The organism is Inhella sp., from assembly GCF_041912635.1.
Lineage (GTDB): Bacteria > Pseudomonadota > Gammaproteobacteria > Burkholderiales > Burkholderiaceae_C > Inhella.
Genome location: NZ_JAYRMO010000019.1, coordinates 1 through 55,156, shown reverse-complemented (window position 1 = coordinate 55,156; position 55,156 = coordinate 1). Strand labels below are relative to the sequence as shown.

The 55,156-nt window shown below is 69.0% G+C and carries 52 protein-coding genes (1 of these 52 cut by a window edge); 22 read left to right on the top strand and 30 right to left on the bottom strand.

Translation table 11 applies throughout. From position 1 onward, the window contains the following. Positions 1-2,296: the 3' portion of an ABC transporter permease gene (locus ACE3QP_RS12640; RefSeq protein WP_374436536.1), read on the top strand. Its footprint begins 230 nt before the window's first position; the window shows 2,296 of its 2,526 coding nt (coding positions 231-2,526); its start codon lies beyond the left edge, outside the window; the stop codon is at positions 2,294-2,296. Between the two features lie 58 nt (positions 2,297-2,354). Here the strand turns inward: ACE3QP_RS12640 and ACE3QP_RS12635 are convergent, their stop codons facing one another. The 6 genes from ACE3QP_RS12635 to ACE3QP_RS12610 form a co-directional block, all read right to left on the bottom strand. Further along, the gene (locus ACE3QP_RS12635) at positions 2,355-4,361 is read right to left on the bottom strand and encodes a methyl-accepting chemotaxis protein (protein WP_374436535.1); all 2,007 of its coding nucleotides are present in this window, start codon (positions 4,359-4,361) and stop codon (positions 2,355-2,357) included. A 23-nt stretch (positions 4,362-4,384) separates the two neighbouring features. Beyond that, complete coding sequence (locus tag ACE3QP_RS12630) at positions 4,385-6,520, bottom strand: Cache 3/Cache 2 fusion domain-containing protein (RefSeq protein WP_374436534.1); 2,136 nt, start codon at positions 6,518-6,520, stop codon at positions 4,385-4,387. Positions 6,521-6,587: 67 nt separating this feature from the next. Next, positions 6,588-7,103 carry a chemotaxis protein CheW gene (locus tag ACE3QP_RS12625; protein WP_374436533.1) on the bottom strand — a complete coding sequence of 172 codons (516 nt, stop codon included), beginning with the start codon at positions 7,101-7,103 and terminating at the stop codon, positions 6,588-6,590. 22 nt (positions 7,104-7,125) lie between these two features. After that, positions 7,126-9,258 (bottom strand): chemotaxis protein CheA, encoded by a 2,133-nt coding sequence (locus ACE3QP_RS12620; RefSeq protein WP_374436532.1) that lies wholly within the window; start codon positions 9,256-9,258, stop codon positions 7,126-7,128. A 14-nt stretch (positions 9,259-9,272) separates the two neighbouring features. After that, positions 9,273-9,635: a response regulator gene (locus tag ACE3QP_RS12615; protein ID WP_198109520.1), complete on the bottom strand. Its 363-nt coding sequence runs from the start codon at positions 9,633-9,635 to the stop codon at positions 9,273-9,275. A 31-nt stretch (positions 9,636-9,666) separates the two neighbouring features. Next, positions 9,667-10,161, bottom strand: coding sequence for a hypothetical protein (locus tag ACE3QP_RS12610; RefSeq protein WP_374436531.1), 495 nt, complete (start codon positions 10,159-10,161; stop codon positions 9,667-9,669). A gap of 245 nt (positions 10,162-10,406) precedes the next feature. Between ACE3QP_RS12610 and ACE3QP_RS12605 the strand changes: the two genes are divergently transcribed. From ACE3QP_RS12605 to ACE3QP_RS12585, 5 genes are read left to right on the top strand one after another with little or no spacing between them, the layout of a single operon-like run. Continuing rightward, entirely contained in the window at positions 10,407-11,510 is a 1,104-nt protein-coding gene (locus ACE3QP_RS12605; protein ID WP_374436530.1) for a histidine kinase, read from the top strand. Beyond that, entirely contained in the window at positions 11,507-12,145 is a 639-nt protein-coding gene (locus ACE3QP_RS12600) for a response regulator (protein ID WP_374436529.1), read from the top strand. Before ACE3QP_RS12605 ends, ACE3QP_RS12600 begins: the two co-directional genes overlap by 4 nt. Beyond that, positions 12,142-13,389, top strand: coding sequence for a diguanylate cyclase domain-containing protein (locus ACE3QP_RS12595; RefSeq protein WP_374436527.1), 1,248 nt, complete (start codon positions 12,142-12,144; stop codon positions 13,387-13,389). The genes ACE3QP_RS12600 and ACE3QP_RS12595 overlap by 4 nt, the downstream gene beginning before the upstream one ends. Continuing rightward, positions 13,386-15,332 carry a TonB-dependent receptor gene (locus tag ACE3QP_RS12590; protein ID WP_374436524.1) on the top strand — a complete coding sequence of 649 codons (1,947 nt, stop codon included), beginning with the start codon at positions 13,386-13,388 and terminating at the stop codon, positions 15,330-15,332. Before ACE3QP_RS12595 ends, ACE3QP_RS12590 begins: the two co-directional genes overlap by 4 nt. Beyond that, positions 15,329-15,838, top strand: coding sequence for a YfiR family protein (locus ACE3QP_RS12585; protein ID WP_374436522.1), 510 nt, complete (start codon positions 15,329-15,331; stop codon positions 15,836-15,838). Before ACE3QP_RS12590 ends, ACE3QP_RS12585 begins: the two co-directional genes overlap by 4 nt. Here ACE3QP_RS12585 and fliR read toward each other — a convergent pair. The 13 genes from fliR to fliF form a co-directional block, all read right to left on the bottom strand. Next, complete coding sequence (gene fliR / locus ACE3QP_RS12580) at positions 15,831-16,595, bottom strand: flagellar biosynthetic protein FliR (protein WP_198109514.1); 765 nt, start codon at positions 16,593-16,595, stop codon at positions 15,831-15,833. The two genes, ACE3QP_RS12585 and fliR, sit on opposite strands and share 8 nt — an antisense overlap. A gap of 4 nt (positions 16,596-16,599) precedes the next feature. Beyond that, complete coding sequence (gene fliQ, locus ACE3QP_RS12575) at positions 16,600-16,869, bottom strand: flagellar biosynthesis protein FliQ (protein ID WP_198109513.1); 270 nt, start codon at positions 16,867-16,869, stop codon at positions 16,600-16,602. 10 nt (positions 16,870-16,879) lie between these two features. Next, entirely contained in the window at positions 16,880-17,626 is a 747-nt protein-coding gene (gene fliP, locus ACE3QP_RS12570; RefSeq protein ID WP_374436520.1) for a flagellar type III secretion system pore protein FliP, read from the bottom strand. Continuing rightward, positions 17,623-17,958 (bottom strand): FliO/MopB family protein, encoded by a 336-nt coding sequence (locus ACE3QP_RS12565; RefSeq protein ID WP_374436518.1) that lies wholly within the window; start codon positions 17,956-17,958, stop codon positions 17,623-17,625. Before ACE3QP_RS12565 ends, fliP begins: the two co-directional genes overlap by 4 nt. An 85-nt stretch (positions 17,959-18,043) precedes the next feature. Then, positions 18,044-18,493, bottom strand: coding sequence for a flagellar motor switch protein FliN (gene fliN / locus ACE3QP_RS12560; protein WP_374436516.1), 450 nt, complete (start codon positions 18,491-18,493; stop codon positions 18,044-18,046). Then, complete coding sequence (gene fliM, locus ACE3QP_RS12555; protein WP_374436514.1) at positions 18,483-19,487, bottom strand: flagellar motor switch protein FliM; 1,005 nt, start codon at positions 19,485-19,487, stop codon at positions 18,483-18,485. Before fliM ends, fliN begins: the two co-directional genes overlap by 11 nt. A gap of 12 nt (positions 19,488-19,499) precedes the next feature. Next, on the bottom strand, positions 19,500-20,108 hold the full coding sequence (gene fliL, locus ACE3QP_RS12550) for a flagellar basal body-associated protein FliL (protein WP_374436512.1): 609 nt from the start codon (positions 20,106-20,108) through the stop codon (positions 19,500-19,502). 92 nt (positions 20,109-20,200) lie between these two features. Beyond that, positions 20,201-21,859: a flagellar hook-length control protein FliK gene (locus ACE3QP_RS12545; RefSeq protein WP_374436511.1), complete on the bottom strand. Its 1,659-nt coding sequence runs from the start codon at positions 21,857-21,859 to the stop codon at positions 20,201-20,203. Positions 21,860-21,875: 16 nt separating this feature from the next. Next, positions 21,876-22,319: a flagellar export protein FliJ gene (fliJ, locus tag ACE3QP_RS12540; RefSeq protein WP_374436510.1), complete on the bottom strand. Its 444-nt coding sequence runs from the start codon at positions 22,317-22,319 to the stop codon at positions 21,876-21,878. A gap of 7 nt (positions 22,320-22,326) precedes the next feature. Further along, positions 22,327-23,739: a flagellar protein export ATPase FliI gene (fliI, locus tag ACE3QP_RS12535; RefSeq protein ID WP_374436509.1), complete on the bottom strand. Its 1,413-nt coding sequence runs from the start codon at positions 23,737-23,739 to the stop codon at positions 22,327-22,329. Continuing rightward, a complete protein-coding gene (locus tag ACE3QP_RS12530; RefSeq protein WP_374436508.1) occupies positions 23,736-24,494 on the bottom strand; it encodes a FliH/SctL family protein in 759 nt (252 codons plus the stop codon). The genes fliI and ACE3QP_RS12530 overlap by 4 nt, the downstream gene beginning before the upstream one ends. A 36-nt stretch (positions 24,495-24,530) precedes the next feature. Further along, on the bottom strand, positions 24,531-25,526 hold the full coding sequence (fliG, locus tag ACE3QP_RS12525) for a flagellar motor switch protein FliG (protein WP_374436507.1): 996 nt from the start codon (positions 25,524-25,526) through the stop codon (positions 24,531-24,533). Between the two features lie 9 nt (positions 25,527-25,535). Then, positions 25,536-27,233, bottom strand: coding sequence for a flagellar basal-body MS-ring/collar protein FliF (fliF, locus tag ACE3QP_RS12520; RefSeq protein WP_374436506.1), 1,698 nt, complete (start codon positions 27,231-27,233; stop codon positions 25,536-25,538). Between the two features lie 111 nt (positions 27,234-27,344). Between fliF and fliE the strand changes: the two genes are divergently transcribed. Then, positions 27,345-27,665 (top strand): flagellar hook-basal body complex protein FliE, encoded by a 321-nt coding sequence (gene fliE, locus ACE3QP_RS12515; RefSeq protein ID WP_374436504.1) that lies wholly within the window; start codon positions 27,345-27,347, stop codon positions 27,663-27,665. A gap of 225 nt (positions 27,666-27,890) precedes the next feature. Here the strand turns inward: fliE and ACE3QP_RS12510 are convergent, their stop codons facing one another. From ACE3QP_RS12510 to ACE3QP_RS12480, 7 genes are all read right to left on the bottom strand, one after another. Beyond that, the gene (locus ACE3QP_RS12510; protein ID WP_374436502.1) at positions 27,891-28,604 is read right to left on the bottom strand and encodes a flagellar brake protein; all 714 of its coding nucleotides are present in this window, start codon (positions 28,602-28,604) and stop codon (positions 27,891-27,893) included. 42 nt (positions 28,605-28,646) lie between these two features. Beyond that, positions 28,647-28,946, bottom strand: a complete 300-nt coding sequence (locus ACE3QP_RS12505; RefSeq protein ID WP_374436500.1) for a flagellar protein FliT — start codon at positions 28,944-28,946, stop codon at positions 28,647-28,649. A gap of 32 nt (positions 28,947-28,978) precedes the next feature. Next, on the bottom strand, positions 28,979-29,416 hold the full coding sequence (fliS, locus tag ACE3QP_RS12500) for a flagellar export chaperone FliS (RefSeq protein ID WP_374436498.1): 438 nt from the start codon (positions 29,414-29,416) through the stop codon (positions 28,979-28,981). A gap of 194 nt (positions 29,417-29,610) precedes the next feature. Then, a complete protein-coding gene (gene fliD, locus ACE3QP_RS12495; RefSeq protein ID WP_374436496.1) occupies positions 29,611-31,044 on the bottom strand; it encodes a flagellar filament capping protein FliD in 1,434 nt (477 codons plus the stop codon). Positions 31,045-31,164: 120 nt separating this feature from the next. Further along, positions 31,165-32,028 carry a flagellin gene (locus tag ACE3QP_RS12490; protein WP_198109496.1) on the bottom strand — a complete coding sequence of 288 codons (864 nt, stop codon included), beginning with the start codon at positions 32,026-32,028 and terminating at the stop codon, positions 31,165-31,167. A 340-nt stretch (positions 32,029-32,368) separates the two neighbouring features. Further along, positions 32,369-33,205 carry a flagellin gene (locus tag ACE3QP_RS12485; protein ID WP_198109495.1) on the bottom strand — a complete coding sequence of 279 codons (837 nt, stop codon included), beginning with the start codon at positions 33,203-33,205 and terminating at the stop codon, positions 32,369-32,371. A 352-nt stretch (positions 33,206-33,557) separates the two neighbouring features. Next, positions 33,558-34,391 carry a flagellin gene (locus ACE3QP_RS12480; protein WP_198109494.1) on the bottom strand — a complete coding sequence of 278 codons (834 nt, stop codon included), beginning with the start codon at positions 34,389-34,391 and terminating at the stop codon, positions 33,558-33,560. Between the two features lie 453 nt (positions 34,392-34,844). On the opposite strand from ACE3QP_RS12480, the gene ACE3QP_RS12475 reads away from it, so the two are divergent. From ACE3QP_RS12475 to ACE3QP_RS12405, 15 genes are all read left to right on the top strand, one after another. Continuing rightward, positions 34,845-35,345: a tetratricopeptide repeat protein gene (locus ACE3QP_RS12475; RefSeq protein WP_198109493.1), complete on the top strand. Its 501-nt coding sequence runs from the start codon at positions 34,845-34,847 to the stop codon at positions 35,343-35,345. A 148-nt stretch (positions 35,346-35,493) separates the two neighbouring features. Beyond that, the gene (gene flhD / locus ACE3QP_RS12470; protein ID WP_198109492.1) at positions 35,494-35,817 is read left to right on the top strand and encodes a flagellar transcriptional regulator FlhD; all 324 of its coding nucleotides are present in this window, start codon (positions 35,494-35,496) and stop codon (positions 35,815-35,817) included. Positions 35,818-35,844: 27 nt separating this feature from the next. Next, positions 35,845-36,384 (top strand): flagellar transcriptional regulator FlhC, encoded by a 540-nt coding sequence (gene flhC, locus ACE3QP_RS12465; RefSeq protein WP_198109491.1) that lies wholly within the window; start codon positions 35,845-35,847, stop codon positions 36,382-36,384. Beyond that, complete coding sequence (locus ACE3QP_RS12460; protein ID WP_374436493.1) at positions 36,384-37,109, top strand: trans-aconitate 2-methyltransferase; 726 nt, start codon at positions 36,384-36,386, stop codon at positions 37,107-37,109. Before flhC ends, ACE3QP_RS12460 begins: the two co-directional genes overlap by 1 nt. Positions 37,110-37,191: 82 nt before the next feature. Further along, positions 37,192-38,049 (top strand): flagellar motor stator protein MotA, encoded by an 858-nt coding sequence (gene motA, locus ACE3QP_RS12455; protein ID WP_198109489.1) that lies wholly within the window; start codon positions 37,192-37,194, stop codon positions 38,047-38,049. Between the two features lie 15 nt (positions 38,050-38,064). Continuing rightward, the gene (gene motB / locus ACE3QP_RS12450; protein ID WP_374436491.1) at positions 38,065-38,988 is read left to right on the top strand and encodes a flagellar motor protein MotB; all 924 of its coding nucleotides are present in this window, start codon (positions 38,065-38,067) and stop codon (positions 38,986-38,988) included. Positions 38,989-39,008: 20 nt separating this feature from the next. Continuing rightward, entirely contained in the window at positions 39,009-39,398 is a 390-nt protein-coding gene (gene cheY / locus ACE3QP_RS12445) for a chemotaxis response regulator CheY (RefSeq protein ID WP_198109487.1), read from the top strand. A gap of 17 nt (positions 39,399-39,415) precedes the next feature. Beyond that, a complete protein-coding gene (locus ACE3QP_RS12440) occupies positions 39,416-40,048 on the top strand; it encodes a protein phosphatase CheZ (RefSeq protein ID WP_198109486.1) in 633 nt (210 codons plus the stop codon). 163 nt (positions 40,049-40,211) lie between these two features. Continuing rightward, positions 40,212-41,375 carry a flagellar biosynthesis protein FlhB gene (gene flhB / locus ACE3QP_RS12435; RefSeq protein WP_374436488.1) on the top strand — a complete coding sequence of 388 codons (1,164 nt, stop codon included), beginning with the start codon at positions 40,212-40,214 and terminating at the stop codon, positions 41,373-41,375. Beyond that, the gene (flhA, locus tag ACE3QP_RS12430; protein ID WP_374436486.1) at positions 41,372-43,459 is read left to right on the top strand and encodes a flagellar biosynthesis protein FlhA; all 2,088 of its coding nucleotides are present in this window, start codon (positions 41,372-41,374) and stop codon (positions 43,457-43,459) included. The genes flhB and flhA overlap by 4 nt, the downstream gene beginning before the upstream one ends. Then, positions 43,456-45,117: a flagellar biosynthesis protein FlhF gene (gene flhF, locus ACE3QP_RS12425; protein ID WP_374436484.1), complete on the top strand. Its 1,662-nt coding sequence runs from the start codon at positions 43,456-43,458 to the stop codon at positions 45,115-45,117. The genes flhA and flhF overlap by 4 nt, the downstream gene beginning before the upstream one ends. A 12-nt stretch (positions 45,118-45,129) precedes the next feature. Continuing rightward, entirely contained in the window at positions 45,130-45,885 is a 756-nt protein-coding gene (locus ACE3QP_RS12420; protein ID WP_374436482.1) for a MinD/ParA family protein, read from the top strand. After that, positions 45,885-46,598, top strand: coding sequence for an RNA polymerase sigma factor FliA (locus tag ACE3QP_RS12415; RefSeq protein ID WP_374436480.1), 714 nt, complete (start codon positions 45,885-45,887; stop codon positions 46,596-46,598). Before ACE3QP_RS12420 ends, ACE3QP_RS12415 begins: the two co-directional genes overlap by 1 nt. Before the next feature lie 67 nt (positions 46,599-46,665). Beyond that, positions 46,666-47,544: a transporter substrate-binding domain-containing protein gene (locus ACE3QP_RS12410; protein ID WP_374436479.1), complete on the top strand. Its 879-nt coding sequence runs from the start codon at positions 46,666-46,668 to the stop codon at positions 47,542-47,544. After that, entirely contained in the window at positions 47,541-49,295 is a 1,755-nt protein-coding gene (locus tag ACE3QP_RS12405; RefSeq protein ID WP_374436477.1) for a diguanylate cyclase domain-containing protein, read from the top strand. The genes ACE3QP_RS12410 and ACE3QP_RS12405 overlap by 4 nt, the downstream gene beginning before the upstream one ends. Here ACE3QP_RS12405 and ACE3QP_RS12400 read toward each other — a convergent pair. The 4 genes from ACE3QP_RS12400 to ACE3QP_RS12385 are packed head-to-tail and all read right to left on the bottom strand — an operon-like array spanning position 49,288 to position 54,922. Beyond that, positions 49,288-51,141, bottom strand: coding sequence for a diguanylate cyclase domain-containing protein (locus ACE3QP_RS12400; RefSeq protein ID WP_374436475.1), 1,854 nt, complete (start codon positions 51,139-51,141; stop codon positions 49,288-49,290). The genes ACE3QP_RS12405 and ACE3QP_RS12400 overlap by 8 nt on opposite strands. Positions 51,142-51,195: 54 nt before the next feature. Then, complete coding sequence (locus tag ACE3QP_RS12395) at positions 51,196-53,409, bottom strand: putative bifunctional diguanylate cyclase/phosphodiesterase (protein ID WP_374436473.1); 2,214 nt, start codon at positions 53,407-53,409, stop codon at positions 51,196-51,198. Further along, the gene (locus tag ACE3QP_RS12390; RefSeq protein ID WP_374436471.1) at positions 53,406-53,717 is read right to left on the bottom strand and encodes an Hpt domain-containing protein; all 312 of its coding nucleotides are present in this window, start codon (positions 53,715-53,717) and stop codon (positions 53,406-53,408) included. Before ACE3QP_RS12390 ends, ACE3QP_RS12395 begins: the two co-directional genes overlap by 4 nt. A 44-nt stretch (positions 53,718-53,761) precedes the next feature. Continuing rightward, entirely contained in the window at positions 53,762-54,922 is a 1,161-nt protein-coding gene (locus ACE3QP_RS12385) for an EAL and HDOD domain-containing protein (RefSeq protein WP_374436469.1), read from the bottom strand. Positions 54,923-55,156: the final 234 nt, after the last annotated feature.

The window sequence follows — 55,156 nt, the reverse complement described above, 5'->3', positions numbered from 1 at the left end:
GCAGGCGCTGGCCCAGGGTTTCGAGGCGTCCGAATCGGCGAGCTTTCCAAGCATGGCGCGCGCCGATGACGCCCAGGGCGGCGCCAGCCGCCTCGTGGCCGTCAAGGCCGTGGCACCGAACTACCCACTGCGCGGCCGCGTGCGCCTGGAGGGCGGACGCCTGGCCGGGGCGCCGCCGGCCGGCGAGGTCTGGGTGGACCGCGCGGTGCTGGACGCTTTGCAGCTGCGCCTGGGCGACTCGCTCTGGCTGGGCGAGGCCCGGCTCAAGCTCGGCGCCGTGATCGAAACCGAACCCGACCGCGGCGCCGGCTTCCTGGCCTTTGCGCCGCGCGTGCTGCTGGCCCAGGCCGATCTGGCCGCCACCGAGCTGGTGCAGCCCGCCAGCAGGGTGGGCTACCGCCTGGCCCTGGTGGCCGCGCCTCAGCAAAGCAAGGCGCTGGCGCAATGGCGCGAACTTCTGAACGCCCGCATCAACAAGGGGGAGTGGCGCGGCGCGCGCATCGAGACCCTGGAGGGCGGCCGGCCCGAGCTACGCCAGACCCTGGAGCGCGGCACGCGCTTCCTGAGCCTGGTGGCGCTGCTGGCCTCGCTGCTGGCCGCGGTGGGCGTGGCCCTGGCGGCGCGCGATTTCGCCAACCGCCATGTCGATGAATGCGCGCTCCTGCGCGTGCTGGGCCTGAGCAGTGCGCGCATCGCCGGCAGCTATGCGATCGAGCTGCTGGTGGTGGGCGTGGCCGCCACCCTGCTCGGCGGCTTGCTGGGCCTGGGCGTGCAGGCCCTGCTGCTGGTCTTGCTGCAGGGCCTGGTGCCGGTGGAACTGCCCGCGCCCGGCCTGCAACCCTTTGCCCTGGCCGGCGGCCTGGGGCTGAGCCTGCTGCTGGCCTTTGGCCTGCCGCCAGTGCTGCGCCTGGCCCAGATCAGCCCGCTGCGCGTGTTGCGCCGGGAGCTGGGTGCCAAGCTGAACCCGCTGGCCGCTCTGGTGGGCGTGGCCGGCCTGGCCGCCTGGATGGCGGTGCTGGCCCTGGCGGCCGGAGACGCCACGCTGGGTGGGCTGACCATCGGCGGCTTTGTGCTGGCTGCCGCCCTGCTGGCGCTGCTGGCCGGCCTGGCCCTGCTGCTGCTGCGCCGCGTGGCTGTGGGCCCGGCCGCGCCGCCCTGGCTGCGTCTGGCCACGCGCCAGGTGGCGGCGCGTCCGGCCCTGGCGGTGGCGCAGGTGGCTGCCCTGGGCCTGGGCCTGCTGGCCCTGGCCCTGCTGGTGCTGCTGCGCACCGATCTTCTGGAGAGCTGGCGCCTGGCCACACCGGCCAAGGGGCCGGACCGCTTCGTCGTCAACCTGCAACCCGACCAGGCCGAACCCTTCAAGGCCCAGCTGGCGGCGGCCGGCGTGCAGCCGCTGGACTGGTACCCGATGTTCCGCGGCCGCCTGATCGCCATCAACGGCCAGGCCGTGCACGAGCTCAAGCTCGGCAGCGACCGGGCGCGCCGCCTGGTGGAGCGCGAGTTCAACCTCAGCCACATGAGCACCATGCCGGCGCACAACCAAGCGCTGGAGGGTAGCTGGGGCGAGGGCCTGAGTGTGGAAGACGGCCTGATGAAGGAGCTCGGCCTGAAGCTCGGCGACCGGCTGGCCTTCGAAGTGGCCGGGCAGCGCCACGAGTTGGCGGTGTTGCAGCGCCGCCAGGTGGACTGGTCGTCGATGCGCGTCAACTTCTTCGTCATCTTCCAGCGCAGCCAGAGCCCACAGGCCTCGCAGCAGCTTGAGCTCCCGAGCACGTGGATCGCCACCTACCGCGCCCCTGCCGACAAGACCCTGGACCGCCAGCTGGCTGCGCGCTTTCCGAACGCCACGCTGATCGATGTTTCGGCGCAGATCAGCCAGGTGCAAGGGGTTCTGGAGCAGGTGGCCAATGCGGTGCAGCTGCTGTTTCTGTTCACGCTGGCGGCCGGCCTGGTGGTGCTGGTGGGCGCGCTGACGGCCACCCGCGAGGCACGGCTGCGCGATGTGGCGTTGATGCGCGCCCTGGGCGCCAGCGGCGCTCTGCTGGCGCGCGTGCAGCGCGCCGAGTTGCTCGGCCTTGGGCTGCTCTCCGGTGTGCTGGCCGGTGGCCTGGCGCTGGGGATCGGGGCGCTGCTCGCGGTGCAGGTGTTCGAGTTCAGCTGGCGCCCGCAGCCCTGGGTGCCGCTGGGCACGGCCCTGGCCGGCGCCCTGCTGGCGGGTGCTGCCGGCTACTGGGGCCTGCGTGGCGTGCTGCGCCGGCCGGTGGTGCAGACGCTGCGCGCTGCCACGCAGGAGTAGCGCGCGGGGCAAAAAATGGCCGCCCCGAGGGCGGCCATGTGCCGACTGGTGAAGGACTCTAGAACGATTCCCACTCGCCATCGCCCGCGGGGGCCGGGGCGGGCGCCGGCTTGGGCGGGTTTGGCCGAGCGGCCGGTTTGGCGGCGCCGCTGGCTTGGGCGGCAGGGGCAGGCCTGCTACTGGTCGGGCTGGCGGGCGCGGCGGGGCGTGCCGCGCTGGCGGGCCGATGGCCCATACCACCCGTGCGCGCCGGGGCTTCGATTTCGCCGACCTTGAAGACCGAGATGATTTCGGACAGGCGGTGCGCCTGGTCGCGCAGGCTCTCGGCCGCCGCGGCCGATTCCTCGACCAGTGCGGCGTTCTGCTGCGTGGCCTGATCGAGCTGACCCATGGTGACGTTGACGCCGCCAATGCCCTGGCTTTGCTCGCCCGCGGCCGCGGAGATCTCGCCAATGATGTCGGAGACGCGCTGCACGCCCGCCACGATCTCGCCCATCGACTCGCCGGCTTCCTGCACCAGGCGCGAACCGGCCTCGACGCGTTCCACGCTGGCGCTGATGAGGCTCTTGATCTCCTTGGCCGCCTCAGCGCTGCGCCCGGCCAGGGTGCGTACCTCGCCAGCCACCACGGCAAAGCCGCGGCCCTGCTCGCCGGCACGCGCCGCTTCCACGGCGGCGTTCAGCGCCAGGATGTTGGTCTGGAAGGCGATGCCGTCGATGACGCCGATGATGTCGCTGATCTTGCGCGAGCTGGCGCTGATCTCGTCCATGGTATTGACGACCTGACCCACCACCTCGCCGCCCTTGGTGGCGGCCCCGGAGGCCGAACTGGCGAGCTGGTTGGCGGTAGTGGCGGCCTCCGCGGTATGGCGCACCGCGGCGGTCAGGGCGTCCATCGAGGAGGTGGCCTGCTGCAGGTTCGAGGCTGTCTGTTCAGTGCGCTGCGAGAGGTCCTGCGCGCCCGAGGCGATCTCACTGGAGGCCACGCTGATGGAGCCGGTGGCCTGGTGCACATCGCGCAGGATGCCTTGCAGCTTTTCGGCGAAATCGTTGAAGGCGCGGGCGATGCCGGCCACTTCATCCTGTCCCTGCGCGGGCAGCCGGCGCGTCAAGTCGCCGCCGCCGGCGCTGATCTCGTTCATGGCGTCCTGCACGCGCTTGAGGCCGGCCGTCAGCGCCGACACCACGCCCGTGATCAGCGCGGCGGCCAGGCCGACCATCAGCACGGTGACCAACACCGCCTTGCTCAGCAGCGAGCTCAGCGCAGCCAGCGCCTCACCGGCATCGCTGACGACGATCAGCGACCAGTCCGAGCCCGCCACGGGCGCGGCGCGCAGCAGCACCGATTGCTCGCCGATGCGGGTCTCCAGCCAGTCCGACTTGTCGCTCCCCAGGGCCTTGATGGCGGCGGGGGTCAGCGCGGGCGAGAGCTCGGTGGCGGGCTTGAGCACGTACTTGGCATTGGCGTGCGCCATCACCCGGCCATCCGCCGCCACCAGGAAGGCGAAGCCCGAGGGGGTGGGCTTGATGGCCTTGAGGATGTTGACGACACCGGTGAGGTAGACGTCGCTGGCCACCACGGCCTTCACGCCACCGCCTTCCTTCACTGCCAGGGCGAAGGTGACGACCGACTGCTGGGTGCTGGCGTCCAGGTAGGGCTCGGTCAGCACCACGGCGTCGCTACCCGAGGCCAACTTGTACCAGGGCCGCCCGGTGGGGTCGTAGCCTTCCGGCAGCTGCTGGTCCTTGCTTTGCAGCATGCGCTTGTCGGCGTGGCCGATGTAGGCCATGTCCAGCCCGCCCGACTGCGCCGCCTGGGCCAGCGGAACGCGCGGATTCTCTAGCTCCACCGCCGGACGCAGCGACTGCAGGATGGCCGCCTGAAAGCCCATCCAACCGGCGATGGACTGCGCCTGGCCACGCGCCACCTCGGCCAGCTGCGCGTTGGCTTGGCCGCGTACATGGGCGCGCGTGTCGAAGTAGCTGGCGGCGGTGGCCACCAACAGGGCCAGCAGCACCACGCCGCTGCACAGCGCAATCAGTCTTTGCTTGATCGTCTTCAACATGGGCGGGTGCTCCGGTAGGCCGTTCAGAAGGTTTCCCAATCGCCGTCACTGGCCGGCGCAGGGGCCGAGCGGCTGGCAGCCGGCGGCGTGGGCGCGGGCCGAGGTGCCGGTGGCTTGGGCTTCACGGGCGTCGGAGTGCGGCTGAGCGGGGTGGCGCTGCGCGCCGCGGGCTTGGGCGGCGGGCTGCTGACCCCCTTGGGTGCCGCGGCCGCGCTGTAGCCGCGCCCGGAGTCCTGTGCCGTGCGGAACACGGCCACGGCCTCGACCAGGCGCTGGGCCTGGTCGCGCAGGCTTTCGGCGGCAGCGGCGGACTGTTCGACCAGCGCGGCGTTCTGCTGCGTGGCTTGGTCGAGCTGCACCACGGAGTCATTGACCTGGCCGATGCCGTCGCTCTGCTCGCCGGCTGCGGCGGCGATCTCGCCAATGATGTCGGAGACACGCTGCACGCCGGACACGATCTCGTTCATGGCCGTGCCGGCGTCCTGCACTAGGCGCGAACCGGCTTCGACGCGTTCGACGCTGGCGCCGATCAGGCTCTTGATTTCCTTGGCGGCTTCGGCACTGCGGCCGGCCAGCGAGCGCACCTCGCCAGCCACCACGGCAAAGCCCCGCCCCTGCTCGCCGGCGCGGGCCGCTTCCACGGCCGCGTTCAGGGCCAGGATGTTGGTCTGGAAGGCGATGCCGTCGATGACGCCGATGATGTCGTTGATCTTGCGCGAACTGGTGTGGATCTCGTCCATCGTGCTGACGACCTGCGACACCACCTGACCGCCCTTGGCGGCCGCCGCTGAGGTCGAGGCCACGAGCTGGTTGGCGGTGCGGGCCGAGTCGGCCGTCTGGCGCACGGTGCCGGTGAACTCCTCCATCGACGAGGCGGCGATCTGCAGGTTCGAGGCGGTCTGCTCGGTGCGATGGCTGAGATCCTGGTTGCCGCTGGCGATTTCGCTGCTCGCGGTGCCGATCGAATCGACCGAACTGCGCACGGTGCTGATCATCTCGGCCAGCTTGGCACGCATCGACTCGGCGTCGCGGATCAGTTGGCCGATTTCGTCCTGGCGGCTGCTCTCGACGGACTGGGTGAGGTCGCCGGCGGCGATCGCCCTCATCGCTCCGGAGAGCTTGGCCATGGGTTGGGCCACCCATTGGTTCATCAGACGGAACAGGCCGAATACCAGGGCCAGCGTGGCGCCGGCCAGCACCAGCCAGAACAGGCTCAGGGTGCGCCAATGCCCGGCCATGGCCTCGCTGCGCTTGACCTGGGCGATCGTGATCAGACCGGTCTTCTCGTCTCGGTAGGCGGCGCCGAAGTAGCCCGAACCGCCACTGCCGAGCGCGTCCGGGATGTCGGACAGCAGGGCGCTGTTCTGCTTGGCCGTGAGCATCTCCGCCAGCTGCTTTTCCAGACCGGGCGCAAGGTCCAAGACTTTCTTGCCCTTGGCGCTGGGGTGTGCGGCAAACACGGCCTCGTTCGGGCCTGCGGCCATGTCCACCGTGAAGGCGCCGCCAGATTCGAAGAAGCGGGTCTCCTTGATCATCTTGTCCAGCGCCGCCTGGAACACGTCCAAATCGAAGCCGACGAAGAGGATGCCGATGATCTTGCCGTCGTCCGACTTGACCGGCTCGTAATAGGTCATGTAGGGCCGCCCGAAGAGCACGGCGCGACCGGCCCAGGACTTGCCGGCCATCATCGGGGCGTAGGCCGGATGCTGCTTGCCCAGCAGCGTGCCCATGGCACGGCTGCCGTCGGGCTTCTTCACCGAGGTGGTGATGCGCAGGAAGTCGTCGCCTTGGCGCGCGAACACCGTGGCCACACCGCCGGTGGTGTTGGCGAACTTGTCGACCGCCGTGAAGTTCTCGTTGAGCTTGGGGCCCCAGTCGCGCAGTTCGCCGGTCGCTTCATCCAGCGTGAAGGAGGGGCCGAAATCTTGCCGGAAGGCGCCAAAGCTGCGCTGCACCAGCACCTTGGCGGTCGCGTCCATCGCGCTGATGGAGTCGGAAATGGACTGCGCTTTGTCTCCTGCCCAGCTCTCTACCGATTGACTGGCATTGCGCCACAGCATGAAGCTCAGCAACAGGCTGGTGGCAAAGAGCACGGCCGCCAAGGCGACGGCGCCGATCAGGGTGACTCGCCGCGCCAGTGAAGCTTGTCCAGAAAACATGCGTTGCCTTTGTAGTTATGTGGAGGGGTGCCCACCACAGCCACGGGCCACGCACCCCAGGTTGTCGTTATTGGGTGATCGACTCCATCAGGCCCATGTCGGCGCTGCTCATCAGGCCCTCGATGTCCATCAAGATCAGCATGCGCTCGGCCACCGTGGCGATGCCGGTGATGTAGCTGGTGTTGACGGCGGCGGCCGTCATCTCGGGCGCCTGGCGGATCTGGTCGCGACTGAGTTCCAGCACGTCGGACACCGAATCGACCACCGCGCCGACCACGCGGTTGCGCACGTTCAGCACGATGACCACGGTGAAGGCATTGACCTCGGCACTGGCGCAGCCGAGCTTCACGCGCAGGTCGACGATGGGCACGATGACGCCGCGCAGGTTCACCACGCCCTTGATGAAGTCGGGCGCGTTGGCGATGCGGGTCGGCTGCTCGTAAGAGCGGATTTCCTGCACCTTGAGGATGTCGATGCCGTATTCCTCGGTGCCGAGACGGAAGGTCAGGTATTCGCCAGTGGCCGCCATGCGCGCCGATGCGCTGGGGACAATGACGTTGCTGGACGCTTGAACGAGTTCCATGGCTTCCTCTCTGCGGGTGTTGTCAATGACGTGATTTGCGGACCAGGCTGCCGATGTCCAGGATCAGCGCCACCCGGCCGTCGCCCATGATGGTGGCGCCCGAGACGTCGTTGACCTTGCGGTAGTTGGCTTCGAGGTTCTTGACCACGACCTGCTGTTGGCCTAGCAATTCATCCACCAGCAGGGCCACGCGGCCGCCCTCGGCCTCGACCACCACCATGATGGTGGAGACATGCTCGAAGTCGAAGCGCGGCACGTCGAACACCTTCTCGAGCTCGATCACCGGCATGAACTCGTCGCGCACCTCGACCACGCGGCCGGAGCCGGCCACCGTCTTGATGGTGTCGGACTTGACCTGGAAGCTTTCCACCACCGAGGACAGCGGCAGGATGTAGACCTCGTCGCCGACGCCCACGCTCATGCCGTCCATGATGGCCAGGGTCAGCGGCAGGCGCACCGAGACCTTCATGCCATAGCCTTCGGCGGAGTCGATCTCGACCGTGCCGCCCAGGCTGGTGATGTTCTTCTTCACCACGTCCATGCCGACACCGCGGCCCGAGACATCGGTGACCTGGTCGGCGGTGGAGAAGCCGGGCGCGAAGATCAGCCCCCAGACCTCCGAGTCGCTCATGCCCTCATGCGCCTCGATGCCCTTTTCCTGCGCCTTGCGGATCAGCTTCTCGCGGTTCAGGCCGCGGCCGTCGTCTCGCACCTCGATGACGATGCTGCCGCCCTGATGGCTGGCCACCAGGGTGATGGTGCCGTGCTCGGGCTTGCCCTTGGCGACGCGGTCGGCCGGCGGCTCGATGCCGTGGTCGCAGCTGTTGCGCACCAGGTGGGTGAGCGGGTCGGTGATCTTCTCGACCAGGCTCTTGTCCAGCTCGGTGGCTTCACCCTGCGTCACCAGCTCGACTTTCTTGCCCAGCTTGGCGGCAAGGTCACGCAGCATGCGCGGGAAGCGGTTGAACACCACCGACATCGGAATCATGCGGATCGACATCACCGCTTCCTGCAGGTCGCGGGTGTTGCGCTCGAGGTCGGCCAGGCCCGAGGTGAGCTGCTGGTACAGCGCCGGGTCCACGTTGCGGCTGTTCTGCGCCAGCATGGCCTGGGTGATGACGAGCTCGCCCACCAGGTTGATCAACTGATCGACCTTCTCGATCGAGACGCGCAGCGTGCTCTGGTCGCCCGCGGCGGCGGCGGGCTTCGGGGGCGCAGCGGCCGAGGGCTTGGTGGTGGGCACCACGGCGGCACTGGGCTTGGCGGCTTCGGCCGGCGCGGCCGTGGGGGCCGGCGCAGCGGCCTGGGGTGAGCCCGGGGCGTCGTCGAAGAAGCCGTAGCCCAGGTCTTCCTTCTTCTCTTCCTTGGGGGCGCCGGGGGCACCTTCGTAGAAGCCGTAGCCCGGGCCCATGGGGATCAGCTTGACCTGCTCGCGCGCCACATGGAAGGTGAACAGATCCAGCAGATCGTTGTCGCTGCTGGCGGTGGTGACCTTGAAGCGGCGCATGCCGTCGGCGGATTGGCCGCCGTCCAGCATCTCGATCGTGCCCAGGTCGGTGATCTCCTGGAACAGCTCGACCAGGTTGTTGGCCTGGTTGGGGTTGTCCAACGGGCCCACCAGCAGTTCCAGCTGGCGCAGGCCGCCAGCGGAAGAGGGTGCCGGTGCCGCGCTCGGCGCAGGGGTGGGTGCCGCCTTGGGCGCGGCCGCCGCGGCCGGTGCATCCGCCAGGCTGCCGCCATCCACCAGGGTGCGGATGCTGGCCACCAAGCCTTCGCTCTCGACCTGTTCCGTGCTGGTGCCGGCATGGCGCGCCAGCAGACCGCGCAACGCATCGCCCGACTGCAGCAGGATGTCGACCATCTGCGTGGTCGGCTTCAACTCATGGCGACGCAGCTTGTCCAGCAGGGTCTCCATGATGTGCGTGAGTTCGGCGACGTCGCCGAAGCCGAAGGTCGCAGCCCCGCCCTTGATCGAGTGCGCGCAGCGAAAGATCGCGTTCAGCTCCTCGTCATCGGCGGCCTCGACGTTCACATTGAGCAGCAGCTGCTCCATGTTGTCGAGGTTCTCACCAGCCTCCTCGAAGAAGACTTGGTAGAACTGACTGAGGTCGATGCCAGCGCCGAGGTTGGCGCCTTCGTTCGTCATCTCGCCCATGGGAGCTCCTCGGTTTAGCGGATGACCTTGCCGATCACTTCGATCAGCTTGGCCGGATCGAAGGGCTTGACCAGCCAGCCGGTGGCGCCGGCGGCGCGCCCGGCCTGCTTCATCGCGTCGCTGGACTCGGTGGTCAGGATCAGGATCGGTGTGCTCTTGAACTTGGGGTTCTCGCGCAGCTTCTTGGTCAGGGAGATGCCATCCATGCGGGGCATGTTCTGGTCGGTCAGCACCAGGTCGAAATCGCGTTGGGTTGCCTTCTCCCATGCATCCTGGCCGTCCACGGCTTCGACGACGTTGAAGCCCGCGTTCTTCAGGGTGAACGCCACCATCTGGCGCATCGAGGCGGAATCGTCCACCGCAAGGATCGAGTGCATCGTCTGCTCTCCGGTTTTCTACAAATCAGGGTTAAAACAACTCGACGGAGCCGGCATCGACTTCGTCCTGCGTCACGGGGTTGGGCCGGTTGGGCGCCTCGACTACCAAGGCATCGCCGTCCTCGTCATCGCTGCCGAATGCCTCGCGCGCCAGCTTGTCGGCGCAGGCGCGCAGGCGTTGGCTGGTGTGGGCGATCAGCTGGGTGGACATGTCCTGGAACTGCAGCGCCGTGATGGCCCCGGCAATGAACTGCAGGGCCTCGGCAAACTCGCCGGGTGTCAGCGCGCCGCCGCCGTTCACGCGTTGGGCCAGCGATTGGACTTCGGCCGAGGCGCCGAAGAAGTTCACCGACAGGGCCTCGCCGGCGTCGTCGAGCAGGCGTTGCAGACGCTCCAGGTCGTTGGTGACCGACATCAGGTGATCCTGGATCTCGGCGGCGGCGAGCAGGGTGAAGCGGGCTTCCTCGGCGGGCGATCCAACCACTTCCGCGTCCAGCGGTTCGTCAGTCGGTTCGTTTCCCTGCATGAGGCCTCCAGTGGCGCGTTGGGTGGCGCAGCCGAGCTGCTGATGGCGATTAGCCTAATCGAAGGCGTTCGCTCGCTGCGTCCAGCACGCCTAGGGTAATCCCTTTTGATGGTGCTTCCCCCACAGGGGAGTGTGCGCTTGGCACGCCTGGGGGCCGCGGCATACTCGGCCGCATGTTGGAAACCCTGGCAAACGCCCCTGCCGCAAGCCCCTTGGCGCAGCCTACGCCCCCGGTCTCGACGCCGGTGTTGCGGGTCCTGCATGTCGAAGACTCCGAGGTCGACCACCTGCGCATGCAGGCCCTGGTGCGGCAGGCCGGACTGCCGGCCGAGTGGACGCGGGTCGAGACCCTGGCGGACTTCGCCGCGGCGCTCGACCAGGACTGGGACGCGGTGGTGTGCGACTACCAGCTGCCCGAGCACAGCGGCCTGGACATGCTGCGCCATCTGCGCGCCAGCGGGCGCGTCTTGCCCTTCGTGCTGGTGTCCGGCGAGATCGGCGAAGACGTGGCCGTGGCGGCCATGCGCGAAGGGGCATCGGACTACCTCCTCAAGAGCCGCCTGGCGCGCCTAGGCCCGGCTTTGCAGCAGGCCGTCAAGGCGGCCGAGGCCGAGCGCTCGCGCCGTGCCGCCGATGCGGCGCTGCGCGAATCGACGCGCCGCCTGCAGGAGCTGACCGCGCACCTGCAGCAGCACATCGAGGCCGAGCGCGCGGCGCTGGCGCGCGAGCTGCACGACGATGTGGGCAGCGGACTGACAGCGCTGAAGTACGAGCTCGGCTGGCTGCAGCGCCATCTCGAGGATGCCCCCTTGCGCGAGCGGACCGAGCGCGCCATCGAGACCTTGAACGCGGCCATCGAGGCCAGCCGTCGCCTGATGGAGAACCTGCGCCCGCCCATCCTGCAGGAGGGGCTGGCGGCGGCACTGCAATGGCTGGTGCAGGATTTCGAGCGTCGCCATGGGCTGACGGTGCTGTGCGCGGGTCTGGATCAGGAACTCGAACTGCCCGAGGCGCTGGCCCTGGTGGCCTACCGCTTCGTGCAGGAGGCCCTGCACAACGTGGCCAAGCATGCGCAGGCCAGCCAGGTGCAGCTGGAGCTCCAATGCGCGTCCGGCGTGCTCGGTGTGGAGGTGCACGATGACGGCCGCGGCATGGAAGCGAACGAGGTGGACAAGCCCGGCCGCTTCGGCCTGCGCGGCCTGCAGGAGCGCGCTGCCAGCGTGGGCGGCTGGGTGGATCTGAGCACCCGGCCCGGGCGCGGCGTGCACCTGGTGCTGTCGATCCCGCTGGACGGGCGCTGGGAGCCCGGCCACCCGAGTGACGCTGCCTGGCTGGGGGAGGACGCATGATCCGCGTGCTGCTCTGCGACGACCACGCGCTGATCCGGCGTGGCATGCGCGACACCCTGATTGACGCCGGCGACATCGAAGTGGTGGGCGAGGTGGGCGATTACGGCAGCCTGCGCGAGGCCCTGCGCACCGGCCCGCGCCCGGATGTACTGCTGCTCGACATCAACCTGCCCGGGCGCAGCGGCCTGGACGTGCTGCATGTGCTGAAGGACGAGGCCGACGCGCCGCGCACCCTGGTGGTCTCGATGTACCCCGAGGAGCAGTACGCCATTCGCAGCTTGCGCGCTGGCGCCTTCGGCTATGTGAACAAGGGCGGTGACCCGGCCGAGCTGGTGCAGGCCGTGCGCATGGTGGCGCAGGGGCGCAAGTACGTGACGCCCGAGATCGCCCAGATGCTGGTGGAGAACCTGACCGCGCCGCAGCCCGAGCAGGCCCACCACAAGCTCTCCGATCGCGAGCTGCAGACGCTGGTCATGATCGCCTCCGGCCGGCGCCTGTCGGATATCGCCGAGGAGCTGCTGCTCAGCCCCAAGACCGTCAGCGTCTACCGTGCCCGCGTGCTGGAAAAGCTCGGACTCAGCAACAACTCCGAGCTGACGGTGTACGCGATCCGGCAAGGCCTCGTGCAGGGATGACTGCCGACCCCCGGCTCGGGCGCGGCTCGCTGGTTCAGCGGCTGACGCGTCTGAATGTCGGGGTGCTGGCCCTGACCCTGTTCCTGAGCTTCGTGCTCGTGCAGGGCATGGCCTACTACACGGCGCGTGCCCAGCAGCGTGAGGCGGCCGGTGCGGCCGCAACCTTGCTGGCGCAGAACCTCGCGCCCATGCTTGCCTTCCAGGATCCGCGCGCGGCGCAAATCCAGCTCGACGAGGTGGCTGGCCGGCGTGCCGATCTGCGCGAGCTGCAGCTGCTCGACGTCCAGGGCCGCAGCTTTGCGCATTGGCGTTCGCGCGCCCCGGTGGCGACGCTGGCCCGGCTGCCCGGCTTCGGCCAGGCCTTCGAGCTGCGCGTGCCCATCGTGCTGCAGAACGATCCGATCGGCGCCCTGCATTGGCGTGAGGCCCAGGCCGAGCTGGAGGCCATGATGGCGCGTATCTGGCTGGGGGGCCTGGCCCTGCTGTTGCTGGCCCTGCTGCTGGCGGCACTGGCCTTGCGCTGGGTGCAGCGGCGTGCGCTGGCGCCGTTGGTGGCGCTGGCCGAACTGACTGAGCGCGTGGCCACGACACAGGACTACGGCCTGCGTGCCGCCGTGGTGCATGGTGACGAGGTAGGGCGGCTGGCCGGCCAGGTGAACGAGATGTTGCGCCGCATCCAGGTCTGGCATCAGGACCTGCACCAGCAGCTGCAGCAGCAGCGCCAAGCCGGCATGGCCCTGCGCCAGCTGGCACACCGCGACCACCTGACCGGCCTGCCCAACCGCCTCTCCTTCGACATCGAGCTGGAGCGCCAGGTCATCGAGGTGCAGCACGGCCAGCAGGCGCTGGGCCTGCTGTTCATCGACCTGGACCACTTCAAGGCCATCAACGACCAGCTTGGCCACGCGGCGGGCGACGAGGTGCTGATTGAGGCCACGCAGCGCCTGTCCAGCGTGCTGCGGGATCAAGACACCCTGTTCCGCTTGGGCGGCGACGAGTTCGCGCTGCTGGTGGCGCCGCTGCACAGTGCGGCCACGCTGGAGCAGCTGGCCGGGCGGCTGATCGCTGCCGTGAGCGCACCGCTGCAGGTGCGCGGCCGGGCCATGCCGCTGGGGGCGAGCATCGGCGGCGCCATTGCGCCCCAGCATGGCCAAGAGGCCGCGGCCCTGCTGCGCCAGGCCGACACCGCCATGTACGCCGCCAAGGCGGCGGGCAAGAACTGCTACCGCATCGCCACGCCATGAAAGCACTGCTGCCCGCCCTGCTGATGCTGGCGGCCGGCGCCGCGGCGGCCGAACCCACGCTGGAGGAGTTGCTGCGCCAGGAGCTGGACCGACCCAGCGCCGAGCTCGGCGTCAGCACCGCCGCGCGCCTGGCCCAGAGCGGCTCCGCCGCGCCCGGCGTGACCCATGTGGTGACGCGCCAGGACATCCAACGCCTGGGCCTGCGCAGCCTGGCCGACATCCTGCAGCTCTTCCCTGGCGTCTACCTCAGCGAGGACGGCTTGTTCACCCAGGTGGGCGTGCGCGGCCTGGGCCGGCCGGGCGACCTGAATTCGCGCGTGCTGTTCCTGCTCGACGGCCTGCGCCTGAACGAGAACATCTACGACGCCGGCCAGATCGATCAGGACTTCCTGGTCGAGGTCAGCCAGATCGAGCGCGTTGAGTTCACGCCCGGCTCGGGCTCGGCGCTCTATGGCAACAACGCCTTCTTGGGCGTGCTCAACGTCATCACCCAGCGAGCCAACCAGGCGCGCGGCCTGCGCGTGCGCGCCACGCTGGGCGAGCAGCTCAACCGCACCGCCAGCGCCAGCTGGGCGCAGCGGCTTGAGAGTGGCAATGAATGGGGTCTGGCCTTCAGCCGCTGGTGGGGCCAGCGCCTGCCCCTGACCGTTCCTGACTCCGAACCGATCAAGGGCAGAAGCGTCGCGCGCGAGCTCAACTGGGACCGTGCCGAGCGCTTCAACCTCTATGGCCTGTACCGCGGCCTGATGCTGCGCGTCGGCACGGTGGATCGCGTGCACGGCCTGCCCACCCCACTGAGCCTTTCCGACGAGGACGCCGAGCTGGGCCAGGGCCTGGACCGCACCCGCATCCACTACGGCCACGCCAGCTGGGAGGGCGATCTGGGGGCGGGCTGGCAGCTGCAGCTGGCCGGCGCCAAGCAGTTGCTGGTGTACCGCAACGACGAGCCCTTCGTCAGTGACAGCGGGCGCAGCGGCGTGTTCCTGTACGAGACGCGCGGCCGCTGGGACCTGCTGGAGGCCCGTGCCGCCGGCCCTCTGGGCGAGCGCCACGAGCTGATGCTGGGTGCCGAGGTGCAGCGCGACCGCCAGCAGCGCATCCGTTACTTCATCGTCGGCCAGGAGGACGAGGGGGTGGACCGGCGCAGTCGCCGCATCGGCCTGTTCGTGCAGGACAGCTGGACGCTGGCGCCGCGCCAGCACCTGCTGCTGGGCCTGCGGCACGACGCCGTGCGCGGCCAGGGCAGCCGCCTCAGCCCGCGGCTGGCCTACAGCGCGGCGGACGAACAGGGCCGGCAGTTCAAGCTCAGCCTGGGCAATGCCTTTCGGGCGCCGAACCGCAGCGAGATCCTCACCAACGAGTTCCAGGACGTGCCGGTGCCGCCGCCCGAGCGCATCCGCAGTCTGGAGGCCGCCTGGGACGCGCCGCTGAGCCCGCGCTGGCGCTACCGCCTGGTGGCCTATGTGGGGCGCATCCGCAACCTCATCGACGCCGGCCCCGAGGCCAGCTTCTACAGCGCCAGTGAACCCGTGCGCAGCAAGGGGCTGGAGGCTCAGCTGGACGGCCGCTGGGGCCAGGGCGGCAGCGCCCAGCTGTGGCTGGCGCTGCAGCGCAGCCGCTATGCCGGGGGCAACGAGCTCAGCAACAGCCCGCACGGCCTGGCGGGTTGGCGCGCCTGGCACCCGCTGGGTGCGGGCTGGCGCCTGGCCCTGCATGGCAGTGCGGTGCAGCGCCGCCAGGCCGAGGCCTACAGCCTGCCCGGCTACGCGCTGCTGCACGCCCATCTGCAGTGGGAGCGCCCGCAGGGCGGCGAGGTTTTCCTGGGCCTGCGCAATCTGACTGGGCGGCGCTACTGGGATGCACCGGGCGTGTCCGGCGGGCCGCCTTCCGAGCACGAGGGCCGGGTGGTCTGGCTCGGCTTCGACTGGCGCTTCGGGCCATGAAGCCGGCCCTGCTGCTCTGCCTGGCCCTGGCCCTGCCGGCCGTGGCGCAAATCGAGCTGCCCGAGGAAGCGCGCCTGCGCGCCGCCTTCGTCTACCGCTTTTCCCAGTTCACCGAATGGCCGAACCCACCCCCGGGCGGGCTGACGCTGTGCGGCGTACAGCTGGGGGCGGCCGAGCAGGCGCTGCGCCAGCTCAGCGCGCGCAGCCGGGGCACGGCGCCGCTGCGCTACCGCGAGGTGGAGAGCCCGCGCGATGCCGCCCAGCACTGCCAGGTGCTGGTGCTGGGCCAGAGCGAGCCGGCCAGCCTGCGCCGCTGGGTGGAGGGCCTGGGGGAGGCCCCGGTGCTGGTGGTCGGCCTGGCACCCGAGTCGCTGCGCGCCGGCGCCAGCATCGCCCTGCTGACCGAACCGCAGGGCCTGGCCTTCAGCATCAACCAGACCGAGGCGCGCCGCCGCGGCCTGGCGCTGTCCAGTCAGATGCTCAAGCTCGCACGCGAGGTCAGGTAAAGCCCGCCAGCAGGCGCGCCAACGTGGTTTCGAGCGGCACCTGCATCAGCGGCAGCGTGGCCACCAGGCCCAGCAGACCGATGCTGACCGTGAGCGGAAAGCCGACCGCGAACACATGGATCTGCGGCGCCACGCGCGACACCACGCCCAGCGCCAGATTGACGAACAGCAGCAGGGCCACCACCGGCAGCGCGATCCATAGCCCGGCGCGGAAGATTTCCGCTCCCCAGGCCTGCGGCGCGGTGGCGCGCAAGAAGGCGAAGGGTTCGGTACCGACCGGAAAGGCGTGAAAGCTCTGCGCCAGTGCCTGGATCAGCAGCAGATGGCCATTGGTGGCGATGAACAGGAAGGCCACCAGGGTGCCGAAGAAGCGCGCCGTGGCCGTGCCCTGCATGCCGGTGGCGGGATCGAAGAAGCCGGCGAAGTTCAGGCCCATCTGCAGGCCGACGATTTCACCGGCGAATTCCAGCGCCGCGAACACCAGGCGCACGGCAAAGCCCATGGCCAGGCCGATTAGCAGTTGCTGCGCGATCAGGAGCACCAGCAGCGGCGGGCTGTCCAGCGGCAGCACCGGCATGGGCGGCAGGGCGGCTTGCGAGGCCACGGCGAAGAACAGTGCCAGACCCACGCGCACCGGCATGGGCACATTGCGCTGGCTGAACAGCGGCATGCCGGCGAACAGCGCCAGACAACGCAGGAAGGGCCAGAGCAGCGGATTCAGCCAGGCCAGGATCTGGGCTTCGCTGAAGGAGATCACCCGACTAGCCTATGGCGGTAGGAATGGACTGCAGCACGCGCTGGATGTACTCCACCAGCGTGCTCAGCATCCAGGGCCCGGCGATGGCCAGCGTGGCGATGGCGGCCAGCATCTTGGGCACGAAGGACAGCGTGGCCTCGTTGATCTGGGTGGCCGCCTGCAGCACCGAGATGACGACGCCGACCACCAGCACCACGATCAGGATCGGTGCGGCCACGATCATCAGCATCCACAGCGCCTGCTGGCCGACGGTGAAGACTTGTTGGGCATCCATGGCGGCTCCGCTAGGTGTTGAAGGAGGCGGCCAGCGAGCCGATCAGCAGGTTCCAGCCATCGGCCAGCACGAACAGCATCAGCTTGAAGGGCAGGGCGACCAGCACCGGCGACAGCATCATCATCCCGAGGCTCATCAGCACGCTGGCGACGATCATGTCGATCACCAGGAAGGGGATGAAGATCAGGAAGCCGATCTGGAAGGCGGTCTTGAGCTCGCTCGTCACGAAGGCCGGCACCAGCACCGAGAACGGCACCTGCTCGGGCTTGATGGACGGATCCACCTTGCCCAGGCGTGAAAACAGCGCCAGATCGCTTTGGCGGGTCTGCTTGAGCATGAAGCCGCGCATCGGTGCCTGCGCCTTGTCGAGCGCCTCCGGGAAGGCGATCTGACCGGTGGAGTAGGGCAGCCAGGCCTCGTTGTAGACGCGGTCCAGCGTCGGGCTCATGACGAAGAAGGTCAGGAACAGCGACAGGCCGATGATGACCTGATTGGGCGGCGCACTCTGCGTGCCCAAGGCCTGGCGCATCAGCGAGAGCACGATGGCGATGCGCGTGAAGCCCGTCATCATCAGAATCACCGCGGGCAGGAAGCCCAGGGCGGTGAAAAACAGCAGGGTCTGGATGGGCACCGAGTAGCTGGTGCCGCCGGCCCCCTGGCCGACGAGCAGCGGCAGATTGCCGCCCGGCGTGGCGGTCTGAGCCAGCGCCAGGCCGCTGGCCAGCAGGGCGCCAAGCACGAACAGGCCGCGCTTCATGACTTGGGCTGGCGCGCGCGCGCCAGCAGGGCGGAGAAGCTGGGGGCCGGCGCGGCCACCGGGGCCGGGCATTCACCCGGCTGCAGCTCCTGCAGGAACTGGATGTTCTGGGCCGTCACGCCCAGCAGCAGATGACGGCGCGCCTCGCCCTCGCCCAGCGCCACGGTGATCAGGCGCTGGTTCGGGCCCAGGAAGGTGCTGCCCACCACGCGCACGCCACCCTGGGCGTTCAGCCCCTGCAGGGGCGAACGCTTGAGCAGCCAGAGCGCGAGCGGGATCAGGGCCAGGACGGCCAGGAACCACAGCGCCGGAACGAAAGAGGAAGAACCCATGTCGGCGATTCTTCGCGGGCCTTGAGGGCCGCAATCGCCGGGAATGGGGAGGGAAGCGCCCGTTGATCGGGCGTTTGCGCGGAACTCAGGCCTTGCTCAAGCGCCGCATGCGTTCGCTGGGGGTGACGATGTCGGTCAGGCGGATGCCGAACTTGTCGTTCACCACCACCACCTCGCCCTGGGCGATCAGGTAGCCGTTCACCAGCACATCCATCGGCTCGCCGGCCAGTGCGTCCAGCTCCACCACCGAGCCTTGAGCCAGTTGCAGGATGTTCTTGATCGGGATGCGCGTGCGGCCCAGTTCAACCGTCAGCTGGACCGGAATGTCCAGGATCATGTTGATGTCGTTGCCGGTGCTGGGCAGCGAGGTGGGCGCAAAGTTGTTGAAGCTTGCCGGCGCCACCTGCTCGGTGGGCGTCTGCACCTCTTCGGCCACGGCCGCACCGCCGCCCCCTGCCTCCGCCAGGGCCGCAGCCCATTCGGCCGCCAGGGCGTCCTGGTCGTCGCCGCCAGTTGAAGGATCGTCAGGTGTCATGGCGTGCTCCCAACCAGGATTGGGTGGACCCGGTCAGCATTTCGTGGATCTTGATCGCGTAGCGGTTGTTGCTGGTGCCGTAATGGCAGTCGAACACCGGCACCCCGTCGACCTTGGCCTTGATCATGGGCTCCAGGTCCAGCTCGATGAAGTCGCCGGGCTTCAGCGCGAGCAACTGCTCGATGGTGGCTGGCGCCGTGCCCAGCTCGGCCACCAGCTCCACCTCGGCGGCCTGGATCTGCGTCTTCAGCAGGTTGATCCAGCGCCGGTCGGGTTCGGAGGAGTCGCCCTGCGTGGTGCTGTACAGCACGTCGCGGATCGGCTCCAGCGTGGAGTAGGGGATGCAGAAGTAGATCGTGCCGGTGGTCTCGCCCACTTCCAGCGTGAAGCTACTGGAGACGACGATTTCGCTCGGCGTGGCGATGGTGGCGAACTGCGGCTGCATCTCGCTGCGCTGGTATTCCAGCTCCAGCGGGTAGATGCCGCGCCAGGCCTTGTGGTACTCGGCGCAGATCACTTCCACCAAACGCGTGATGACACGCTGCTCGGTGGGGGAAAAATCGCGGCCCTCGATGCGCGCGTGGAACTTGCCGACGCCGCCGAACAGCGAGTCGATGACGGCGAACACCAGGGTCGGGTCGCAGACGATCAGGCCGTTGCCGCGCAGCGGCTTGACCGACATGATGTTGAAGTTCGTCGGCACCACGATCTCGCGCAGGAAGTGGCTGTACTTCTGCACCTTGATGCCGCCGATGGCCACTTCCGGGCTCTTGCGGATGAAGTTGAACAGGCCGACGCGGATGTTGCGGGCGAAGCGCTCGTTGATGATTTCCATCGTGGGCATGCGCCCACGCACGATGCGTTCCTGGCTCGCGAGGTTGTACTCGCGTATGCCACCTTCCGCGACTTCTTCCTCTTCGAGCTTCTGGCTTTCGCCGGTGATGCCCTGGAGGAGTGCGTCAACTTCGTCTTGCGACAGGATCTGCTGGTTCATATCAGCTCCTGTTCACTGCACGATGAACTGCGAGAACAGCACGTTCGTCACCGGTAGGTTGGGTTCGGCCTTCTTCTTTTTCTTCTTCTTTTTCTTCGGCGTGTCGGTCTCTTCGTCGGGCGGAGCTTCTTCTTCCAACTCCACCTCGATGCCCAGCGGGCGTACTGCCTCGCGCTGGATTTCCTTCTGCAGCCGCTCCTTGCCTTCCTTGCTCAACAAGTCGGCCGCGCTCTTGTGGGCCAGCACCATCAGCACGCCCGAGCGGATGCTGGGCATGTAGCTCTTGAGTTCGTCGGCGGTCTTTTGATCCACCACCTCCAGGCTGACGGCGACCTGCGCGTAGCGGTCCACTTCCTTGTCCGTCAGGTTGACGGTGAAAGGCTCGACCGGCAGGTAGACCGGCGGCGTGCCCGACTTGGCCTTGGGCTTTGCCTTCTCCACCTGGGCGGTGGTGTCTTCTTCGGCCCCGTCCTCTTCCTCCGCGGTGTGCTTCTTCTTGAGCAGTAGCAGGGCTGCGGCCGCACCGACGAGCACGACCACCAGCCCGATCACGATGATCATGATCAGCTTCTTCTTGCTGCCGGCGGCAGGGGCGGCAGCTTCGGGCGCGGCGGTGGCCATGCAATCTCCTGGTGACTTCGGCGGGCAGGGGGACCCACCGTTCCATTATTGGCAGTGCAGCTGGGGGCGAAAGCTCCAATCAGGCGTGGGTTTCAGGCGTAAAGGTCCAAAAGTCCGCGCGATGCGGGTTTGCGGGGCTGCGGAGTGTTGGGGCTGGAGGGCTCGCCGGCCCAGGGGCTGGCGGAGCGCGGGCGACCGTCGCCGCGGCCGTCCTGGCCCTGGGCCGCAGCGCCCTGGGCCGAATCACGCCCGCTGCCGGTGTGCACATCGGCGCGGCCCAGGCTCAGGCCCTCGCTCTTGAGGGCCTGGTTCAGCTCGGCCACGCCGGCCTGCAGGGCCTCGCGGGTCTGGCTGTGCTCCACCACGAACTGCACCTGCGCCTGCTGGCCGTCCAGCAGGATGCGCACTTGCACCGGCCCGAGTTCGGCCGGGTTGAGGTTCAGCTGCGCCTGCTGCACGCCCTCGCGCACCCAAACGGCCACCTGGGCACCCAGCTCCTGCGCAAAGCCGGCCTGGCCGGGCGCGTGGCGCATGTAGGCCGAGCCGACCGGGCTGCCGCCGCTGAGCGGCAGGGCCGGGCCGCTCGCCGGGGCGCTGCCGGCCAGCGGGGGCAGCACCTGAACGCCGGGTTCGGACCGTGGCGCCTGCGCCTCGGCCGCGGCAGGGTGATGGAGGCCGGCGGCCGCCGCTGCGGCGCTGGCCTCGGGCTGTACCGCCGCCGCGGCGCTGTGGGCCAACGGGGGTGTCTCCGGCGGAGTGGGCGGCGTGTCGGGGGTGGCTGGGGTCAGCGCCGAGGTGGCGTTGCTCAGATCCAGCGGGGCGGCTTCTTGCTCGCCATTTCGCTCGGTCTTGATGGGCAGCTCAGCGCCCGGGGCGGACTTGGCCCCTGCCGCCGGCTTGGCGCCGGGTGGGCTCTCCTCCGCTGCCGCAGGGGTGGCCGTCACTGGCGGGCTGGCGGCCGCGTGCAGGGCGGCGCGCACGCTGGTGGCGGCGGTGGCGGCGGGCCGAACGGCCTCAGGGCCTTCGGCGGCCTGTTCCTCTGCGGGCCGGACCTGCGGCGCCACGGATTCGGCCAAGCTGTGCGCCACCTGAGTCTGACCGGGGTTCGAGCCCTGCTCGGGCGGGCTGGGCGCCGTGTCCTTTGTGGTCTCCGGTGCGGACTCTTGCTGGGGGGCCGACAGCAGGGCGGCGATGGCCTCCTGCACGCTGGCCGCGTCGGCGCCGGCGGTTTCTTCCTCCGCGGCCGCGGGCTTGGCCGTGCCTTCGGCCGCGCTGGCCGTGGTGTCGGTGGCCGGCGCCATGGCGGGGGCCGAACCGGATGGTGCGCCGGCCTTGGCATCGCCAGCACCCGCACCAGCACCACCGCTCGGCTTGGCGGCCGTCTTCGGCTTGCGCAGTGCAGCGCTTGGCTCCGCGGCCCGCTGGGGTTCGGGGCTGAGCTCGGTGCTGGGCTCGCGCTCCGTACGCGGCGTGTCGCGTTCCTGCGCGCGGGCGGGTTCGGAGGGGCGGGTCGCTGGCGTGCTGGGAGCGTTCGATGCGCTGGGGGTTGGCGTCCGGCGCGCGGTTTCGCGTTCGACCGTCGGCCGGGGAAGCTCTGCGTGGCGCTCCAGCCCGGGCGGGGCTTGGCTCGGGGCCTGCAGTTGCAGGGCCAGCAGATTGGCAAAGCCCGCGCCGGCGCGGCCGGGCTCGGAGGCCGGGGCGGGCTGGGGGCGCAGGTCCTGCGTGTGCAGGCTCAGGGCGGGCGTAGGCATGGGCGGTCTCTCGGTTTCAGGCCTTGGGCAGGCGCGCGCTGCGCGCGGCCCATTCGTCATTCAGCTTCTGTTCCTGGCGGTGCGCCTTCTGCAGGGCTTCGGCCTGGCGGCGTTCAATGAGCTTGCGCAGCGAGGCCACGCGCAGTTCACGTTCCTGCAGTTCGGTGCGCTGGGCCTGCCAGCGCGCTTCCAACACCTGGACGAGCTGGCCTTGCTGGCCGATGGCTTCGCGCAGGCGGCCGCCGTAGTTCTGGTAGCACTGCAGGGTCTCGATGCCCAGGCCGCTGCGGGCCTGGCCCTGCCAGCGCTGGTGGTACTCGCCCTGGTAGTTTTGCAGATCGTCGGCCTGGGCCTGGGCGCGGGCCAGGCGGGTCTGGGCCTCGCTGGCGGCGGCCAGGGCCTCGTCGCGCGCGCGCTCGGCCTGTTCGAGCAGCAGGGTGAGCGTGTCCAGGCCGGCCATGATGGGTTCAAGCGTTCAGCACGCCGCTAAGCTGCGCCACCGCCTGACCCAGCGTGGCGGGCGCGTGCATGTCCTGTTGCAGCAGGCGGCTCATCTCGCCGTGCAGGCGCACGGCGGCGTCCAGGTCGGGGTCGTGGCCGGGTGCGTAGGCGCCGAGTTGGATCAGGTCGCGCGCCTTGTTGAACTTGGCGAGCAGCTGGCGGAAGCGGCGCGCCTGCTCGATGTGCTGCTGCGGCGCCACCGCCGGCATGACACGGCTGATCGAGCGCTCGACATCGATGGCCGGGTAATGACCCGCCTCGGCCAGCTCGCGGCTGAGCACGATGTGGCCGTCCAGGATGCCGCGTGCGGCGTCGGCAATCGGGTCCTGCTGGTCGTCGCCCTCGCTCAGCACCGTGTAGAAGGCGGTGATGCTGCCGCCGCCCGGCATGCCGTTGCCGCTGCGCTCCACCAGCTGCGGCAGCTTGGCAAAGCAGGAGGGCGGGTAGCCCTTGGTGGCGGGCGGCTCGCCGATGGCCAGGGCGATTTCGCGCTGCGCCTGGGCGTAGCGGGTCAGGCTGTCCATCAGCAGCAGCACATGCTGGCCGCGGTCGCGGAAATGCTCGGCAATCGCGGTGGCGTAAGCAGCGCCCTGCATGCGCACCAGCGGCGGGGCATCGGCGGGGGCGGCCACCACCACCGAGCGGGCCAGGCCTTCCTGCTCCAGGATGTCCTCGATGAACTCCTTGACCTCGCGGCCGCGCTCGCCGATCAGGCCGACGACGATGACGTCGGCAGCGGTGTAGCGGGCCATCATGCCCAGCAGCACCGACTTGCCCACGCCGGTGCCGGCGAAGAGGCCGATGCGCTGGCCGCGGCCCACCGTCAGCAGGGCGTTGATGGCGCGCACGCCGGTGTCCAGTGGCGTGCGCACGGGGTCGCGGTCCATGGCGTTGATGGGCCGGCGCACCATCGGTTCGCGGCTCACCTCGTGCAGCGGGCCCAGGCGGTCCAGCGGGTGGCCGTGCGCGTCCACCACGCGCCCCAGCAGGCCGGGGCCCATGGGCAGGTGCAGGCCGCGGTCGGCGTCGCGCCGCCAGGGATGGCGGGCCTCGCCCAGGCGCGGCGGGCGCGGCGGAGTGTTGCGTGGGCGCACCTTGGCGCCGCTGGCCAGGCCGTGCAGTTCGTCGGTGGGCATCAGGAAGGCGCGGTCGCCGCTGAAACCCACCACCTCGGCGCGTGCGGGGCGGTCGCCAGGGCGGGAATCGGGCATCTGGATCTCGCACAGCGAACCCACCGGCACCTGCACCCCGCTGGCTTCCAGCACCAGGCCGGCCACGCGCGTGAGCTTGCCCGCGGGCTCATAGGCCAGGGGCTCGGCCGCATGGCGTTGCAGCTCCCCAAGGAACTGGCCCCAGCGTTCGATGCGCGGATTGCTCATGTTTCCTCAACCAGATCGTCGCCCGCGTCGGGCGCTTGCCACTCGCTGCGCGAACCCAGCTGCGCCGCCGCCTGGCGCCAGCGCTGAGCCACCAGCGCGTCCACGCTGGCGATGTCGGATTCGACCCGGCAGCCGCCGCGCTCCAGGCTGGCGTCGGGCATCAACTGGGCGCCGCGCGCCTTCAGGGTGTCGGCCGCGCCGGCCTGCACCAGGGGCAGGTCCTCGGGGTGGACGAAGACGCGTACATGGCGGGCGCTCAGCATCAGGGCCTCGATGGCGTCGTGCGCCACCTTGGCGATGTGCTCGGGGTGCTGGCGCAGTTCCTCGCGCACCACCTGCTTGGCCAACTCCACGGCGGTGTGCGTCAGGGCCTCGGCCATGCGCTGCTCCAGCTCCTGGAAGGCGGCGTCAAAGCTTTCCACCAGGGCACCGAGCTGGCGGGCCACCTGGCGGGCATGGCTCTGCTTGAAGGCGTCGGCACTGGCCTGGCCGTCGCGCAGGCCGTCCTGGTAGCCGGCCTGGCGGGCGGCGGCCAGCAGCTCGCGTGGATCCAGCGGCGGGGGAGGGGGCGGCGGCGCCTCGGCCTTGGGTGCCGGCGCGCTCACCGGCGGCCGGGCCGTGGGCGCGCCACCTAGCGAGTCGGGCTTCCAGACCTGGGCGCCCTCCAGCTCCTCGCGCGGGATGAAGCGCCCATAGCTGGGCTTGGCCGCCGTGCCCTGCGGCGGCGGAACGTTGCGGACCGTCTTGGCGTTCATATAGCCGAAGGATGACATGGGGCGGCCGCGCGTGGTTTACAGGAATTGATCGTCCCCGCCGGTGGCGAGCACGATCTGGCCTTCGTCGACCAGGCGGCGGACGATCTTGAGCATTTCCTTCTGCTCGGCTTCCACTTCCGACAGGCGCACCGGGCCGCGCGACTCCAGGTCCTCGCGCAGTGTCTCGGCGGCGCGCGTGGACATGTTGCGGAAGATCTTCTCGCGCAGCTCCGGGTTGGCACCCTTGAGGGCCAGCACCAGCGACTCGCTCTGCACTTCCTTGAGCAGGGATTGGATGCCCTTGTCGTCGATCTTCTCCAGGTCGTCGAAGGTGAACATGTTGTCCATCACCTTCTGCGCCAGCTCGGAGTCGAGTTCGCGGATGTAGTCGAGCGCCGAGGCCTCGGTGGCGCTGCCCATCATGTTGATGATCTCGGCCGCGGCCTTCACGCCGCCCAGGCTCGACTTCTTCATGCGGTCGCCGCCGGCCAGGATCTGGCTCATGACCTCATTTAGATCTTTCAGCGCGGTGGGTTGCACGCCGTCCAGGGTGGCGATGCGGATCAGCACCTCGTTGCGCTGGCGCTCGGTCCACATCTTCAGGACGGAGCTGACCTGGTCGAAGTCCAGGTGCGCCAAGATGGCGGCGACGATCTGCGGGTGCTCGTTGCGCAGCAGCTCGGCCACCGATGCCGGGTCCATCCACTTCAGGCTCTCGATCGAGGAGACATCGCTGCCCTGCAAGATGCGGTCGAGCAGCAGATTGGCCTTGTCCTCGCCCAGTGCCTTGCGCAGCACTTGGCGCACGTACTCGTCGGTGTCCGACACCAGCATGCTCTGCGTGCCGGCAATCTTGTCGAACTTTTCCAGCACGTCCTCGACACGCGTGCGCGGCACCACCTTGAGCTTGGCGATGGTCTCGCCCAGCTTCTGCACTTCCTTGGGCTGCAGGTGCTTGAAGACCTCCGAGGCCTCTTCCTCCCCCAGAGTCATCAGCAAGATGGCTGCGTCTTCTACGCCCTTGTCGTCCATAGCGGGTCCTTAAATCGTGGGTTCTTCGCCGTTGATCCAGGCGCGCACGATGTTCGCCACCGCCAGCGGGTTGTCCTTGGCCAGTTCGCGGGCACGCTGCAGCTTGGTCTGGTCCAGCGGCGCTTCCAGGCGCGGCAGGGCCTCCTCCGGCGCCGGCAGGGCCGCCTGGTCACCCACCACCTCGGAAAGCGTGGCGCCGGGCTTGCCGGTCGGGCCCTTGGTGTCGTCCGCGGCCGGGTAGGCGGCGCGCAGGGCCGGGCGCACCATGCCGAAGACCACGATCAGGGCCACCAGCACCAGGGCCAGCGGCACGGCGCCAAAGCTGAACAGTTCGCGCACCACGGGCTTTTCCCAGATCGGCACGTCAACGGTCTCGACCTTGGGCTGCACGAAGGGGGTGCTGACGACCTGCAGGGTGTCGCCACGCTGCTCGACGAAGCCGATGGCCTCGCGCACCACCGCATTGATGCGATCGATCTCGGCCTGCGGCAGCGCCTCGGTGGTGGTCTTGCCCTTGGCGTCGGTCTTGCTGCGGTGGTTCAGCACCACGGCAGCGGCCAAGCGCTTGACGGTGCCGGTGGCATTGCGCACCACACGCACGGTCTTGTCCACCTCGTATTGGCGCACTTCATCGCGGCGGGTACTGCCGCTGCCGCTCCCACCGGCGGCCTGCAGCGGCGCGGACGCGCCGTTCACCGGGGCGGTGGCCGGCACGGGCGGCTGGTTGCTCACCGCGCCGGGGATGCCGGTGGGTGGGGAGGTGGCGGTGTTGCTGCTTTCGTTGAGCGTGTGGCTGCGCAGCGCCTGCTGGGCGTTGTTGCCCTGGTTGGGGGCGAAGGCCTCGCTGGTCTGCTCGCTCTGCGAGAAATCGAGGTCGGCCGTCACCGTGGTGCGCAGGTTCTCGCGCCCCACCATGGGTTCGAGCAGGGCTTCGATGCGGCGCGTCAGTGTGGCTTCGAGGTTCTGCTTGTAGAGCTGCTGCTGGGCATCCAGGCCCAGGCCGCTGGCTTCGTCTTCGTTGTTGGAGAGCAGCTTGCCGGTCTGGTCCAGCACGCTGACCGCGCGCGGGTTGAGCTCGGGCACCGAGGCCGAGACCAGGTGCACGATGCCGGCGATCTGCGCCCGGTCGAGCATGCGGCCGCCGCGCAGCTGCAGCATCACCGAGGCCGAGGGCTTCTGCTGTTCGCGGAAGAAGCCGGTCTGCTGCGGAATGGCCAGGTGCACGCGCGCATCGGACACATCGGCCAGGGCGGTGATGGTGCGTGTCAGCTCGCCTTCCAGCGCGCGCTGGAAGTTCAGGCGCTCGTTGAACTGGGTCTGACCGATTGAGGGCTTGTCGAGCAGCTCGAAGCCGACCAGACTGCCCTTGGGCAGGCCCTGGCTGGCCAGCTTCATGCGCACGTCGTACACCTGGCTGGCCGGCACCAGGATCGTGCCGCCCGGCTCGCTCTTGTACGGCACCTGCATCTGCGCCAGCTGGGCGATGACGGCGCCGCCATCCTTGTCGGCCAGGCCGGTGAAGAGCGGGCGGTAATCGGAACTGCCGGTGCGTGAACTCAGCAGCACCAGCACGGCCACGAGCAGCAGCAGACCGAGCCCCAGGCCGATCTGGTTGCGGCGGGGCAGCTGCTGCAGGCGCTGCGTGAAGCTGGGCGGGCCAGCGGGCACGACGTCGGCAGGTGGGGGGGCAGCGAGGGCGGACTCCATGGCGGCCGATTATTTGGACGCGCTCCCTCAAGTAGGCGCCGATCAGGCCGATAAAGCCAGCCCTTATGGCGGCTTGGTGGCGGCTGGCGCGCGCCTAAGCTGCTGCCCATCATGAATCCGGTGCAGCTCAAGCCCTTCGACTTCGCCAGTGCCGTGGCGCGTGCGGGCATGAACCTGCCGGCCGCGCAGGCCGGCAAGGCGGTCGGGGCTGGCAACTTTGCCGACGCCATGAGCCAGGCGCTCAAGGCCGTCAGCCAGCAGCAGCTGCAGGCCCAGGGCCTGCAGCGCGAGCTGCAGCTGGACAACCCGACCGTCAGCCTGGAAGAGACCATGGTCTCCATGCAGAAGGCGCAGGTGGGCTTCCAGGCCGTGATGCAGGTGCGCAATCGGCTGGTGTCGGCTTACTCCGACATCATGAACATGCAGATTTAAGGCCCCCCCGAAGGCGCCAAGGGCGCCTTCCCCCCAGGGGGCGCCACCTGCAGACCGGCGGAGCCGGATCTGCGGTGGCACTGGATCGCGCAGTGCGGCTACTCAGTAGATCCTTGCGGCGCGGCCGGCGGTGCTGCAAGCTTGGAGCGGCCTTGCGGGTCGAGTTTCAGAGTTTGGATACGCCGTTGGTTTTCAACGGTTTGAAGCTGCGCAGGCCTTGATGCTTCAGCGCAAGCCTCGTTGGCGGCGCTGCAGGTTGTTCAGGTACAGCGCCAGCTGCCGCTCGGTTTGCGCGCTGAGGCCGACGAACGCGCAGCCCACCCGCATGTCGGGCTCGCCGCGGGTTTCGTCCAGGTGCTGGACCTGCAACTGCAGCGCCACCCGCTGGTCACGCCCGAGCTCCAGCTCCACGCCGGGCAGCAGGTCGCCGGGGCGCGGCAGAGGCTGGCTCGCCGGCCAGAGCAGGGACAGGCCGCCGGCGCTGAGGTCGGCCGTGCGCAGGCACAGGGGCAGCGCGCCTGGGCGCGGCAGCCAAGCGCGGGGGTGGTGCAGGCTGGTGGGCTGTACGCGGAACGCCTGGCGGCGCTGGTGCCGGCGCAGCAACGCCGGCAGCGGCAGGCAGAGCAGGGGCAGGCCGCCGTCGACACGCAGCTCGCGCGCGGCCGGCAGTTCGAAGTCCAGGCGGATGCGGTTCAGCGTGGCGTGGGCCTGCACCGGGCCCTTCAGCACCCAGGCGGGTGCCTCGGGCTTGAGGCTGGGCAGGCGCAGCTCCAGGGCGTGGCTGCCGGGCTGCACCTGCTGGGCTTGCAAGGTCCAGCTCTGGCCGTCCGGGCCTTCCAAATGGACGCTAGCCTGCTCGTCCACCAAATCCTGGAACCAGGCGCCGATTTCGGCGGGGTTCGCGATGTCGAGATCGGCGAGGGATTCGGGACGATTCATGGGGCGGTAGGCCCCGAAGGGTGAGGGGGCGGCAGGGCCGAATCAGTGTACGGTCTGCCCCTTGGCCTGGGCACGCAGACCCAACTCGTCCATCCAGGGCTCCGCCAGCTGGCGGATCTCGGCGTCATTCAGCAGGATGCGCTGCATGATGCGCGCCTTCAACGGCGCCTCGTCACTGGCCAGGGTCTGCGTGTCTGCAGCCGTCTTGAGCTGCGAGATCAGCAGCGCGCAGGCCCCTTCCATCCGGACCACTTCATCCCAATCGCCCTGACGGGCGGCGGAGAGCATTTGGGCGCTGGCCTGTTCGATGGCTTCGTAATAGCTAAGGAGTTGGGCGTTCATGGGCGGCAGCGTTCAAAGGCAAGGGGAAAGGATCAAGCGGCGACCGGGTTGCTCTCCACCCGCGGAGCGATCGCTCCCCAGGCTTCCTGCACCGGCTGCAGCAGCTTGCGCACTTCAAGAATCGCCTCCAGGTCGTCGCGCAGATTGGCCTGGGTCAGGCGCAGACTGGCGTAGGCGTAGAGCTCGCTGAGCTGGCGGGCCAGCGGCCCGCCGGCCTCCAGATTGAGACCGGCCTTCAGGCCTTCGTCGAGGATGCGGACGGCACGCGACAGCGCCCGCGCCTTCACTTCCCGCTCACCCGCCTCAAGCGCGCCCTGCGCCTGCGCCAGGGCCGAAAACAGGCCGTCGAACAGCATGGCGATCAGGCGGTGCGGGCTGGCGTCGTGCACCTCGGTTTCGAGGCCCACCCGCGTGTACATATTGCTGGGCCGGTAGTGGCGGGGCGCAAAGGGGGAGGCTTGGCCGTACATGGTGGGATTCCTGTGTGTGACAGGTTTTCGGCGCGGTGGGGGGCAACTTGAGTCGCTTTCAGCGCGGGAAAGCGCCCTCCGATCGGTGCATTTCACGGCAATTGCTCGGCGCCGGCAAGGCCCCAGCGGAGGCCCCAAAAGCAAAACGGCCACCGCCCCGTCGGGGAGGTGGCCGCACCTGCCACGGGCTGGTCTTAGAGCTTCTGCAGCTGCTGGTTCAGGTAGGACGACAGGCCCTGCATCTTGCCCATCGTGGCGTCGAGCGCGGTGTACTGCGCGCGCAGGCGCTTTTCCACCAGTTCTACGCGGCGTTCTACCTGAGCCTCTTGCTTGCTGGTTTCGTCGATGCGGGTCTGGATGCCCTTCTGGCGGTTCGTGACCCGCCCGTCGACCGAGAGCAGGTCGTCCGTCAGCTTGCGCAGGCGCACGGCCAGGCCGCTGTTGCCGGCTTCGAGCTCATCCACAGCCGAGAAGAAGGCCTTGAGGTCACTGCCTTTGTCCAGCGCGGCGTCCAGCTTGGTGTCGTTCACCTTGAAGGTGCCATCGCTTTGCGGGTCAAGACCGATCTCGGCGAAGCGGGTCAGGGTGCCGCCCAGGCTGGTGTTGCCGCCGCCCAGGCCGCGCAATTGATTGAGCACGCTGGTGGCCGTGCTGTCACCCAGCAGCGGACCGCCGGTCTTGCTGCCGGGGTCGTAGCGGCTTTGCTCGCGCAGGAACTTGACGGTCTCGTTGTAGGCGTTGGCGAAATCGGTGATGGACTTCTTGATCGCGGACTTGTCCTGCGCCACGGTCAGGGTCACCGGGTCGGCACTGACCTTGCCCAGTGTGATTGTCAGGCCGGACACCGCGCCGGTGACGGTATTGGTAGCCGAAACGATGTCGATGCCATCGATGTTCGCCTCGGCGTTTTGCGCGGCCTGCTTGCGGGAACTGGTGTTGACGCCGGTGGCAAGGTCGTAGGCGAGGGCGGAGAGGCCGCTGGTGTCGGTGTTGTTCCCGTCGTCGTCCGCCACGCTGACGCGGAAGGCATTGGCGGCGCCGGGGTCCACGCCGCGCATCACCAGGCGCGAGCCGTTGGCATCTGACACCACACTCGCGACGATGCCGCGCTTCATCGCGTTGATCTTGTCGCGGATCTGCTCCAGCGCGTCCTCGCCGGTGGCGACCGGGATGATCACCGAGGTGCGGGTCGGGTCGGCGTCGAAAGTGAAGCCACCCATGCCGTCGTCCGTGTAGGAGCCGAAATCGATGGTGATGGTGCCAGTGCCCAGGGCGCTGCCGCTGGGCACGGCGTTGGTGGCGATCGACTGGGCGGCGGCCAGCTTGTCGACCCGCACGGTGTAGCTCCCCGCCGTGGTGCCGGTTGCGGCGGTGGCGCTGGCCGTGGTGGCATTGCTGCTGGTGGCGGTGACGGCGCCGAAGGTGTCGGCGCGCGTCAGGCGGGCCGCGGCGTCACGCAGGGTGGAAAGGTTGGACTGCAGCTTGCCGTAGGCCGAGAGCTGGGTCTTGAAGCCCGTGGCGCGCTGCTGGATTTGCTGGATGGGCGTGCGCTCGACAGCCACCAGCCGAGAGATCAGGGTCTCGACGTCCAGGCCGCTGCCGATGCCGGCTGAAGTGATGGTGGCCATGGTGGAACTCCTTACTCTCCTTCATGCACTAAGGGCGAACGCCCCGAAATGGGAGGTTCGCCCAGGCTGTATCGGCGGGGTTGCGGGCAACTTTAGGCCCTGAACGAAGAATTTTTTCGTTCAGCGCAGCAGTTGGAGCACCTGCTGCGGCAACTGGTTGGCTTGCGCCACCATCGCCGTGCCGGCCTGCTGAAGGATGTTGGCCCGGCTGAGGTTGGACGTTTCGGCCGCGTAGTCGGCATCCATGATGCGGCTGCGGGCGGCCATCTGGTTCTCGTAGGCGATCTGCAGATTGGTGATGACTGCCTCGAAGCGGTTCTGCTGGGCGCCCAGGGTGGCGCGCTCGCCGTTGATCAGATCGAAGGCGGTGTCGATTTCCTGGATCACGACGGCCAGGTCGTCGATGGTGGTGGTGCCATTGATGACCCGGCGGCCGGAGCCAGCGTTGTCGGAACCTGCCACCGTCACGATCTCCGGCGCCACCGAGAGGTCGGTGGTGGTGAAGTCGATGATGTCGTTCGGCGTGGTGTTGGGGCCGATCTGGAAGGTCTGCGTGCCCGCCGCCTGGGCCAGGATGGCCTTGCCGTTGAAGGTGGTGCCCTGGATGATCCGCTGGATTTCCTTGGACAGCTCGCCGAATTCCTTGTCCAGCGAGTCCTTGTCGCTGCTGGAATTGGTGGCGTTGCGCGCCTGCACGGTCAATTCGCGCATGCGCTGCAGGTTCTCCGTGACCTTGGCCAGCGCACCTTCCGCCACCTGGGCCAGCGAAATGCCGTCGTTGGCATTGCGCATGGCCACCGCCATGCCGCGGGCCTGGGCATACATGCGCTCGGCAATCGCCATGCCCGCCGCATCGTCCTTCGCCGAATTGACCCGCAAGCCCGATGACAGCCGCTGCGTCGCCGTGAGCAGCGAGTTCTGCGACATGTTCAGGTTGCGCTGCGCATTCAGCGAAGCGATGTTCGTATTGATGATCTGAGGCATGACGGCACTCCTTGCTGCGTTTGCCGCCGCGCACGAAAAGGGCGGCGGCGTCGAGCGGCACAAAGGCCGTCTCTATGGCGCAGATTCTTGGAGTGAGGTCGCTGCCTCAAAGGGCCGATAAGAGCCTGGAAAAGCAGCCAAACCCCGCCCGTAGAGGGTGAGGTTCAGTTCGCTGTGGCCTCTCCTAGGCGGCCGCCGCGAGACGGCGGCCGTCCTTCGGCCGGGGTCGATGGGTCCTCAGGACCCTTCTCGCTCCGGCCTCGCCCAGCCGGCCGCCGCGAGATGGCGGCCATCCTTCGGCCGGGGTCGATGGGTCCTCAGGACCCTTCTCGCTCCTGCCTCAGCCACGCAGCAGGGTCAACACGCCTTGGGGCAGGGCGTTGGCCTGCGCGATCATCGAATTGCCGGCCTGCTGCAGGATGTTGGCGCGGCTCAGGTTGGCGGTCTCGACGGCGAAGTCGGCGTCCATGATGCGGCTGCGCGCAGCCACCTGGTTCTCGTAGGCCACCATCAGGTTGCTGATGACGGCCTCGAAGCGGTTTTGCACGGCGCCGTAGGTGGCGCGCTCCCCGTTGACGGCGTCCAGTGCGGAGTCGATGTTGTCGATCACCGTGGCCAGGGCGGCGGCGTCACCGGTCAGGTTGTCGGCGGCCACCGCCACGATGTTCGGATCGGCCGTGAAGTCCTGGGTGGTGACGGTGATGATGTCGTTCGGCGTGGTGTTGGCGCCGATCTGGAAGACCTGATCGCCGGCGTTTCCGCCCACCACGGCCTTGCCGTTGAAGGTGGTGCCGGCCAGGACGCGACCGATTTCCGCATTGAGCTGCTGGAATTCCTTGTCCAGCGAGGCCTTGTCGGCATCGGTGTTGGTGCCGTTGCGGGCCTGCACGGCCAGTTCGCGCATGCGCTGCAGGGCGTCGCCCACCTTGGAGAGCGCGCCTTCAGCCGTCTGCGACAAGGAGATGCCATCGTTGGCGTTGCGGATGGCCACGGCCATGCCGCGGGCCTGGGCGTTCATGCGCTCGGCGATCGCCAAGCCGGCCGCGTCGTCCTTGGCCGAATTCACGCGCAGGCCCGAGGACAGGCGCTGGGTCGAGATCAGCAGCGAAGCCTGGCTCATTGCCGTGTTGCGCTGCGCATTCAGGGACGCGATGTTGGTATTGATGATGGCGGGCATGAAGCACTCCTCTCAAGGAAGAACGGGGGTACAGACCGGCATGCAGCTTGAGCGCCCGGTGCCGGTTGGCACTGGGGGCCGCTGAGCGGCTGCGATCCCGATGGATCCCTTTTCGTCGAGAGCGAGGGCGACTTGAGCCGAATACTGAATAGCGGGGTGTTTGAGGTTCTTTTCTTGCGGCCGACCGGCGCTGGGCCCTGAAATTGACCGCCCCCCGTGCGCGGGCTGGGGGTGCGGTCAAGGTGGGGCTTGTGCTGGTGGGCTCAGGTTGTCCGCTTCTTGGATGAGCTCCGTCGTTTGCGCGACAGAGAGGCCGGCGGCTGCACCAGAGGTCAGCGAGGCCGGCCAGGCTTCATCGAAGCAAGGACAGCACTTGCTGCGGCAGGGCGTTGGCTTGGGCAATCATCGAGGTGCCGGCCTGTTGCAGGATCTGGGCCCGGCTCAGGTTGGCGGTCTCGATGGCGAAGTCGGCATCGGTGATACGGCTCTTCGCTGCGGCCTGGTTCTCGGACGAGACCATCAGGTTGCTGATCACGGCGTCGAAACGGTTCTGCACGGCACCGTAGGTGGCGCGCTGGCTGTTCACCGTGTTCAGCGCGGTGTCGATGTTGTCGATCACCGTAGCCAGGGCGGTGGAGTCGCCGGTCAGGTTGCCGCCGGTCACGGCCGTGATGTCGGCATTGCCGGTCATGTCGGTCGTGGTAACGGTGATGATGTCGTTGGCCGTGGTGTTGGCGCCGACCTGGAAGACCTTGTCACCGGCATTGGCGCCGACGATGGTCTGACCGTTGAAGGTGGTGCCACCCAGCACGCGGCCGATTTCCGCGCCCAGCTGCTGGTATTCCTGGTCCAGCGAGGTCTTGTCGGCATCGGTGTTGGTGCCGTTGCGGGCCTGCACGGCCAGTTCGCGCATGCGCTGCAGGGCGTCGCCCACCTTGGACAGCGCGCCGTCGGCCGTCTGGGCCAGCGAGATGCCGTCATTGGCGTTGCGGATGGCCACATTCATGCCGCGAACCTGGGCATTCATGCGTTCCGAGATCGCCAGACCGGCGGCGTCGTCCTTGGCGGAGTTCACGCGCAGACCCGAAGACAGCCGTTGCACGGCGAGGGTCAGGGACTGCTGGCTGGCGGCGGCATTGCGTTGCGCGTTCAGCGAGGTGATGTTGGTATTGATGATGGCGGGCATGGTGCGTTCCTTTCAGCTCGGATGAACAAGGCCCGGCATGGGCCCGTGGAGAGGTCTTGCGACCCCGCCCGGCCCTTCCGCTTCCACTGTCTGGACCCCTTGCGGAGTTCGGGCCTGAAGCTGGTCTGCCGGACAACGTGATCCGTCGCCAGATCCGTTGTGTTGGTTGTCGGCAGCCTGCGTTAGGAACTTAAGAGCCAACTGTCAATACCCTCGATCTTTCGATAAGCAGGGCTTTCAAGTGCCAATTAATTGTGATCTTGGGCGGGGGCGCTGCGGAAGAGGGGCGGGGTGGGGTGCTTGTGCAGCGATCTGGGCGGCTGAAGCGGCGCAATTCCGCCGCTTGAGCCGGGGGCGAAATTCCTAAAGTTTGTTTGCCCGATGCCGAGCGCGCGGGCGCACCTCGTATTCATCCAGCGGCTTGCACAGCAGGCCCAACCCGGAGCCGCCGCCATGTCTGCACTGTCGACCGTGACCCCCACCAATGACCTGGGCCAGCGCATGGCCGCCTCCGGCGTGGTGCCGGCGCCGGGTCAATCCATGAACGAGGCCATGGCGCTGCTGGCCGCCGCGCGCAATGCGGCCTATGCCGAGGCGGCCCGCGGCCGACTCGGGCATGGGGTGACGGTGCTGCTGCGCGCCCTCAACACCCAACCGGCCAGCTTCGACCTCAAGTCCGACATGGCAGCGCTGCTGCTGTCGGCCGGTGAACTGGCCCATGCGGCCTCCTACGCCCGCGGGGCGCTGGCGGTGCAGCCTACCCATGGGCCCAGCCTGTATGCGCTCGGCTTTGCGCTCAGCGGCCTGGGCGAGGCGGAGGAGGCCCAGCGCATCCTGCGCCGGCTGCAGCGCGGCAAGCCCCGCGCCAGCCTGCTGGCCGAGGCGCCGGAGCTGCTGCCGGTGGTGAAGGCGGAGCTCAAGCGCCTGCAGCAGCTCTCCAAGCCACGTCGCTGACCGGCGTGTAGGAATTTGTCTGACAGCCGGGCCTGGAAAGGCTGACGGCGCAGCTGGAAAGGGCCTGATTTCGGGCCCTTTCTTCGTTTTTCAGAATCCGGCTCCATGGCGTCGCACTTCGCGGCGCTGCTCAAACAAGGAGCGAGCCGTGAGCCCTGACCAAATCCTGGCCGAGATCCGCGAGACCAACCTCTCGTACCTGATGCTGGCGCAAAGCCTGATCCGCGCCGACCGCGAACAGGCGCTCTACCGCCTGGGCCTTTCGGAAGAGACGGCCACCTTGCTGGCCCAGCTCTCGCCCGCGCAGATCATGAAGCTGGCCGGCTCCAGCACCCTGCTGTGCCGCTTCCGCATGGAAGACGATCTGGTGTGGAGCCTGCTGACCAGCAGCCACAAGCCCAGCGTGAACGAGCAGTCGGCCCGCCTGCATGCCTCGATCCTGATGGCCGGTCGCCACAGCGAAACCGCCTGATCTCGAATCCCTCAGAGAGGAGCCAGCATGGCCCGCGTCAAAAGCATCCTGTCCGAAGCCCGCCAGATCGAGCGTGCCGTGACCCTGATCCACCTCGGCGCGCGCCTGCAGGTGCTGGAGTCCGAGACCGAGCTGAGCTACGAGCGCCTGCTGCGCCTTTATAAAGAGGTGTCGGGCCGCTCGCCCTCGAAGGGGCAGCTGCCGTTCTCGACCGACTGGTTCATGACCTGGCAGCCGAACATTCACGCCTCGCTGTTCATGAACATCCATGAGTACCTGAACAAGGCGGCGGCGCTGGATGAGATCGACACCGTGATCAAGGCCTACCAGCTCTATCTGGAGCACACCCAGGCGCAGAACATCGAGGCGCTGCTTTCGGTCACGCGCGCCTGGCGTTTGGTCAAGTTCATCGACAACGGCATGCTGACCCTGACCGCCTGCACGCGCTGCCGCGGCCAGTTCGTCACCCACCCGCACGAGATGGCGCGCCACTACGTCTGCGGCCTGTGCAACCCGCCGGCGCGCGCCGGCAAGGGCCGCAGCCCCGATCTGGCCAGCACGCACTGATGGGGGAGAGCCTGGCTCGGCTCTGGCCGCTGTCGGCCCTGCTGAGCTGGGCGCTGGCCTGGGCAGCTTGGCAGGCGCTCGGGCCCGGCTGGTCTGGCGGGCTGGCACTGCTGGCGGTGTCGCTGGCCTGTGCCCTGCTGCACCGCCGGCCCTGGCGCCGCTTGTGGGTGGCGCTCGGCTTGCCGCTGGGCCTGCTGCTGTCGCAGGCGGCCTTGCCGGCCGGCTTCTGGCTGGTGCTGGCGGTTGCCCTGCTGGCGCTCTACCCGCGCCGGCTCTGGGGCGATGCCCCCCTGTTCCTGACACCCCGCGGTGCTCTGATTGAATTAAGCGCGCACCTGCAGCTGCCGGGCGCACCGCGGGTGCTGGACGCCGGCTGCGGCAGCGGCGCCGGCCTGCGCGCCTTGCGCGCCGCGCTGCCGTCCGCCCAACTGGCGGGGACCGAGGCGAGCTGGCCGCTGGCCTTGTGGGCGCGCTGGCGCTGCCCCTGGGCCCAGGTGCGGCGCGGCGACATGTGGGCCGACAGCTGGCGCGAGCTCGATCTGCTCTACCTGTTCCAGCGCCCCGAGACCATGACGCGGGTGCTGGCCAAGGCACGCGCCGAGCTGCCGCCCGGCGCCTGGCTGCTCAGCCTGGACTTCGAGCTGCCCGGCATCCGCCCCCACGCGCAGTGGCCCTCTATCGGCCGTCACCAGCTCTTTCTTTACCGTGCTGAAGACTTGAATTGACCGTGGGGTTTGGCCTGTTTGCCCGCGGTCGCCCGTTTGAATCCCTGCACAATCGCCCGACGTTCCGCTCACCCACACCCCCATGTTCGTCATCGTCGGCTGGGTCATCATGCTCGTCTGCATCTTCGGCGTGTTCATCGCGCACGGGGGCAATATCGGGGTGATCCTGCACGCGCTGCCCTTCGAGCTGACGACCATCTTCGGGGCCGCGCTGGGCGCCTTCCTGGCCAACAACCAGATGCCCGTCATCAAGGCCGCCGCTTCTGGCCTGGGCATGTGCTTCAAGGGCAGCAAGTACACCAAGGCGCGCTACCTGGAGCTGATGGCGTTGCTCTATGACATCCTGCAGAAGGCCCGCAAGGAAGGCCTGATGTCGATCGAGAAGGACGTCGAGGAGCCGGAGAAGTCGCCGCTGTTCCAGAAGTACCCGAACGTCGGCACCGACCACCATGTGACCGAGTTCATCACCGACTACCTGCGCATGATGGTGAGCGGCAACCTGAATGCACACGAGATCGAGGCGCTGATGGATGCCGAGATCGATACCCATCACGCCGAGGCCCATGCCCCCGTGGCCGCACTCAACCGCCTGGCCGGCGGCCTGCCGGCCTTCGGCATCGTGGCCGCCGTGCTGGGTGTGGTGAACACCATGGGCTCGGTCGGTCAGCCTCCGGCGGTGCTGGGCGGCATGATCGGCTCGGCGCTCGTCGGCACCTTCCTGGGCATCTTCCTGGCCTACGGCTTTGCCGAGCCGCTGGCTGGCCTGCTGGAGCAGAAGCTGGATGAGGCGGGCAAGGAACTGGTGTGCATCAAGACCACGCTGCTGGCTTCCATGCAGGGCTATGCGCCCCAGGTGGCGGTGGAATTCGGCCGCAAGGTGCTGTACTCGAACGTGCGGCCCACTTTTGCCGAGCTCGAAAGCCACGTCAAAAAGAAGTAAAGAGGCGCGCTAGCCATGGCAGGCGACACCAAGAAGCTCCAGCCCATCATCGTCAAGAAGGTCAAGAAGGGCGGCCACGGAGCGCACGGTGGAGCCTGGAAGATCGCCTACGCCGACTTCGTCACGGCCATGATGGCCTTCTTCCTCTTGATGTGGCTGCTGGGCAGCACCACCGAGGGCGACCGCAAGGGCATTGCCGACTATTTCTCCTCGCCGCTGAAGATCGCCATGCTGGGCGGCTCAGGGGCGGGCGATGCCTCCTCCGTCGTCAAGGGCGGCGGCAAGGACCTGACGCGGCAGGATGGCCAGGTCAAGGATGGCGACATCGAGGCCGCCAAGCGGCTCTACAACCTCAAGGCGCTCAAGGAAGAGCAGCGCCGTGCCGAGCGCTCGCGCCTGCAGGAGCTCAAGCAGAAGGTCGAGGAGAAGATCAAGCTCAGCCCCGCCTTGTCCGCCCTGGGTGGGCAGATCAAGCTGGACATGACGAAGGAAGGGCTGCGTATCCAGATCGTCGACGAGGGCAACCGGCCGATGTTCGACTCCGGCTCGGCCGTGGTGAAGCCCTATATGCGCGAGCTGCTGCAGGAACTCGGCGCCGTGCTGGCCGAGGTGCCCAACCGCCTGACCGTCGAGGGGCATACCGACGCCAAACCCTTCAGCGCCGGCGAGCGCGGCTACAGCAACTGGGAATTGAGCGCGGATCGCGCCAATGCGTCACGCCGCGAGATGGTCGCCGGGGGTTTGCCCGAGGCCCGCATGCTGCGTGTGCAAGGTCTTGCTTCGAGTAAGCTTCTTGACACCCAGGCGCCTGAAAGTCCCGCCAACCGTCGCATCAGCATCATCGTGATGAACCGGGATGCCGAGGACGCCGTGCTGAAGAACCTGAGCGATGAGGAAGAAGCGGCCCCGCCCGCTGCCGCCGCATCGCCTCCCGCTTGAGAGAAGAGAAGGATTGGCCCATGAGCACCGACATGCGGTTTTTGATCGTTGACGATTTCTCCACCATGCGGCGCATCGTGCGCGGCCTGCTGAAGGAGATCGGCTACACGAACGCTGAAGAGGCCGAAGACGGCGCTGAAGCGCTGAACATGCTGCGCGCCTCGAAGTTCGATTTCGTCGTCAGCGACATCAACATGCCCAATATGACGGGCTTCGAGTTGCTGAAGGCGATCAAGGAAGACGCCAACCTCAAGCACCTGCCGGTGCTGATGGTGACCGCCGAGGCACGCAAGGAAGACATCGTGCTGGCTGCCCAGACGGGTGCAGCGGGCTACATCGTCAAGCCCTTCACGAAGGCCACCCTCGAAGAGAAGGTGCAGAAGATCATCCAGAAGATGGCTGCGGCATAACCCCGGAGGTCGGCATCATGCAGATGGAAGAACTCGCGAAGCTGGCCCAAGGCCAGGGTCTTGCAGTGGATCCGGCAGTGTTTCAGCAGATCGGGACCATCACCCGGCTGCTGCACGACACCATGGAACAGCTGGGCGTGATGCCGAAGCTCCAGGTGGCGACCGATGGCCTGCCCGACGCACGCAGCCGCCTGACCTACATCGCCGACAAGACCGCGGCAGCCGCCAACAAGGTGCTGAATTCGGTTGATCAGGCCAAGCTGGATCACGAGGCGATTGCCAATGCCACGCGGGAGCTGGCAGCCAAGCTGACGGCCGACCCGGTGCGTGCCGTGGCCAGTGGGGCGGTGATGAACTTCGTCACCGACATCGAGACCCGCACGGCCCATATCGACCAGCACCTGACCGACATCATGATGGCGCAGGATTTCCACGACCTGACGGGCCAGGTGGTCAAGAAGGTCGTGCAGCTGACCTCCGACCTGGAGGACAGCCTGGTTAAGCTGCTGGTGCAGGTGGTGCCGCCCGAGCAGCGCGAGAAGGTCAGCCAGGAAGTGCTGCAGGGCCCCGTGGTGAACCCCGAAGGCCGCACCGATGTGGTGGCCGATCAGGGCGAAGTGGACGATCTGCTGGCCTCGCTGGGCTTCTGATCGCATCCGGTTTCTAAAAGCGGCGGGCGCCAGACGGTGCCCGCCGCTTTGCTTTGGGGCTTCGAATAGGCGGGTGATCGCCCCGCTTCTCGGGCTCAAGTGCGCGGGGGCGAGTCAGAACAATGCCGGCACAGGCCGAACTTGATCGCGTCCTGTGCCCCGCATGGCCGACAAAGACGCCCAAGACCACAACTTACCCGCCTCGCAGCGCAAGATTCGCAAAGCGCGCGAAGAGGGCCAGCTGCCCCGCTCGCGCGACCTCGCGCACGCGCTGGTGCTGGCGGCCATGGTCCTGCTGGCCTGGTTCTGGCTGCCGCAGGCGCTGCAGGATTGCCAGCGGCTGCTGGCCGACGGCCTGCGCTTCAATGCCCAGAGCCTGAGTCATCCCGGGGCGATGCAGCACAGCCTGGCGGATCTGGGCGGGCGGTTGGTGCAGGCCCTGCTGATGATCGGCGCCGTGCTGGGCGGCGCGGCCGTGGCCTCACAGCTTGCGCTGGGAGGCTGGAACTTCACCTTGAAGGCCCTGGGACCGCGCTGGAACCTGCTGGATCCGGTGGCTGGCCTGGGCCGTCTGTTCTCGGGCCAAAACGCCGGCCAGGCCTTGAAGGCCGTCCTGCTGGCGGTGCTGCTGGGCGCCGTGGCGGCCTGGGCCCTGCATCAGCGCCTGGACCAGTACGTCAGCCTCATGTCCACCCCGCTGGAACAGGCGCTCGCGCAGGCCGGCCGCTTGCTTTTGGCGGGCCTGTTTGCGCTGACCCTGGCCCTGGCCGTGTTCGCGGCGCTGGATGTGCCCCTGCAGCGCCAGCTCTACCTGCGCCGCCTGCGCATGAGCCGCGTCGAGGTCAAGCAGGAAATGAAGGAGACCGAGGGCTCGCCCGAGATCAAGGCCCGCCAGCGCGCCCGCATGCGCGAGCTGACGCGCCAGCGCATGATGGCCGCGGTGCCCAAGGCCGATCTGGTGGTGATGAACCCGACCCACTACGCCGTGGCCCTGAAGTACGACGAGGCCAAGGACGGCGCCCCGCGCGTCGTGGCCAAGGGCGCCGACCTGCTGGCCCTGCGCATCCGCGACGTGGCCAAGGAGCACAAGGTGCCGGTGCTGCAGGCGCCGGCGCTGGCGCGTGCGCTGTACGCCCACGCCAAGCTGGACCGCGAGGTGCCGATGAGCCTGTTCGGCGCCGTGGCGCAGGTGCTGGCCTGGCTGTACCAGCTGCGCGCCGCGCGCCCGGGGCGCGAGCCGCAGGCGCCGGACCCGGCCGTGCCCAAGGGCATGGATCCGCATGAAGAGCAGGCCCTGGCGCCGTCTGACGAGGAGCAGGCCGTATGAACGAGCTGACGCAGAAGCTGCAGGCCTGGATCGGGCCGCACAGCCAGGTGCTGACGGCGCTGGGCGCGCCGGTGGCGGTGCTGCTGGTGCTGGCCATGATGGTGCTGCCGCTGCCGCCCTTCGCGCTGGACTTCCTGTTCACCCTCAACATCGCGCTGGCGCTGATGGTGATGATGGTGGCCGCGCACATGATCCGGCCGCTGGATTTCGCCGCCTTCCCGACCGTGCTGCTGCTCACCACGCTGATGCGCCTGTCGCTCAACGTGGCCTCGACCCGCGTGGTGCTGCTGGAAGGCCATACCGGCCCGGGTGCGGCCGGCAAGGTGATCGAGAGCTTCGGCCACTTCCTGATCGGTGGCAATTTCGCCGTCGGCCTGATCGTGTTCGCCATCCTGGTGGTGATCAACTTCATCGTCGTTACCAAGGGTTCGGAGCGCATCGCCGAGGTGTCGGCCCGCTTCACCCTGGACGCCTTGCCGGGCAAGCAGATGGCGGTGGACGCTGATCTTTCCGCCGGGCTGATCGACGAGAAGGAGGCCAAACGCCGCCGCGCCGAGCTGGGTGACGAGGCCGACTTCTTCGGTTCGATGGACGGTGCCAGCAAATTCGTGCGTGGTGACGCCGTGGCCGGCATCCTGATCCTGGTCATCAACATCGTCGGTGGCTTTGCCATTGGCATGGCGCAACACGGCCTGTCACTCGGTCAGGCGGCCGACAGCTACATCCTGCTGGCGGTGGGTGACGCGCTGGTGGCGCAGATCCCCGGCCTGCTGATTTCGGTGGCTGCAGCCATGGTGGTCTCGCGCGTGGGCAAGGAGCGTGACATCAGCGCCATGATCGGCACGCAGATGTTTGGCAGCTGGCGCGCGTTGGCCATCACGGCCGGCGTGGTGGCCACGCTGGGCCTGATTCCGGGCATGCCGCATGCGGTGTTCCTGCTGATGTCCGGCCTGCTGGGCTGGGGCGCCTGGTGGCTGCGCGAGCGCGAGCGCCGCGCCAAGCTGGCCCCGCCGGCCCCGCCGCCCGCCCAGGCCGCCAGCGACGGCGAAGCCAGCTGGGACGACTTGCAGCCGGTGGATACCCTGGGCCTGGAAGTGGGCTACCGCCTCATCACCCTGGTGGACAAGGCGCGCGACGGCGACCTGCTCAGCCGCATCAAGGGCGTGCGCAAGAAGTTCGCGCAGGACGTCGGCTTCCTGCCGCCGGCCGTGCACATCCGTGACAACCTGGAGCTGCGCCCCAGCCAGTACCGGCTGCTGCTGCGCGGCGCCGTGGTGGCCGAGGCCGAGGCCTACCCCGGCCTGTGGCTGGCCATCAACCCGGGCCACGCCACCACCAAGCTGCCCGGCACCAAGACCACCGACCCCGCCTTCGGCCTGCCGGCGGTGTGGATCGAAGAAAAGCAAAGGGAAGCCGCGCAAATGGCCGGCTACACCGTGGTTGATTGTTCGACTGTCATTGCCACCCATCTTTCACACTTGATGCAAATCCATGCGGCCAAGCTCCTGGGCCGCACGGAAACCCAGCAACTGGTCGAGCACTTGACCAAGCTGGCCCCCAAGCTGATGGAAGACGTGGTTCCGAAGATGGTCGCCCTGCCTCTGTTGCAACGTGTGCTGCAAGCCCTGCTGGAAGAGGGCGTGCACATCCGCGACATGCGCTCCATCGTGGAGGCGCTGGCTGAGCACGCGGGCGGCACCGCCGACCCGACCGAGCTGGCGCGCCGGGTGCGCGTGCAACTGGCCCCGGCCATCGTGCAGCAGATCTACGGGCCGGTGAAGGAACTCGACGTGATCGCCCTGGACCCCGAGCTGGAGCGCCTGATCGTGCAGGCCCTCACCAGCCCGCACGGCCAGGCCCTGGACCCCGGCGTGGCCGACCAGCTGGCCCGCCGCGCCGCCGAAACCAGCAACCAGCAGGAAGAGCGCGGCGTACCCGCCTGCCTGCTGGTGCCCGACCTCATTCGCGCCCCGCTGGCGCGCCTGCTGCGCCGTGCCGCGCCGCGCCTGAAGGTGCTGTCGCACAGCGAAGTGCCTGAGACCCACTCGATTCGCATCGGTTCCGTTATTGGAGGTGCCGCATGAACATGAAGCGCTTCACTGCCCCCACCACCCGCGAGGCCATGAACCTCGTGCGTGCCGCCTTCGGCGACGACGCGGTGGTGCTGGCCACCAAGCCCTGTGCCGAAGGCATCGAGGTGCTGGCCATGGAGCCCGAGGGCCTGGCCAAGGTGCAGGAAATTGCCGCGCGCGGCGCCGGCCCCGGCACCTCGGTCAAGCAGGACGTCTCCGCCATGGGCATGAGCACCCTGTCGTTCCAGGACTATGTGCGCGAGCGCATGCTGCGTCGCCGCCAGGCCGAGCTGCAGGGTCAGCCCGACCCGGTGGCCCCGCCGCAGCTGCAGCGCAAGCCCGACAGCGAAGGCGAGCGTGCCCGTCGTGCCCAGGCGCAGATCGAGGCCATGCGCGCGCAGCGGGTGGAGCAGGCCAGCTTCGCCGCCGCCCAGCCCGCCGCCCCTGTGCAACGCCAGGGCAGTGCCGCGCAACGCTGGGCCGCCGCCGGTGCTGGGCAGCCCGCACAGCGCATCGAACCCCGGCTGGAAGACCCGGCACCGGCGCCCGCGCGCCTGGCCGAGCCACCGCGCAATCTGCGCCAGGAAGCGCGCGAGCGCCTGCATGCTGATGCACCGCGTGCCGCCGCCGTCGAGGCCCCGCGCATGCGCGGCATCGATGCCCCGACCCTGCGCCGCAACCCGCCCGTGCTGCGCGATGAAGTGGCGCCGCCCACCCCAGCCGGTGACTTCGGCGCCAGCGCCTCGCGCAACGAGCGCGAACGTGCCGACGTGATGCGCGAGCTGCAGGACATGAAGGGCCTGATCGAGCAGCGCTTCGGTGCCCTGGCCTTCATGGAAAAGCTGCAGCGCCAGCCGGTGCAGGCGCGCCTGGCCCAGCAGCTGCTGGAGGCGGGTTTTTCACCGGCACTGACGCGCAAGCTCGTTGATGCCTGCCCGAGCGCCTTTGCCGCCGGGGCCGACGAAATGCAGTGGGCCGCCGCCGTGCTGGCGCGCAATCTGCATGTCGCTCCCATCGCGCTCGAGGACCGCCAGGGCGTGTTCGCGCTGATCGGCTCCACCGGCGTGGGCAAGACCACCAGCACCGCCAAGATCGCCGCCAACTTCGCGGCCAAGCATGGCGCCAGCCAGCTCGGCCTCATCACCCTGGACGCCTACCGCCTGGGCGCTCACGAGCAGCTGCGGGCCTATGGCCGCATCCTGGGCGTGCCGGTGCACACCGCGCACGACCGCGCCTCGCTGGACGACCTGCTCGACCTGCTGGCCAACAAGCAGATGGTGCTGATCGACACCGCCGGCATGGCGCAGCGCGACAGCCGCACGCAGGAGCTGCTGGAGATGGTGGCCCACCCCTCGATCCGCCGCCTGCTGGTGGTGAACGCCAGCGCCCAGGGCGAGACCCTGGACGACGTGGTGGGCGCCTGGCATGCCAGCCAGTGCGAGGGCGTGGTGCTGAGCAAGATCGACGAAGCCGTGCGCCTCGGCCCGGCCCTGGACATCCTGATTCGTCACCGCCTGACCCTGCAGGCCGTGGCGAACGGCCAGCGGGTGCCCGAGGACTGGCTGCGCCTGAGCCCGGACGAGCTGGTGCAGCACGCCTTCAAGCCGCGCGCCGCCAGTGCCTGGAGCAAGGACCCGCAGGACCTGCAGCTCGTTTTCGCGACCCACTGATCGAGGAGCGCCATGCTGCGAACCCCGCGTGACCAGGCCGCTGGCCTGCGCCGCCTGTTCGCCCCCCGCGGCGGTGTGCTGGTGCCGGTGCTGGCGCAAGCTGGCCTGGAAGCCGCCGAACTGATGCTGGACGCCCTGGTGGGCGCCTACCTGGAGCGTGGCCTGCAGGTGCTGGTGGTGGATGCCGGGCCGGCCGCCAAGCCGGCGCCGGAGCTCGCGCGCATCAATCTGGCGGCCTGCCTGGAAGCGCTGTCGGACGATGTGCAGTTCCTGGAGGCGCGCGGCCTGCCCGGCCATTACCTGGATGCACGCGGCAACGCCGGCAGCCTGGTGGAGGCGCTGCGCAGCGCCGCCCCGCAGGCCGACGTGATCCTGCTGCATGCCCCGGTGGCCGAACTGGCGCGGGTGCTGGTGGGGCAGGGGGATTGCCGACCCATTCTGCTGACCGACCTGCAACCCCAGGCCATGACCCAGGCCTATGCCGCGATGAAATGGCTGCAGCAGCGGGCCCACTGCCAGGTGTTCGGCCTGCTGGTGGCGGGCCACCCGCGCCTGGCGCTCACGCGCCGCATCGCCGAGCAGTTGGCCGACTGTGCCGAACGATTCTTGGGCGCCGCCTTGCCGGTTTGGGCGGCGCTGGACCCCAGGGCCGGATTGCGCGCCGCACCGAGTGCGGAATTGCGCCGCCTGGCGCGCGACAGCCTGCTGGGGTTGGAGCCCCAGAGGGTGCATCATGGAGCCCTGGAATACGCGCCGCTGATGACCTGATGTACACCGCCAAAGGCAAGCTCGACACCAATGTGCTGCTCAAGCAGTACAGCCCCCTGGTTCGCCGTCTGGCGCATCAGATGATTGCCAAGCTGCCCGCCAATGTGGAGCTGGACGACCTGGTGCAGGTCGGCATGATCGGCCTGACCGATGCGCTGAGCCGCTTTGATGCCGGCCAGGGCGTGCAGTTCGAAACTTTTGCCACCCAGCGCATCCGCGGCGCCATGCTCGACGAGCTGCGCGGTGGCGACTGGCTCAGCCGCGGCACGCGCCGCCAGCAGCGCGAGATTGAGGACGCCGTGCACAAGGCCGAGCAGAAGCTGGGCCGTGCGCCCAGCGAGAGCGAGGTGGCGGCGCAAATGGGCATCTCGCTGGCCGAGTACCAGGAAGCGCTGACGCGCGTGCGCGGCACCCAGCTCGTTTACCTGGAAGACATCGGCGGCGGTGAGGACGGCGACGACTACCTGGACCGCCATGTCGTCGACCATGCCAACAACCCCTCGCTGCAGCTGCAGGACCACCGCATGCGCGCCGCCCTGGTCGAGGCCATCAAGGCCCTGCCCGAGCGCGAGGCCTATGTGATGAGCATGTACTACGAGCACGACATGAATCTCAAGGAGATCGCCGCCGTGCTCAAGGTGACGGAAAGCCGCGTCTGCCAGCTGCACAGCCAGGCCATCGCCCGCCTGCGCGTCAAGCTGCGCGAGCATTGAAGGCCCCAGGGGTCGGCCCCCTGTAACAAGTTGCGCAATGAGGCTACCGTCCACCGCTGGGGGTGCCATGAAATGCAACTGCCGGGAACGACGCACCTGCCTGGCGCTGCTGCTGGGCACGGTCGCCTGCGTGCCGGCGCGGCCACCGCGCGAGCTGGAGCTGCGCTTCGGCGTCGAACGCGATTACGGCCCCTTCGTGTTCCGTGACACCGACGGCGCGGTCAAGGGCCTGTCCGTCGACATCCTGCGGGCGCTGCTGCCGGCCGCCCACCTGCGCCTGCGCTGGAGCGAGCCCCGTGCACTGTCCGAGCTGCTGCAGCTGGCCGAGGCCGGGCAGATTGAGCTGCTGAGTTCGCTGCGCCCCACGCCCGAGCGCGACAGCTACTTGGACTTCACCGCGCCCTATGTGGTGGTGCCGGCCGTGGTGGCCCTGCGCAGCGGCCAGGGGGATGGCCAGCTCTGGCGCCTGACCGGGCGGCGGGTGGCGGTGGGGCGTGGCTATGCCATCGAGGCCTTCGTGCGCCGCCACTACCCGCGCATCGAGTGGCAGGCCTATCCCGACGACGGGCTCAGCCTGCAGGCCTTGATGAGCGGCCAGGTCGAGGCTCTAGTGGCCGATCTGGCCAGCGTGGAGCATGCGCGCCGTCGCCTGCGGCTGCAGCCCGGTGCGCTGCAGCTGGTGGCCGACCTGGGCTACTCCTACCCGCTGAGCTTCGGCTACGCCAAGGGCCGGGCGGACATCGGCGAGCGTCTGGAGCAGGCCCTGGACGCCCTGCCGCACACCCAGCTGCGCGCCATCCTGGCGCGCTGGCTGCCTAAAGGCGGGCTGGACCAGGTGGCGGTGCAGCCCGAGCGCGAACATCTGCGTGGCGTGGGGCTGGCCAGCCTGGCGGCCGCCGGTGCCGGGGCGCTGTGGACCTGGCACCGGCGCCGGGGTGCGGCATGAGCAACCGCACGCTGCCGAGCGCCGAGCGCCTGGCCCTGGTGCTGGTGGCGTATGCGCTGGCGCTGGCCGTCTCGCTCGGCCTGGCGCGCCTGCCGCAGGCCCTGGCGCCGCTCTGGTACGCCAATGCGGTGGCGGTGGCGGGTTTGCTGGCGCTGCCCCTGCGCTGGGCCGCTCCGGCCCTGGGGCTGATGCTGGGCCTGCTGGCGCTGGGCAACCGGCTGGTGGGCTGGGAGTGGCAGCAGGCCCTGCTGTTCCTGCCGGCCAACGCGATGGAGATTGCGCTGGGTGCCTGGCTGCTGCGGTCCTGGGGGAGCCGCCTGCGGCGCCGGCTGGAGCCGCTGCAGTGGCTGCAGGTGCTGAGCCTGGGCGCGCTGGTGCCGGGCCTGCTGGGTGCCACGCTGAGCCTGGCGCTGGCGCAGCCCGACGAAGCCCCCTGGGTGCAGGCTCTGACCTGGTGGACTGGCAGCGCCGCCGGTGCCATGGCCGTGTTGCCGCTGGCCCTGCTGGTGGTGGCGCAGGCGCGCGAGCTGCGCCAGAGCCTGGCCACGCCCGAGTGCTGGGTGGCGCTGCTGGGGGCGGTGGGCCTCACCCTGGTGGTGGTCACGACGCTGCAGATGCCTTACGTCTTCGTCGCCCTGGGCCTGGTGCTGGTGGGCTTGTGGCAGGGCCTGGGCGTCACGGCGCTGGCCACGCTCAGCGTCTCCCTGCTGCTTTCCTATGCGCTCGGCGCCGGGCTGATGGCCGCGCCCGTCGGGGCCTCCAGCTGGAGTGCCTGGGCCAGCGCGCTGCCGCTGGTGGCCTTGCTGCTGCCGCCCCAGCTGCTGGCGGTGGCGGTGGAGCAGCTGCGCGCCCAGAAGCGCCGCATCACCGCCTATTACGAGCACACGCCGGTGATGCTGGCCTCGCTGGACCCGAAGCTGCGCCTGCGAGCCGGCTCCGAGGCGCTGGTGCGCTGGCTGGGCCGTCCGCGCACCGAAGTGCTTGGGCAGCCCCTGGCCGAGTTGCTGGGCCTGAACGAGGCCCAGAGCAAGCGCCTGCGCCGGCACCTGGAAGAGCTGCCGCTGGAAGGGGCCGCCAGCGCCGAGCTCCGTCTGAACGCCGAGTACGCACCACCCGAGCGGGCCGCGCTGCGCTTGCGCGCCTTGCGCCTGGGCCTGCCCGACGAACCTGGCTACGAGCTGGTGCTTGAAGACCTGTCCGAGCAGGTCCAGATGCAAGAGGCCCTGCAGCGCACGGCCTACCAGCTGGAGGCCGCCCGGCGCGACGCACTGACCGAGCTGCCGCTGCGCGCGGGTTTCCTGGACGACCTGGAGCAGGCGCTGGCGCGCGCCAGCTTCTCGCGCCGCCGCCTGGCGGTGGTGTTTGTGGATGTGGACGAGCTCAAGCGCGTGAACGACGCCCATGGCCATGCGGTGGGCGATGCCCTGCTGCACGCGCTGGGCCAGCGCCTGCGCGCCCAGCTGCGCCCGGGTGATCTGGCCGGCCGCCTGGGGGGCGATGAGTTCGCCATGGTGCTCAGCGATGTGCACGCCGAGGCCGACCCGCTGGCTCTGGCCAGCCGCGTGGCCGAGGCCCTGGAGGGGCCGGTGCGCCAGCAAGGCCCCGAGCTGCTGCTCCGTGTCAGTGTGGGGGTGGCGGTGTTCCCGGACGACGGCCTGGCGGCCGAGGAACTGCTGCGCCGGGCAGATGCCGCCATGTACCGCGCCAAGGGCGGGCCGGCGCGGCGCAGCCGCGCGCAGGGACTCAGTTGATGCAGGCCCGGTTCTTGCCGGTGCGCTTGGCTTCGTAGAGCGCTTCGTCGGCGCGCTGCAGGGCGTCTTCCAGCGCCTCGCCGCCCCGGTACAGCGTGGCGCCGGCCGAGAAGGTCACGAACACGTCCTTGCCTTCGTGCATGAACAGGCTGGCCGAGAGCGCGCGCTGCAGCCGGCCCAGCACCTGGCGGGCTTCGTCCAGCGGCGTGTTGGGCAGCAGCAGCACGAATTCCTCGCCGCCGTAGCGCGCCACCAGGTCGCCCGGGCGCAGGATGGACTGGGCGCGTGCGGCCAGGCCCTTGAGCGCCTCGTCGCCGGCGGCGTGGCCCAGGCTGTCGTTGAGCTTTTTGAAGTTGTCGATGTCCAGCAGGGCTAGGGCCAGCGGGGCACCCTCGCGCTCCTGGCGCGCCTGCTCGGTGACAAAGGCCGCTTGCAAGCCGCGCCGGTTGGCGACCTTGGTGAGCTGGTCGGTCTGCACCTCTTCCGACAGACGCAGCAGCTCCACTTCCAGCTGGTTCACGCGTTCGGCCAGCGCGCTGGCGCGCTGGTGCTCGCCGCTCAGCTTGGCCTGCGTCTGCTGCACCAGGCCCTGCACGGTGCGGCTTTCCTGCAGCATCTCGCGCACGGCGCCGGTCAGGCTCTCGATCGAGTCGGCCTGTTCGATCACCTCGGTGTAGCGGCCCAGGTGCTGATGGAAGCGGTCGGTGTGCTCACCCAACGCACCCAGGTCGCTCAGCAGGGTCTGCATCAGGCCCTTGAGCGCGTCGCGGGCGGCGCGGCGCTCCTCGCGCAGTGCGTGCTGGCGCGCACGGGTGTGCGCTAGGCGCTCGGCCACGCTGCGCACCGCCAGGGCGGACAGGCCCTGATCCAGGGTGTCGTTCATGGCCACGGCCTGGCCCTGGGCCCAGCTCTCGTCCTCGCTGAGCTCGACCAGGCTGGCGCTCAGTTCGCGGCACAGGCTGCCGAGCTGGCTACTCAGGTGCAGGCGGTGCTCCAGCAGGCGACGCGCCTGGGCGCAGAGCTGGGCGATGGCTTCGGCGCGTGCCGCGCCGGCATCCCCCTGCTGCGCGGCCTGCTGCTCGCGCTGCAGGTCGGCCAGCAGCTGCTCGATGCGCTGCACCAGGGCCGGCGCATCGCCCGCGGGTTGCAGCGCCACCTGCACGGTCTGGTGCAGTTCGGCGCCGATGCGGGGCCAGTGCGAGGCCGGCGCCTCCAGCGAGATGCGTTCGAGCGGGGGAGCCGAAAGCGACGCGGCGGCGGGCTGCTGCTCCTCATCGCTGAAGAACTGGCTGGGCGTGCCGCCCGGCTCCTCGGCGCCGGGCTCGCCCTGGGTTTCGACCGCGGTGGCAGCCTCATCGCTGTCCCAGCTCAGCACCAGCTGGCGCAGGCGCTTGATCAGGCGGGTGCCGTCGCCGCGGTTGGCCGCCAGCACGCGCTGCAGGCCGTCCTTCTTGCGCGCCAGCGTCCATTGCCTGCCGCCGCGCTCCAGGCCGCGGGCCAGCTTGTCGACCGCCTGGGCCAGCGCTTCACCCTGCGCGGCCGGGCCCTCGGTTGCCAGCAGGCGTTCGCTGCGGCGCTGCACGGCATCAAACTCGCCCAAGCGCAGTTCGCGTTGCAGTTCCTGGCGCTCGCCCAGATCGCTCACGCCCAGCTGCATCAGGCGCTGCAAGGCCGCCAGGGCGCGCTCGGACAGGCCGGCCTCGGCACTGCTGCCGGCCGGCTCCTGGCCGGACTCCAGCGCATAGGCGCGGGCGTAGTTTTCGGGCGTGGGCTCCAGCTTGGCGGCGGCCAGCCGGCGCAAGGCCTGCTTGGCGAGCTGGGCCGGGGGGAGGCTTGGATCGGGCATGCGGATTTGTAGCAGCGCTGGCGCCGCCTGCGCGGCTTGCGCCGCGAAATTCGCTCAGCCGCGGCTGCCGAGCGACTGCGGCAGGCTCTCCAGCCCGTCCGGCAGCGCGTGGCGCAGCCAGTCGGCCTGGCGCGGCAGCAGAATTTGTTCGACCCACTGCACCACCGAGTCGCCGCTCATGGGCTTGGCGAACAGATAGCCCTGCATCACACGGCAGCCCTGGCGCAGCAGCACGTCCATCTGGCGCGGCGTCTCCACTCCCTCGGCCACCACGCTCAGGCCCAGCGAGCGGGCCAGCGCGATGATGGCGGTGACCACCGCCGCGCTCTGGGGCGAGACCCCCAGATCGCGCACGAAGCTGCGGTCGATCTTGAGCTCGGACAAGGGCAGGCTGGTCAGGTAGGAGAGCGAGGAGTAGCCGGTACCGAAGTCGTCAATCGAGATCTCGACGCCGATGGCGGTGAGGCGGTGCAGCGTGGGGATCACGGAGTGCAGGTCCTTCATCAGCCCGGTCTCCGTGATCTCCAGCTGCAGGCTGCGGTGCGCCACGCCGGCGCTGCTGACGGCCTCATGGATCTGCTCGACCAGATCCACGCGCTCGAACATGCGGTTGGGCAGGTTGACGGCGATGGACTCCTCGAAACCGACGCGCTGCTGCCAGGCACGCGCCTGGCGCGCCGCCTCGCGCATCGCCCATTCGGACATCGGCACGATCAGGCCGGTTTCCTCGGCCAGCGGGATGAAATCGCCCGGCGGCACCAGCTGGCCGCCGCGCTGCCAGCGCATCAGGGCCTCGACGCCCACCATGCGGCCGGCGCGCACGTCCACCTTGGGTTGGTAGTGCAGCACCAACTCGCCACGCTCCAGCGCGCGGTGCAGCGCGGCCTCCAGCTCCAGGCGCTCGCGGCCCTTGCCACCCAGCTGAGGCGAGAACAATGCGCAACCGTTGCGGCCCTGGTCCTTGACGGCGTACATCGCCACGTCGGCATTGCGCAGCAGGTCGACGACATTGGCGCCGTCCTGCGGGAACAGCGAGATGCCCACGCTGGCGCTGATGAAACAGTCCTGCCCGGCCACGAACACCGGCTCGCGCATCGCTTCGAGCACGCGCGCCGCCACGCGCTCGGCGTCGGCCACCTGCGTGATTTCGGGCAGCAGGGCGACGAATTCATCGCCCCCGAGGCGGCCCACGGCTTCCAGGTTGCGGTGGCCGCGGCCGCTGCCGCCATCGAGCAGGCCCTCCACCAGCTGCTCCGAGTGGCGCACACAGGCGCGCAGGCGGCGCGCCACCTCGATCAGCAGCTCGTCACCGGCGGCATGGCCCAGGGTGTCGTTGATGTTCTTGAAGCGGTCCAGATCGATCAGCAGCAGGGCGGCCATATGGCCCTGACGGCGTGCGGCGTCGATGGCGCGCTCGGCACGCCAGATCAGCTGGCGCCGGTTGGGCAGGCCGGTCAGGGCATCGAAGTGCGCCAGCTGGCGGATCTTGTCCTCGGCCTGGCGGCGGTCGGTCACGTCCTGCAGCACGCCGGAGTAATCGGTCAGGCGGCCGCTCTCGTCGAATTCGGGCTCGGCCTCCAGGTGCAGCATGCGCAGGCGGCCACCCTTGGCACAGAAGGGCAGGTCGGTCACCAGGGCACTGGCCTGCGCGAACAGCTCGCGCAGCAGGCCGATCAGCAGCCCCCGGTCGCTGCGCGGCACCAGCCGCAGCAGGCGCGACAGCGGCCAGTGTGTCTGGTTTGCAACGCCCAGCACGCGCTGGGCCTCGACAGACAGGCGCACGCCAGCGCCGACATGCCAGTCGAAGCTACCCATGCGGGCCAGATCCTGGGCGCGTGCCAGCCGGGCCTTGGAGCGTTCCAGCTCCTGGCGCGTGCGCGCCGAGCGAAGCAGGTAGCGGAGGCGCCCCACCAGCAGGCTCCACTGCCGGCTCTTGACGAAGAAGTCGGTGGCGCCGACCTCGTAGGCGCGCTCGATCGAGGCCTCGTCGTCCAGGCCGGTGAGCATCAGCACCGGCAGGCCCGCCAGGGTCGGGCGCGCGCGCACCTGGCGGCAGACTTCAAAGCCGTCCATCTCGGGCATCAGCGCATCCAGCACCAGCAGGTCGGGCGTGGCGTGGCGCAGCGCCTCAAGGGCCTCCGGCCCGGTGTGCATCTCGACGGTCTCGAAGCCGCGCGCGCGCAGCGCGGCGGCGGTCGCCATCAGGCCGACCTCGTCGTCGTCAACGATCCAGACCAGGCCCTGGTCGGACAGGCACTCGGGCTTCATTCGACTGCGCGCAGTGCCTCACGCACCCGCAGCGTGCCGGCGCACGCTTGCGCCAGCTGGTCTGCGAGGCCTTCGGCCCGGCCCTCCTTGCATTGTTGTTCGATCGTCTGCCACTGAGCCGACAAATGCAATGCTGCCAAATTGGCGGTGCTGGATTTCAGCGTATGTGCGATACGACGGATCGCTTCCAGGTCAGGGCCGGTCGCCGCCTGGTCGAGTTCGGGCAGCAGCCGCTCCAGGCTGCGTGCCCAGGCCTCGCCCAGGCGCCGCAGCAAGCCTTGGCTGCCGTCCGGGTCCAGCGCCCGCAAGTCGGCCAGGGCCTGGGGGTCGAGCAGTTCGGCTGACCCTGCCGTCATTCGAGCTGGGCGCCCTTGAGCAGGCAGTTCAGCACTGCCTGGTTCAGCTCGGCCGGGCCGATCATCAGGGTCTCGGCGGCCTCGCGGTAGTCAAACACCGACTCCAGCTCGATGGCATGCACCAGTTGCAGGAAGGGCTGGTAGGGACCGGTGTCCTCCACCAGTGCCTGGCGCACGCGCTCGGGGCAGGGGATGGATTCGAGCAGCTTGCCCACCGGGGTCTTGAGCAGGTGGTCGAGCAGCGAGAACAGGCCGCAGATGAACATCTCGTCCTTGGCGTCGCTGTCCTGCAGGGTCTTGGAGAGTTCCTCCATCAGCAGACCGCGGCGCAATGCGGCCCACATCACCGGGCGCATCGTGCTGTCCTTGCTGGCGGTGGCCAGCAGCAGGGCCAGCCAGCGCTTCAGGCGGTTCAGGCCCAGCAGCATCATGGCGTGGCGGAAGGAGGTCACCTCGACCGGCAGGCCGAAGGCGGCGCTGTTCATGTAGCGCAGCAGCTTGAAGGCCAGGCCGGGGTCGCGCTTGAGCGTGGCTTCCATCTTCTCGACGCTCTCGCCCTGGTCCACCTGGCCCATCAGCACGATGATGACCTGCAGGTCGGCACTGACCTCGCTCTTGGCGGGTGCGCCGGCCGGGGCCTCGTAGTGGCCTTCCACGGGCACACCGAACACGGCGGCGGCGCCGCGCTCAAAGGCCTCCTGGGCCTCTGGGGCGGAGCGCACCACGTTGCACCACAGCGGCAGCGTGTTGGGGTCCTGCACGCCGCGGCGCAGATCGTCCAGGTCCAGTTCGGTGGCCTTGAAGGCGGCCCGTTCGGGCCCGAGCGCGCTGGCACCCTTGAGCAGCAGGCCCTTCTTGCCTTCGAGCCCGCCGGCCAGGCCGCCAGCCAGGAAGGCCGGGATCTCGAGCACGATGTTGGCCGGCAGCTCCTGCGCCAGCAGGCCCTGCAGCGCGGCTTCCTGGGGCACGTTCAGCACCACCGGCTTGTCAGGCGCGGCCTCGCTGACGGCGGCCAGCAGGGCCGCGGGGTCGATGGCGGCGTCGGGTTTGAGGGGGATGCAGCTGATCCGGGTGGCCAGGACCTGGCGCTGCTTGTCGTACAGCGGGGCGAAACCCAGCGCCAACTGGGCCAGGACAGGGTGCTTGGTGCTGCTCATCGCGATCGGGCTCCCGGCTCGGTGCCGGGCCCCTTGCGATCAAGCGCAGGACCGCGGCGCCTCAGAAGTTCAGGTAGTCAAACAGGTTCAAACGCTGCACGGCAGCGTAGGAACGGAGCGCTGCATCGTAGCTGGTCTGCTGCACCTGGAACTTCGAGATCGCCTCGGTCATGTCGAGGTCTTCGGCGGCGCTGCGCTCGCTCTGGTTGTAGAGCTTCAGATCGGCCAGGCGGT

Bases quoted from the DNA above. Each gene is read 5' to 3' on its own strand.
- ACE3QP_RS12635 (WP_374436535.1), bottom strand. From the start codon at position 4,361: ATGTTGAAGACGATCAAGCAAAGACTGATTGCGCTGTGCAGCGGCGTG.
- ACE3QP_RS12630 (WP_374436534.1), bottom strand. From the start codon at position 6,520: ATGTTTTCTGGACAAGCTTCACTGGCGCGGCGAGTCACCCTGATCGGC.
- ACE3QP_RS12625 (WP_374436533.1), bottom strand. From the start codon at position 7,103: ATGGAACTCGTTCAAGCGTCCAGCAACGTCATTGTCCCCAGCGCATCG.
- ACE3QP_RS12620 (WP_374436532.1), bottom strand. From the start codon at position 9,258: ATGGGCGAGATGACGAACGAAGGCGCCAACCTCGGCGCTGGCATCGAC.
- ACE3QP_RS12615 (WP_198109520.1), bottom strand. From the start codon at position 9,635: ATGCACTCGATCCTTGCGGTGGACGATTCCGCCTCGATGCGCCAGATG.
- ACE3QP_RS12610 (WP_374436531.1), bottom strand. From the start codon at position 10,161: ATGCAGGGAAACGAACCGACTGACGAACCGCTGGACGCGGAAGTGGTT.
- ACE3QP_RS12600 (WP_374436529.1), top strand. From the start codon at position 11,507: ATGATCCGCGTGCTGCTCTGCGACGACCACGCGCTGATCCGGCGTGGC.
- ACE3QP_RS12595 (WP_374436527.1), top strand. From the start codon at position 12,142: ATGACTGCCGACCCCCGGCTCGGGCGCGGCTCGCTGGTTCAGCGGCTG.
- ACE3QP_RS12590 (WP_374436524.1), top strand. From the start codon at position 13,386: ATGAAAGCACTGCTGCCCGCCCTGCTGATGCTGGCGGCCGGCGCCGCG.
- ACE3QP_RS12585 (WP_374436522.1), top strand. From the start codon at position 15,329: ATGAAGCCGGCCCTGCTGCTCTGCCTGGCCCTGGCCCTGCCGGCCGTG.
- fliQ (WP_198109513.1), bottom strand. From the start codon at position 16,869: ATGGATGCCCAACAAGTCTTCACCGTCGGCCAGCAGGCGCTGTGGATG.
- fliP (WP_374436520.1), bottom strand. From the start codon at position 17,626: ATGAAGCGCGGCCTGTTCGTGCTTGGCGCCCTGCTGGCCAGCGGCCTG.
- ACE3QP_RS12565 (WP_374436518.1), bottom strand. From the start codon at position 17,958: ATGGGTTCTTCCTCTTTCGTTCCGGCGCTGTGGTTCCTGGCCGTCCTG.
- fliN (WP_374436516.1), bottom strand. From the start codon at position 18,493: ATGACACCTGACGATCCTTCAACTGGCGGCGACGACCAGGACGCCCTG.
- fliM (WP_374436514.1), bottom strand. From the start codon at position 19,487: ATGAACCAGCAGATCCTGTCGCAAGACGAAGTTGACGCACTCCTCCAG.
- fliL (WP_374436512.1), bottom strand. From the start codon at position 20,108: ATGGCCACCGCCGCGCCCGAAGCTGCCGCCCCTGCCGCCGGCAGCAAG.
- ACE3QP_RS12545 (WP_374436511.1), bottom strand. From the start codon at position 21,859: ATGCCTACGCCCGCCCTGAGCCTGCACACGCAGGACCTGCGCCCCCAG.
- fliJ (WP_374436510.1), bottom strand. From the start codon at position 22,319: ATGGCCGGCCTGGACACGCTCACCCTGCTGCTCGAACAGGCCGAGCGC.
- fliI (WP_374436509.1), bottom strand. From the start codon at position 23,739: ATGAGCAATCCGCGCATCGAACGCTGGGGCCAGTTCCTTGGGGAGCTG.
- ACE3QP_RS12530 (WP_374436508.1), bottom strand. From the start codon at position 24,494: ATGAACGCCAAGACGGTCCGCAACGTTCCGCCGCCGCAGGGCACGGCG.
- fliG (WP_374436507.1), bottom strand. From the start codon at position 25,526: ATGGACGACAAGGGCGTAGAAGACGCAGCCATCTTGCTGATGACTCTG.
- fliF (WP_374436506.1), bottom strand. From the start codon at position 27,233: ATGGAGTCCGCCCTCGCTGCCCCCCCACCTGCCGACGTCGTGCCCGCT.
- fliE (WP_374436504.1), top strand. From the start codon at position 27,345: ATGAATCCGGTGCAGCTCAAGCCCTTCGACTTCGCCAGTGCCGTGGCG.
- ACE3QP_RS12510 (WP_374436502.1), bottom strand. From the start codon at position 28,604: ATGAATCGTCCCGAATCCCTCGCCGATCTCGACATCGCGAACCCCGCC.
- ACE3QP_RS12505 (WP_374436500.1), bottom strand. From the start codon at position 28,946: ATGAACGCCCAACTCCTTAGCTATTACGAAGCCATCGAACAGGCCAGC.
- fliS (WP_374436498.1), bottom strand. From the start codon at position 29,416: ATGTACGGCCAAGCCTCCCCCTTTGCGCCCCGCCACTACCGGCCCAGC.
- fliD (WP_374436496.1), bottom strand. From the start codon at position 31,044: ATGGCCACCATCACTTCAGCCGGCATCGGCAGCGGCCTGGACGTCGAG.
- ACE3QP_RS12490 (WP_198109496.1), bottom strand. From the start codon at position 32,028: ATGCCTCAGATCATCAATACGAACATCGCTTCGCTGAATGCGCAGCGC.
- ACE3QP_RS12485 (WP_198109495.1), bottom strand. From the start codon at position 33,205: ATGCCCGCCATCATCAATACCAACATCGCGTCCCTGAATGCGCAGCGC.
- ACE3QP_RS12480 (WP_198109494.1), bottom strand. From the start codon at position 34,391: ATGCCCGCCATCATCAATACCAACATCACCTCGCTGAACGCGCAACGC.
- ACE3QP_RS12475 (WP_198109493.1), top strand. From the start codon at position 34,845: ATGTCTGCACTGTCGACCGTGACCCCCACCAATGACCTGGGCCAGCGC.
- flhC (WP_198109491.1), top strand. From the start codon at position 35,845: ATGGCCCGCGTCAAAAGCATCCTGTCCGAAGCCCGCCAGATCGAGCGT.
- ACE3QP_RS12460 (WP_374436493.1), top strand. From the start codon at position 36,384: ATGGGGGAGAGCCTGGCTCGGCTCTGGCCGCTGTCGGCCCTGCTGAGC.
- motA (WP_198109489.1), top strand. From the start codon at position 37,192: ATGTTCGTCATCGTCGGCTGGGTCATCATGCTCGTCTGCATCTTCGGC.
- motB (WP_374436491.1), top strand. From the start codon at position 38,065: ATGGCAGGCGACACCAAGAAGCTCCAGCCCATCATCGTCAAGAAGGTC.
- cheY (WP_198109487.1), top strand. From the start codon at position 39,009: ATGAGCACCGACATGCGGTTTTTGATCGTTGACGATTTCTCCACCATG.
- ACE3QP_RS12440 (WP_198109486.1), top strand. From the start codon at position 39,416: ATGCAGATGGAAGAACTCGCGAAGCTGGCCCAAGGCCAGGGTCTTGCA.
- flhB (WP_374436488.1), top strand. From the start codon at position 40,212: ATGGCCGACAAAGACGCCCAAGACCACAACTTACCCGCCTCGCAGCGC.
- flhA (WP_374436486.1), top strand. From the start codon at position 41,372: ATGAACGAGCTGACGCAGAAGCTGCAGGCCTGGATCGGGCCGCACAGC.
- flhF (WP_374436484.1), top strand. From the start codon at position 43,456: ATGAACATGAAGCGCTTCACTGCCCCCACCACCCGCGAGGCCATGAAC.
- ACE3QP_RS12420 (WP_374436482.1), top strand. From the start codon at position 45,130: ATGCTGCGAACCCCGCGTGACCAGGCCGCTGGCCTGCGCCGCCTGTTC.
- ACE3QP_RS12415 (WP_374436480.1), top strand. From the start codon at position 45,885: ATGTACACCGCCAAAGGCAAGCTCGACACCAATGTGCTGCTCAAGCAG.
- ACE3QP_RS12410 (WP_374436479.1), top strand. From the start codon at position 46,666: ATGAAATGCAACTGCCGGGAACGACGCACCTGCCTGGCGCTGCTGCTG.
- ACE3QP_RS12405 (WP_374436477.1), top strand. From the start codon at position 47,541: ATGAGCAACCGCACGCTGCCGAGCGCCGAGCGCCTGGCCCTGGTGCTG.
- ACE3QP_RS12400 (WP_374436475.1), bottom strand. From the start codon at position 51,141: ATGCCCGATCCAAGCCTCCCCCCGGCCCAGCTCGCCAAGCAGGCCTTG.
- ACE3QP_RS12395 (WP_374436473.1), bottom strand. From the start codon at position 53,409: ATGAAGCCCGAGTGCCTGTCCGACCAGGGCCTGGTCTGGATCGTTGAC.
- ACE3QP_RS12385 (WP_374436469.1), bottom strand. From the start codon at position 54,922: ATGAGCAGCACCAAGCACCCTGTCCTGGCCCAGTTGGCGCTGGGTTTC.